Origin of the sequence: Streptomyces sp. NPDC100445, assembly GCF_044759735.1 — a bacterium.
Taxonomy (GTDB): Bacteria; Actinomycetota; Actinomycetes; order Streptomycetales; family Streptomycetaceae; genus Streptomyces.
This window is the reverse complement of record NZ_JBIVZV010000004.1, coordinates 255,299-311,048: the sequence shown is the minus strand read 5'-3', so window position 1 is coordinate 311,048 and position 55,750 is coordinate 255,299. Positions and strand designations below refer to the sequence as shown.

Here is a 55,750-nt window from a genome sequence, read left to right as displayed (position 1 = left end):
CTGGGTCCTGCGGCAGGCCCTGCTCGACTCCTACGCCAACATCTCGGTGCACCGGGCCACGGTGGACGGTCTCCTCGGCGACGACCGGCGGGTACGCGGCGTACGCGTCAGCGGGGGAGCGGACCACCGGCTGGCCCCCGAACTCGAGGCGGACTTCGTCGTCGACGCGAGCGGCCGTGGGTCGGGCAGCCTGAACTGGCTGAGCGGCATCGGCATCACGGGCGTCGAGGAGCGGAAGATCGACTCCGGCCTCACCAACGCCACCCGGATCTACCGCACCCCTGAAGGCGCCGAACACTTCCCGCTCACCGTGGTGCAGGCCAACCCCTACAACGGTCAGCCGGGCCGGAGCGCCATGGTGCTCCCGATCGAGGGCAACCGGTGGATGGTCAGCGCGGGCGGCACCCGGGGCGGCGAACCGCCGCAGGACCCGCGGGGGTTCCTCGAATACACCCTCAGCCTGCCGCACCCCATCGTCGGCCACCTGATCTCCGGCGCGGAGGCCCTCACGGACGTCGTGGTCACCCGCGGCCGGAGCACGAGCAACGCCCGCCGGTACTTCGAGAAGTCGACCCGCTGGCCGGAACGTTTCATCGTGCTCGGCGACGCGCTGACCACCTTCAATCCCGCCTACGGCCAGGGCATGTCGGTGGCGGCGCTCGGCGCCCAGGTCCTGACCCGGGAACTGCGGCAGCACGGCCTGACCGGCCCCGGCCTGTCCCGGCGTGTCCTGCGCGGCGCCGCCCGCCACGTCGACGCGGCGTGGGCCACCGCCGTCGGCACGGACATCCACTACCCGGGCGTCCTCGGCGGAGCGCCCACCCTCGCCGACCGGGTCACCGCGCAGTACGCCCGCCGGCTGACCAAGGCCGCGACCGGTTCCTACGACGCGGCGGCGGCACTCTGGGACGTCACCAGCCTGAAGGCGACTCCGGCGCGGGTACTGCGGCCGAAGGCGCTGCTGGCCGGCCTGACCGGCCCGTTCCTGCCCCGGACGTCCGAGCCCCCGCTGTGGCCCGCGGAGAGGGAGGTGCTGGACCGGCTGACGAGCACCACCGGGAGAGCGACCACATCCGTCGCCCAGCCGTAGCACCCGGCTGTTCTGGCATGCCCGTCCGCCTGCCAGAACGCCCCGACCGACCACCGTCCCGACCGGCACGCCGCCCCCGGCCCACGGCCACCGGGTCACGCCGGCGCGTGCGCGGACTCCTGGCACACTCCGGTCGACCCGGGCCGGCCGCCGGCCGTCTCCCTTCCCCGTTGTCAGTGGCGGCTGGAACCCTGGGGAGATGAACGGAGACGAGCAGTTGCTGCGCGGCCGGGTGTACGGCCGCGACCACGAGGAACCGGACCCGGGCCCGCTGGCGCACCGGACGTACGCCGCGCTCACCGGCGGCCCGCTGGACGGGCTGCTGCTGGACATCACGGACTGGCGGCCGGAGGAGGTCGACGACGGCGCGGCCCTGCCCACCGAGCTGGGACGCTTCCCCGGCGGGCGGTCGCTGTACGAACCGCGGCCCGACGAACCCCGCACCCCCGGCCCGGGCGTGGCCTGCCGCTTCCACCACTGCGGCGACACACCCTGACCGCCCGGCGCCGGCCGCGGTGGCGGCCGGGAGCGCGGACCCGGGCCTCGCCGTCCGGCTCCGGGCATCTCACCGGCGCCCCGTGCCGTCTGGCCGAGCCCACTCGGTTACGTCGCCCCCGGCCGGCGCGGCCGGGGCTACAGCTCGAACTCCAGGTGCCCGAGGTCGGTGAACTCCACCTCCAGGCCGTGGGCGCGGCGGCCACCGTCCCGGAAGTAGACCTCGCCCAGGGCCTCGGCGGCGATCTCGCGGAGCCGGTCCTCGGCCGCGCCCGCGTCCCGCGCCTCGAAGAGACGGGCGGCATGGTGGGGCGGCAGCGCGAGGGTGAGGTGGCGCAGGCGGGCGTCGTCGGTGCTGCCCGGAGCGGCGGTGAAACCGAACCGGGCACGCGTGTCGATCATGATGCCGCCGGTGGTGGCCGCGTCCCGCTTCGCCCTGGCCCTGACCTGCGGCTGCCAGCGCGCGCGGACCTCGCGTTCGAGACGTTCGGCCAGCTGCGGCCGCGGGTTCCTGATCTGGTCCTTCACGTACCGTTCGACGGTGCGCTGAGTGACGCCGAGCAGCTCGGCCACCCGCCGGGTGCTGCGCCGGTGCTGCCGGACCAGGTAACGCATCTGCGCCCCGGCGGACTTGGGGAGGGGACGGGTGAACGCCCCCTGCACCGCCCTGTCGAGCCCTTCCCCGACGGTGACCATGCCGCGATCCCCCTACTCTCCGGTGTCCCTGGCGGTGACCTCGCCGGTCTTGATGTAGCGGGCCAGGTTGGCGACCTTGCCGCCGTCCTGGCCGAGCCGTTCGAGCACGTCCGCGCCCCACAGCACCGTCTGCGTGCCCTCGTGCTTGACCATCCCGGGCGACACCCCCAGCCGGAAGGAGCCCGGCACGGTCCTGCCGTCGCCGTCATAGGGCAGGACGTCCAGCGGGCCGGGCCCGTCGGGGGCGTAGACGGCGCAGTCGGAGAGGACCGCGACCGGGTACTGCCCGGTGGCCGCGGCCAGGCTGAGCATCTTGCGGTGCATGTTGACCCGGGCGCGTGCGATGACGGCGGCCCGGATGTCGGGGCGCCACGTGGGACGGGCGAGGGCGGGCCAGGCCTGACCCGGCTTCCAGCCGCCGCCGCGCGCCTTCTCCTGGAGCTTGCCGATACCGCCCTTGACGGTCATCTTGACGGCGTCCAAGACGATCCCCAGTTCCGGGTCGCGCCGCTTGTAGCCGTCCATCGCCCTCAGGAACTCGGCCGGTGGCAGCTTCTCGGCGACGCCGAGGTCCGCCATGGTGGCGACGTAGGCGTCGCGCAGCCGCTTGTACCAGCCGTCCAGGAACCGGCCGCTGTCCCGGCGCACCCACGCCTCGACCGGAGTGACGTCGTAGCCCAGCTCGACGGCGTACGCGACGGTGGGGGTGGCGTACCAGGCCGGGCCGTCGGGGCGTTCCCCGGTCGGCGTGAAGGGGCTGGGCAGCAGGTCACCCTCCAGCTCACGCCACTGCTTGCCGACCCTCACCCGGGACGGATCGACGTGCGAGAGGTCGACCAGCCAGGAGCCGGGCACCGCCGGGTCGAAGCCGGGGTCGGTGACGTGCACGGGTGGCGACGCCAGGCCGACGACGGCGCCGTTGGCGGCGGCGCCGAACGCCAGGTTCACGTCGATGCCGACCAGGTGCCGCTTCATGCACTCGGCGTCGGTGAGGTCCCGCGCCCAGTCGTAGGCCTCCTCGAACAGCTTCTCGTCCGGGCCGCGCACGTGGAAGCGGGGGAGATGGGCGAGGACGGGGTGTCCGTCGGTCGCCTCGCACGGTGCGGGGTCCATCGGCTGCGTACCCAGTGAGCCGGGGCGGTGCTCGGCGTGCCGCTTGCCGGTGGCGTCCGGTTCGCTCGCGCGGGTCGGCGGGTTCAGCGCGGTCATCAGCTGGAGGCCGGTGACGGCGGTGGTGCCGACCGGCGTCATCACCCGCGTCGCGTACACGCCGAGGACCCGGGCGAGCCGGGCGGGGTCGAGCCGCGCCGCGTGGCCCCAGGCGCGGTCGTCCAGGGCGTGCCAGGAGGGGACACAGAACTGGACGCAGTGCCTCCGGCCGCCCTGGGCGGGACGGTAGACCCGCGCCCACGGTCCGAACCCCCGCTTGGTGAGCCGCCACTCAGCACGCTCGAGCTGCTTGACCACCTTGTGGCCGTCCCCGAGTCGCCCGGCGTGCCGCTCGGCCTCGGACAACTCCACGGGGAGGCCGTACCGCTCGCACGCCGTCGGGGTGAGCACGAGGAGCGGATCGGCGTCCTTGCCCGAGCCGTGCAGCCTCTCCGCACCCAACCGCGCCTGCTGGAGGGCCCATTCGACCAGGGCGGGCAGGGATTTGGCGGGCACGTCCAGGAGCAGGCCGCCGATGCCGTAGCCGGTCACGTTCCGGTCGGGGTCGGCGTCGAGGACGAGCAGCGGACCGTGCGCGTACGCCCCGCCGGTCACCGGCGCGGGCCCCGGAGCGGGAGCGGCCTTCCTCGTGCCCGTCCTGCGCGGGGCCGCGGACGGCGGGCCGGCGGGTGCCGGACGTGCCGGGGCGGCCGGTGCGGGAACGGCGGCGGGCGCTCCGGGCGGGAGGTCGTCGTCGGAGGTGGTCGTCGGCGGTGCGGGCACCGCGCTCATGGGCGGTGCCTGGGGCGCCGAGACCGTGGGCGCGCCGGGCGCGGTGGTGTCCTCGCGCGCCGCCGCCCCGGTGTCGTCGGGGGCGGGGTAGAGGGGCGCGAGCTGCCGCATCAGGCGCGCGTACGCCTCCCGCTGCGGCGGTCGCGGCTCGGTCCTGCCGGACTCCCAGTCGCCGACGGTCGCCCGCCGTACGCCCAGGGCGGCGGCCACTTCGTCGAGGGTGAGCGCGTGCGCCTGGCGCAGCCGCCTGCGCTCGGCCGGCGGCGGCAGCGGGGACCGGGACGCGACCAGAGCGTCCACCGCGTCGAACAACTCGGACAAGGGGCACCTCCGCCCCCACCCTATCCCTCGAACCGTACGTATCCCGTACTCATCGCGCACGGTTCACGTGCGTGTCTCACGCCCTGGCACCCACCGCACCCAGGACGATGCCCTCAATCCGGGACGGCCGCGGCGAGCGCCGTTTCCACGGCCACGGCCAGCGCGGCGTCGTCCTCCTCGCCGGCCCAGGCGACGTGCCCGTCGGGACGGATCAGGCCCGCCCGCACCCTCGTCCAGGCCGTCGGCGGGCGGTCGAGGGTGGCGGCGTGTACGGCGATCCCCTGGCGGGCGCACCGGACGAGCGCGCCCGCGAAGTGGCCCGCCGCTACCGCCGTGCCCTGCCGGCCCACCGCGACGGCGCGCCCTGGTCGCCGGCACCTACGCCGCGTCGTCGCCGCGCTCCTGGCCGGCGGCCGCGGCGATGCGCGAAGCCGCCTGGACCACCTGGACGGTCGTCTGCTTCACCCTCGGCCTCGTCCAGGAGGAACAGGCGGCCCGGCACCACCCACTGGGCGACCGCCTGGCCGAGGCGGTCTCCCCGACGGCCCACCCCGCCCTCCACCGCTCCCTCGGCCACCTCGACGCGGACTCCTTCGACGAACGCTTCGAGTACGGCCTCACCGGGCTCCTAGGCTGAACCGAGGCGGGCGTCCGGTGCCACCGCGCCGTGTCATGACCGCGCCCGCCGCCGATGCGGAACACGACACGCCGGCCGAACCGACTCACCCCGGCGGCCGTCCGCCGCATCCGGTGCGGCCGGTTCGGCGGAACACCGGGTGAGGGTTCGGGACGACGTCCCGTTCGAGCGCCCGCCGCACGAGGGATACGGGAGGCGGAGCGCTCCCGGGCCCGCTGCGCGGCGGCGTCGCGGGCCCGGTCCGCATCCCGGCCGGTACGGGGGCCACCGGCACCGCCCGCCGCCCAGGGGTGTGCGCTGCCGGGCGGTGCCGTAGGGAGAAGTCAGGGGCGCACGAGCCGGCGCAACGCCGGCAGGGCGATCGGGGCGTAGGCCGGCAGGACGGGCAGCGGACCGCGCATCGTGAGCCGGGTGGCACTGCCCTTCGGGTGCTTCCGCACGTCGTGGCGCAACACCACCCGGACCGGACCGCAGCGGACGCGCCAGGTCCAGACGCGGTGGCGCGCGTCGACATCGTCCACGACGAAGACGGCGCGGATGCCGGCGACGGACTCGACGGTGCCGCTCAGCCCGGGCGCCATGGTCCGGCGGCCGGCGCGCACCGCCCTGATGTGCGGGGACCACCGTGCCCACCGGTCGACGTACACGTACCGGTGCCACACGGTTCTCGGAGCGGCCGCGCCCGCGACGCGCAGCGTCAGCCGGGCCATGGCGCACCCGGCGGCCGCCGTGGCCGGCGCACGGTGCCGGCCGTGGTCATCGCGTCTCGTCGCGAAGGTACTCGGTGAGTGCCCGGCCCGGCCGGAAGGCCGCCGCGCCGTCCCCGGCGTGGAAGCTGCCGAAGCTGCCGAGCGTGACCGTCTGCTGGTCCTTGAGCGCCTCGGCGATCGTTCCCGGGTGCTCCACGGTGCCGAAGAGCGCTTCGAGGACCTCATCGACGTCCTGTGCGGCGAACTGGCGGCCGCCGGGATGTTCGGCGGCCCGGCGAGCGGTCATTTCGATCAGTCGCGACCTGTCCATGATCACATTCCCTGGTCACATCGGAGGGGCAAGGCTTCTCCAGCTCTTCCCACCATCGAGGCAGACCCCGCCGGGCGCATCTTCCCCCGCGGGTCAGCGCCGGATGAGGCCGAGACCGGTCGCGGTGGCGACGGCGGCGGTGCGCGAGTCGACGCCCAGCTTGGCGTAGACGCGCGCCAGGTGGGACTTGACGGTGCCCTCGGTCAGGTGGAGCCGGGCACCGACGGCCTGGTTGGACAGGCCGTCCGCGACCAGGGTGAGGACCTCCGTCTCGCGCCTGGTCAGGGCGGTTCGCGGGCTGCGCAGCCGGTGCAGCAACCGGTCCGCGACGCTGGGCGCGAGCGTCGTACGGCCTGCCGCCGCCGTGCGTACCGCTGCGGCCAGGTCCTCGGGCGGGGCGTCCTTGAGGAGGTACCCGGTGGCACCGGCCTCGATGGCGGGCAGGGTGTCGGCGTCGGAGTCGTAGGTGGTGACGATCAGCACGCGGGGGGCGCCCGGCCGGGCGGTGATCAGGGCGGTCGCCTCGGCGCCGCCCATGCCGGCACCGAACCGGAGGTCCATCAGCACCACGTCGATGTCGCCCCCGGCGGCCCGGACGACGGCCTCCTCGGCGGTGGCCGCCTCGGCCGCCACGACGAGGCCGGGCTCGGTCTCCAGGACGGCGCGCAGGCCGGCCCGGACCACGGGGTGGTCGTCGGCCAGGAGGAGCCGGACGGGGGCGTCGTCGGTCACGGTCGGGCCTCCGGGCTGGACTCGGCGGGCGGGGCGAGGGGCAGCCGGGCGGCCAGCGCGGTGCCGTCGCCGGGGGCGGATGCGACGGTCAGGGTGCCGCCGAGGCCGCGCATCCGGGCACGCATCGCCGCCAGCCCGAAGCCGCCGTCCCCGGGGTCGGTCGCGGGCAGGTGCGCGGGGTCGAAACCGCGCCCGTCGTCGGCGACGGCGAGGGTGACGTGGTCACCGCGGTAGCCGAGGCGCAGCTCGACCGAGGTGGTGCCGGCGTGTCGGACGGTGTTGGCGAGGGCCGACTGGGCGACACGCAACAGGGCGACCTCGTGGGCGGTCGGCAGCGGCACCGGGTCACCGGAGAGGTGGAAGCGTGCCGTGAGACGGTGGCGCGCGCCGGTGGTGGCGCACAGCCGCTCCAGGGCACCGGCCAGCGTGGTGCCCTCCAGGGCGGGCGGGGGGAGCGCGGCGACGAAGCGCCGGGCCTCGGCGAGGTTGTCTACGGCGGCCTGGCGGGCGGCCTCGACATGGCGTCCGGCGGTCTCCGGCCGCTCGGGCAGGGCGCGTCCGGCGGCGCGCAGCAGCAGCTGGATGCTGGAGAGGCCCTGGGCGAGGGTGTCGTGGATCTCGCGGGCCAGGCGCTCCCGCTCGGCCAGCACCCCGGCGGTGTGCTGGGCCCGGGCCAGGTCGGCGCGGGTGGCGGTCAGCTTCTCGATCAGATGCCTGCGCTGTTCGCTCTCCCGGTACAGGGCCTGGTAGCCCCGTACCACCGCGACGGCGACGGCGGCGCCGAGTGCGGGACCGAGCGCCATGGCGGGCTCGAACCCGTGCCGGTGGGCGGCGAAACCGGCGACGGCCGCGACGGTGGTGGCCGTCACCGCCACCAGGCCGGTGCGGTCGGGCAGCAGGTGGAGCTGGAGGAAGTACAGCGGGAAGGCCACCCACACGGCGTCGGGGGAGAGCGCCAGCAGCACCAGCCACGCGGCGCCGACAGCGGCCAGCCACCAGCCGGCGGCCCGCCGGGAGCGGCGGACACCGGGCAGGCAGGGCCCCGCCGCGTACACGAGACCGCAGAGCGCGGACGCGGCGACGGTCGCCCCCGCGTCCGGCCGGCCGCCGGTCACCGCCCGACCGGCGGCCAGGACGAGCAGGCCGACGATCAGCAGGTGCAGGCACCAGGCCAGGGCTCGGGTGGTGGGGGTCGGTGCGGGGACGGAAGTGTTCACAGTGCCTCCCAGGCTACGAAGCCGGCGCACCCGGGGCGTCCATCGAAAGTTATAACCCGCGCACCGTCCTGTGGTCCGCGAAGTGCCGTCCTGCGTCGGACGCGCCCGCACGGTGACAGCGGCGAGGGTGGGGGCTGCCCGCTCCCACCGCAGAGAAGGACAGGACCGTGTTCGTCGCCTGGAGAGACCTCAGGTTCGCCAAGGGGCGCTTCGCCCTGATGGGAACCGTCATCGTACTGATCACCGCGCTGGTCGGACTGCTGTCCGGGCTGACGGCCGGACTCGGCCGGCAGAACACCTCCGCCATCACCGGTCTCCCCGCCGACAGGATCGCCTTCCAGGCCCCCGGTGACGGGCAGCACCTGTCGTACGCGGACTCCACCGTCACCCGCCGGCAGTGGCGGCTGTGGGCCGGCGCCCCGGGTGTCACCAGCGCCGAACCGTTGGGGATCACCACCACCAGGGCCACCGCCGGGCACCGCGGCACCGGCGTCTCGGCGTTCGGTGTCCGCCCCGGCTCCCGCCTCGCCCCGGACAGCGACAGGATCGACGGCCGTTCGGTGGTGCTGTCCACCGCGGCCGCGGACGGCCTCGGCGTGGGACCGGGCGACTCCCTGCACCTGGCCGGACAGCGCCTGAAGGTCGCCGCGGTGCGGGGCGAGGCCTTCTTCGGTCACACCCCGGTCGTCTGGACCAGCCTGGACACCTGGCGGCGGACCGCCCCGCCCACCGGCGCCGGCGAAGGCCCGACCGCCACCGTCATCGCCCTGCGCACCACCTCCCAGACCGCTCTCGCGGCAACCGACCACCGGGCCGGCACCCGGACGGTCACCACCGGCGACTCGCTGTCCGCGATCGGCTCCTACACCTCCGAGAACGGCTCGCTCCAACTGATGCGCGGTTTCCTGTTCGCCATCTCCGCACTCGTCATCGGTGCCTTCTTCACCGTGTGGACCATCCAGCGCAGCGGTGACGTCGCCGTTCTCAAGGCACTGGGCGCCTCCACCGCCACCCTCCTCGAGGACGCCCTCGGCCAGGCCGTCGTCCTGCTCGTCGCCGGCACCCTGACCGGCACCGGCATCGCCGCCGCACTGGGAGCTCTCGTCTCCCGTTCGACCGTGCCGTTCCTCCTCACACCCGCCACCGTCCTGCTCCCGGCCGCCGTGACGATCGCCCTCGGCGTCGCGGGCGCGGCCCTGTCGATCCGCCGCATCACCTCCGTCGACCCGCTGACCGCCCTGGGGAGCGCCCGATGAGCCTCGGCCTGACCGGCGTCACCCTCACCTACCCCGACGGCGCGACCCGCCTGACCGCCCTCGACGACGTCACCCTGGAGGTCCCCGCGGGCACCGTGACCGCCGTCGTCGGACCCTCCGGCTCCGGCAAGTCCAGCCTCCTCGCCGTCGCCGCCACCCTCATCACCCCCGACGCCGGCACCGTCACGATCGACGGCACCCCCACCACCGGCATGAGCCGCGCCGAACTCGGCGAGCTTCGCCGGCACAGGATCGGCATCGTCTTCCAACAACCGAACCTGCTGCCCTCCCTGACCGCCGCCGAACAACTCCAGGTCATGGCCCGGATCAACGGCCGCAGGCCCCGCGGCGCCCGGGAGCGGGCCATGGAACTCCTCGACGCCGTCGGCCTCGCAGGCCAGGCAGGCCGCCGCCCCCACCAACTCTCCGGAGGCCAGCGGCAACGCGTCAGCATCGCCCGCGCCCTGATGAACGACCCCACGGTGCTCCTGGTCGACGAGCCCACCAGCGCCCTCGACCACGAGCGCGGCGCCGCCGTCGTCGACCTCCTCACCCACCTCACCCACCGACGGGCCACCGCCACCGTCCTGGTCACGCACGACCGCGCCCACCTCACCGCCGTGGACCGGATCGCCGAGGTCGACGACGGCCGCCTCCACCTGCCCGCACCGACCGGCTGACGGGACCCCTCCGTCGTCGTCGGCCCCGGCATGTCCCGCGCGGGGCCGACCTGCTCAACAGTTATCCGTACCTCTGTGGAAAACGGAACGTTGAACGCGTCTTGAACAACACAGCTGATCCAGGCCAGAGTTCACGTCGGCGGCGCACCCCCCAATGACGTCAGCGCCGCCGACCGGCATACCGCGCACCCACCGGTCGGCCGTCTTCTCCCCAGACGAATTCCCGGCATTCTCCCCCGGTGGCAGCGGCATGCCCGTGAACGGAAGGAAAGCTGTGCGCGTTTCCCGAACAACCCTCCTCGCCACCGCGGTCGGCACGCTGCTCTCGGCCGTCGCCGCCACCGGCACCGCCCAGGCCGCACCCCCGCCCGCCGCCCCCCGCTACCAGCCGGAGATGGTCACGGCATTGGCCCGGTCGCTGGGCGTCGGCAAGGACGCCGCGGTGGCCCGACTCGACCACCAGGCCGCCCAGCAGGACACGTTGACCCGGTTGAACCGCTCGGGCGTGGCGACGGACGGCGCCTACTTCACCGCGGGCGGCAAGCTGACGGTGAACGTCCCCTCCGCGGCCGCGGCCCGTCAGGTCAGAGCGTCGGGCCTGGCCGCGCGCGTGCCGCAGCGCGGCGAACGCGCCCTGGACCGCATCAAGGCGTCCCTCGACGCGCGAGCCCTGCGCCACGCCCCCGACGGCGTCGCCTCGTGGTCGGTGGACCTGCCGAGCGACACCGTCACCGTGCACGTCATCCCCCACCGGACGTCCGCAGCGGCCAAGTCGTTCCTCGAGGCGGCCGCCTCCCACGGCCGCGCGGTGCGGGTCGTCCGCGACGGGCAGCGGCTCGCCCCGCAGTCCACGGTCTACCCGGGCAGCAGGATGACCTGGACCAACAGCAGCGGCGGCTGGCTGTGTTCGGTCGGATACGGAGCCCATGACCCCTCGGGGCGCCAGTACCTCAGGAGCGCCGGTCACTGCGTGGCCGACCTCACCGACCTGTACTACGACGACGCGTCGCCCTGGACGCGTCACACACCTCCCACATCCTCCTCGACAAGTGCCGCCCCGGCGTGCACGGCATGTCCTGGGAGTGGCCCCGCTGACCACCCGTCATGAACGGCGCATCGAACACCGCCGATCACCGCTGCCCGCGATGACCTTGCCGGGCGGGCATCCGTGCGGCCCCTGTCCCCTCGTCCGCACCCGGGTTCGCTCCCGGCGGCATCGTCGGCCGGAGAACGGAGGAAACATGCCTCGCGCCCGCGCCGCCGTCCTCGCAGCGAGTGCCGCGACGGCGGCCCTGGTCCTGTCCGGCGCCGCGACCGCCGACCTGCCCCACCTCGAGGGAGACCGCGTCGGCGCACGGTGCACACGATCCCCGGCTCACTCGCCGTCGAGGACACGGCCGCCGCACGCCGGCCACGCCGCGAGTGCCAGCCGGTGGCCTGTTCCGCCCGACAGAGCCCGCGAGAGCACGGGAGGCTGTCGGTCACCGTGCACTCATCCGGCCCTCTGCCCGTGTCGATCACCGACTTCCGCTGAGGAAGCATCGGGGAACTACGGCTGGTCATGGGCGAACTCGACGGCGTCGTGTTTCTGGCGGACGAAGCGGGCGTACACCGCCGGGCCGGCCGCCCAGGTCGTCGGCGGGCGGCACCGTTTCGTCCACGGCACCGGCGCGCCGGCACCCGCGGCCCTCGTGGTCAACGATCGGAGCGGGTGATCCGGTCGGCGGACCCGGGATCGATCCTGCCACGGCGCCGGCCCGTGCGGGGCGACGCCGGAGGCGTGGTCGACGTCGGCGGCCTGCGCGGTCGCTTGGCGGGCGCCGCCGCCGACGCCTACGTCCGCGCGGTCGTGCTCCTCCTGGTCGAGGAGCTGATCCGTGCCGGGCACGTGGTGGCGACCCTCTGCGGCAACCTGTCGGCATGGGCGTGCGCCGATCTCACCGCCATGCTGCCCGGGGCGGTGCGCACAGGTCCCGCGCGTACGACTTCGAGGCCGTCCTGTTGACGGCGGACGCCCTGTTCATCTCGCCGGGCAGCACGACGATCCTCCAGACGGCCACGGCGGACCTGCCGACCGCCTTGCCGCCACCGCGGAACCTCGGCCAGATCCTCAACGCCCAGATCTTCGGCGTACCCGGCGGAAGCGTCATCGCCCGGCCCCGCCCGTTCATCGACCGCGAACTGGTCGCCGTACCGCGGCCGGCCGGCGAGGACGCCGCGCTCGCACACGCCTGCCGGCAGATCGCCGCAACCTCCGGGGAACCGGCCGTACGCGCCGCGCCGAGGGAACGATTCCGCGCGCTGGCACCCTGTACCACCCTGCCCGGCGGCCCTCGCCGCGCCTGCGGGAACTCGGTCATGCGGGCGCCGGCCAGGTGGCCCGCATCGTCCGGCGGACGATCGCCTCGTCGTGTCCCAGGGACGGCCGGCCGGGGATCCGGGAACGCGCGGACCGGGTCCCGCCGAGCGACAGCTCCTGGGACACGCCGGCCGTTGTGTGTGGGGGGGGCAGCGAGCCGTACGGCACATCTTCCGACCGAGTACATACCATAGGGAGAGGGAAGTATCGGTCGAGCGGGTACAGCTCTGCACACCCGTGCCCGCCCTCCGGGGATTCGATCCCGCTGCCGCGACTCGTGGGAGATTGTCGTGTTCCGGAACAGCCATGACACAGACGAGCTGCTGGCAGCCGCGCGCCACGTTCCCGAGGAGCTGGTGACCACGCTCCTGAACAGCGATGACGGTCCGACGGCGCGGCTCGGTCGGGCCATCCGGCGCGCGCGGAGCATTCCCCCCGAACTCCCGGAGGCCGACGCCGGTGACGGAACGCGTGTGGTGGACCCGGTGACCCACGACCCCGCGTGGTGAGCGCCCATGCAGGCAGCACGCCCGACCGCAGGGTGCTGGTCGCCGACCTGGACGGCACTCTGCTGGGCGGCGGCCCCCATCACCGGCAGCGACTCCTCGACGTCCTGAACCAGGAACCGGACATCACCGTCGTCTTCGCCACCGGCCGTGGGCTGCCCTCCGTCCGGGCCCTGCTCCGCGACGATCCCCTGCTGCCACGTCCGCGCTGGATCATCGCCGATGTCGGCTCCAGCGTCATCGACGCCGAACACATGGCGCACGTGCGAGCCCTGGAGACGCGTCTGCGCGCGGGATGGCCGGGCGCCCGCCGGGTCCGGGCGGCGCTGGACCGGTTCCCGTGTCTGACGTACCAGGAGCAGGTCCTCCAGGACGGCCGCTGCTCGTACTACCTCGACCCTGATGACCTGTCGGGCGAGTTGACCGAGGCGGTGGAGGAACTGGGGTGCTCCTGGTCCTACGCCTCGGGCCGGTACTTCGACGTCCTCCCCGCGAGAGCGGACAAGGGGCGCGCGCTACGGCTGCTCGCCCACATGCTCGGGTGGCCTCACCGGTCCGTGCTGGTGGCCGGCGACTCCCTCAACGACCTGTCGCTGTTCCGTCTGGGCACGCACGGGGTCGTGGTCGCCAACGCGGAGCCCGCCCTGACCGCGCGGACTCCCCCCGACGACCGGGTCCTCCACGCGCGTTCCGAGGGTGCGGCGGCCGTGCTCGAAGGGCTGGAACGCCTGCGCTGGCCCAGGAGACGCTCACTGGTGGTCGGGTATCATCGCCCGCCCGTACGCTGGGTCGACGGAGTCTGGCATGAGCCCTCCAGCCCCAACGGCGTCCTGCCCACCCTGCGGGCCGCCCTGACCGATGAGCGTCTGGGCGCGGTATGGGCCGCCGTCCACGTCGGCGAGACACCGCCGCCTCCTCCACCCGGGCCGGCCACCGGCGGTCCCGCGCTCTCCCTCCTCCCACTGCCACCCGACCGTTGGGCCGGCTACTTCCACCGCGCGTGCAAGGAGACCCTCTGGCCGGCCCTGATGTCCCGTCCCGACCTCATCCGGGACCATCCCGCCGACTGGGCCGACTACGAAGCCGTCAACACCAGCTTCGCCCGCCACATCGCCTCTGTCGCGGAACGGGGCGCCACGGTCTGGCTCCACGACTACAACCTCTGGCTCGTACCCGCCGCCCTCAAGGCCGACCGCCCCGATGTCACCATCGGTCTCTTCCACCACACCCCTTTCCCGGCCCCCGACGTCTTCCGACGTCTTCCGGCAGCCGACCAGCTACGCGACTCCCTCGCCCGCCTCGACTGGGCGGGCTTCCACACCCCTGACTGTGCCGACAACTTCCGCCGGATCTTCGCCGATGCCGAGGTGCCCGCCCCGCACGTCGGCGTGCACCCCCTGGGCATCGACCGCTCGGCCGTCGCCCGGCTGGCCCGCGCCCGGACCGGCACACGGCCGCACCGCGAGGACCGCGACGCCCGGTCGGTGCTCTCCGTGGAGCGCCTCGACTACGCCAAGGCCCCCGTCCACAAGATCCGCGCACTGGACACCCTCCTCGCCGAGGAGCCCGCACTGCGGGAGAAGGTCCGCTACCGCCTGATCTGCCCTCCGCCCGAACCTGGTATCCGCGCCTACGACGCGACCCTCACCGAGCTTCAGGACGCGATCACCGGCGTCAACCGGCGCTGGGGAAGCCCGCACTGGCAACCCGTCGACTACATCCCTCGCAACCTCGACTTCGCCGCGGTCGTCGGCCACTACCTCGAGGCCGACGTGTTCTGGGTGACCTCGCTCGCCGACGGCATGAACCTGACCGCCCAGGAATACATCAGCGCCCGCCACGCCACCCGCCGCCCGGGCGTCCTGATTCTCTCCCGGTACGCGGGAGTCGCCCAGCACCTGGGCACCGCACCCCTGTTGACCGACCCGCTGCAACCGCTCGACCTGGTGGACACGCTGCGCACCGCGCTGACCATGCCCCTGGGTGAGCGCGCCGAGCACCTCACCCGCCTGGCGTCCCTGCTGCGCACGCCGGACCCCACCGACTGGGCGCGCACGGTCATCTCCGCCATCCGCGCCAGCGCGGCCCCGCGGCCGGGAGCGCGCTGACGGAGCACCCCGAGCGCCGGCCGGATGCCTACCGGCCGCACCGGGCACGGACCGACCGCCTCGTTTCCCGTGCACCGGCCTGGACGGCAGCACGCCTCCGGGCGCGCGCGGGTGCCATGGCCACGGCTGCCGAGACCGTCCGGTAGCGGCCACCGGGTGCGCTCGACCGACGGGATCGTCCACCCGTGCCGGCCTCGGACCGTCAGCGGAACGCACATCGCAGTCGCCTGCGGCAAGGGACTTGACCGCCGGAAGGTACACCGCCGTACGGATCCGCAGTCTCCCGCGTCTTTCCCGGTATCTGGTATGGACCTGACAAAACAGAGGCGCTACGGTGAAGCCGCCCCACCTGAGAGCGCTCTCAGTACCTGCCCTTCGCACCCCACCGACCTTCGGATCGACGAAAGGCAACTGCCTTGAGGGAGACGACAGTTCTTCGCGCGGCCCTGTCCGCCGCACTTCTCCTGACCGTCACCACCGCCGGCCTCACCGAAGCGGCGGCTGACGGCACGTCCCATGCCTCTCCCGTCACCGGTGCCGCCACCGTCACTCACCGGGCCCCCGCATCGGACGGTCTGCTGACGGCCATGCGGCGCGACTTCGGGCTCACCCGCGCCCAGGCGGCCGCCAGGCTCGCCGCCGAGACGACGGCCCGCCGGACCGAACGCACCGCGAAGCGCGCCGCAGGCGACTCGTACGGCGGCTCATGGTTCGACTCGGCGAGCGGAAGACTCGTCGTGGCCCTCACCCGCACCGACGCCCGGAAGGCCGTCGAGGCCGCGGGAGCCCGGGTCACACTCGTCCGCCACAGCGAACGCCAGCTGGACGCGACGATGAAACGCCTCGACGCCCTGCACGCCCCCGCCGGAGTGGCCGGCTGGCACGTCGACGTCAAGACCAACACCGTCACCGTCGACGTGGTCGCCCCCCACAAGGATGACAACGATGTCCGCTCCTTCGTGGCCCGCGCCCGTGAAGCGGGTCCGGTCACCGTGGACCGGACCAACCACATCCCCCGCACCCTCGCGGCGGGCACCGTGGGCGGCGACCCCTACTACACGGGCAACGTCCGCTGCTCCATAGGGTTCTCCGTCTACGGAGGCTTCGTCACCGCCGGACACTGCGCCCAGCCCGGCGCCGCGGTGAACGGCTGGGACCACACCTACATCGGCAACTTCCAGGGCTCCTCCTTCCCCGACAACGACTACGCCTGGGTCAACGTCGGCAGCGGCTGGTGGACCGTGCCTGTCGTGCTCGGCTGGGGCACCGTCTCCGACCAGCTCGTGCGCGGTTCGGCCGAAGCACCCGTCGGCGCCTCCATCTGCCGCTCGGGCTCGACCTCGCACTGGCACTGCGGAACCGTCCTGGCCAAGAACGAGACCGTCAACTACAGCCAGGGCGCCGTGCACGAGATGACGAAGACCAACGTCTGCGCCGAACCGGGCGACTCCGGCGGCTCGTTCATCAGCGGCGACCAGGCGCAGGGCGTCACCTCCGGCGGCTGGGGCAACTGCACCGGCGGAGGCGAGACCTGGTACCAGCCGATCAACGAGATCCTCAACCGCTTCGGGCTCAGGCTCCACACCGCCTGAGTCGACCGCACGTACCGCCGGCCGCACCGGCCGCCGGCCCCGAACGGTGGCCGGTGCGGCAGGAACCTGACAGGGGTCCGCGACGTCCGTCCGCCCTGTTCGGAGAGCACCGCAGAGTTCCTCGACGTCGACTGGTCCACCTTCACCCGGTGACCGAGGGGCACGCCGTCGGCGGGCGGGTGAGCCGGGATCACGTGGTCCCGGCGCGCCGAAGGATCGTACGCAGGTCCTCCTCGAACCGCGGGCGCCGGACGAGCAGGCGCCGGTATCTGATCGGGAAGGCGAACGTGGACCGGTTCCCGTCACGGTGCTCGATGTCGACCATCACCGCCGTGTCCAGCCGGGGCAGTTGTCCGACCAGCAGCGGGATGACCCAGCCCCAGGTGCGCGAGTCGATCGCGTTGCCGTGGACCAGGGCGGCGCACCGGTTCGTTCCCAGCTTCTTCCGCAGGGCACCGGCGAAGGAGCGGGCGGACCGTGGCCCGTCCCAGTCGACGTGTTCGCTCAGTTCGCCGGAGTCCCGCCGTGCCACGACCGGATCGTCGCCGTCCCGAAGCGTCAGCCACAGCAGCCGAACCCCTCTGCGCCGGGTCCATCCCCGCAGGGCGACGTGCGCGACGGTGTCGAGAACGCGCACGTAATCGGCGCGCACGTGAGCGGGAAGCGAGCCGAGTTCGGCCAGAAGTGCCTCGCCCCGGACAGTCATGTACGCCCCCCCGCACCGTGTGTCACCGACTGGCCGAAGGGTAATGCAGCCGCGCACGGGCGACTCACCGCGCGGACGCGACCCGACACGTCGGTTCCCCCGCCATCTGCTGGCGTGGCCGGATCTGACCTGTGGAACGACGGCGAAAACACGTCCACGGCGAAGAAAATGATGTGTACCGCCTAGCGGAACTGTGCTTTCTTGGCTCGGTGCCGGACCGACCGGTGCCCCGAACGCCTGCCGAGAGACAGCCTCATGCACACCACTGACGCCCCCCGCATCGCCATCGTCGGCGCCGGCCTCGGCGGCCTCGCCTGCGCCCGGATCCTCCAGCTCCACGGCCGGCAGGTCACCGTCTTCGAGCGTGAGGCCTCCACCGGCGCCCGCGACCAGGGCGGCAGCCTCGACATCCATGGCGGGACCGGGCAGACGGCGCTGCGTGCGGCGGGGCTGCTCGACCAGTTCCGTGCCCTGGCCCGCCCGGAGAGCCAGGAATGGCGGGTGCTCGACCCCACCACCGCCGACGCGCTGCCGGTCACGGTGCCCGTCCACGACGACGACAGCCCGGAGATCGACCGCGGTCAGCTGCGTGGCCTGCTCCTGGACTCCCTCACCGAGGGCACCGTCCGCTGGAACCGGGCCGTGACCGGTGTCCAGCCGCTCGAGGACGGCACCGCGCGGCTGCTGTTCGACGACGGCGGCACCGAGGAGGTGGACCTGGTGGTCGGCGCCGACGGCGCCTGGTCGCGCGTCCGCCCGGCCCTGTCGGACGCAACCCCCCGCTACGACGGTGTCACTTTCATCGAGGCCGGCTTCGACGACTGCGCCCAACGCCATCCCCACCTCGCCGGCCTCGTGGGCGAGGGCACCATGCTGGCGAGCGCCGGCAGCAGGGCCCTGCTGGCCCAGCGCGACAGCACGGACCACATCCGGGTCTACATCGCTTTCCACGCCCCGCGGAACTGGCCCGAATCCTCCGGCGTGGCACTCGACGACACGGCGGCCGTCCGCGCACACCTGCTGAAGATGTTCGACGGCTGGCACGAGAGCCTGCTCGACCTGGTACGGCACAACGACGGCGGGTTCGTCGACCGGCCCGTGTTCGTACTGCCCGCCCCGCACACCTGGGAACACGTCCCCGGCGTCACGTTGCTGGGCGACGCCGCGCACCTGATGCCGCCGGTGGGGCTCGGCGCGAACCTCGCCATGCTCGACGGTGCCGACCTGGCCCGCGCACTCATCACCGAGCCGACCGTCGACGACGCCGTACGCGCCTACGAGGGCCTCATGCTGCCCCGCTCGGCCGAGGCCGCCCAGGAGTGCGCCGCGGCTCTCGACCACCTCCTCCCCGCCGAAGAGGCCTGAGCGGGCGCCACGGTCGCCGGTCCGGCCCGTCCCCGGACCGGCCGGCGTCCGCTGGGCACCGCGTCGTACGACTCGGCGGGCGAACGGCAACCCTCCGGCAACGCACGGGGTGGGCCGGGGTGCCGGTCGGTCAGGCCCCGTCGTCCTGGCGGGTCCGGCGACGGTAGGCGGCGGCGTTGACCCTGCTGCCGCAGCCCTGCTTCGAGCACCAGCGCCGGGTGCCTGCCCGGGAGCGGTCGAGGAAGAGGCGGGTGCACGGCTCACCCGCGCAGTGCCGGACGAGCAGCCGGTCCGGTCCGCCGAGGAGGTCGCTGGCCGAGACCGCCAGGGTGGCCAGCACCTCGGGGACGCCGCCGCGGCGTTCCACGCGGCCCAGGTCCTTCAGCGTGAGGCTCACCGGTGGGTGGGCGGCGGCCTGCCGGACACCGGCGACGTCCTGCGGATCGGCTCCCTGCCCCAGGGCCGCGTCGAGTGCCAGCCGGTAGATCGCCTCGCGCAGGGCACGCACCTTCGCCAACTCCGCCCGGCTCACCGCTTCCAGCCGGTCGACCACCCTCGCCTCGGTGGCCCACCGGGCGAAGTCCGCCGGCTCGGCCAGCAGTTCTTCGGGGCGGGTCGTGCGCCAGGACACGGTGGCGGCGAGATCGAGGGCCAGATGATCACTGACGAAGATGAAGCTCACCCCCCGAGTATGGACAGCGGGGACACCGAACGCACATGCCGTCATACCTTCAGGGTATGACGAACGGGGGAGGGGGGCCGGACGCACCGGGCGGCCGAGCCGCGCGATCCCGGTCTGGAGGAATGCGGTGCGGACACGGACGCCCGTGGAAACGGGCAGGCATTCGGGCACGCACCGGTGGGTGCTCCTCCGCTACATGCAGGTCGCCCTGCTGGTCCGACTCGCCTCGGAAGGGGCACGGGTCGCCGTGGTGGTGCTGGCGGTGGACCGCACCCACAGCGCCGGCTTCGGAGGGGCCCTCGTCGCGGCCCTGCTGATTCCCGGCATCGTCGCCGCACCGCCGGCCGGCGCCCTCGCCGACCGGGTCCGGCACCGGCGGTCGCTGCACGCGGGCTGCCTGGCCTTGTACGGGACGGGGTTGAGCGCCGTCGCGACCCTGACCGGACGGGCGCCCGCTCCGGTGGTCCTGGCCGTCGCCGGTGTGGCGGGCTGCTGCTCCCCCCTGCTGACCGGGGGGCTGACCAGCCTGCTGGGGGACCTGCTGCCGCCCGCGGCGCTGGGCCGGGCGTTCAGCCTGGACGCCGTCTCCTACAACCTGGCCGGCATCGCCGGACCGGCTCTCGCCTCCCTCCTCGCCGCCACCACCGGCGCCGCCGGCGCCCTCGCGGTCCTGGGCCTCGGGGCCGTCACAGGCGGTGCCCTCGTCCTCGCCCTGCCCCTGCGGCCGCGCGCCGAACGGAACCCCGCACCGCGCTCCGCCGAGCCGGTGGCCACGGCCGCGCTGCTCGTGCGCCACCCGGCGCTGCGCTCGCTGACGTGGGCCAGTGCCATGGGCCAACTCGGCATCGGCGCCCTGCCGGTGGTCGCCGTACTGTTCGCCGCCCATTACCGGGCGCCCTGGGCGGCAGGTGGGCTGCTGACCGCCATGGCCCTCGGCTCGCTGATCGGTTCCCTCGCCTACGCCTGGCGGCCGTGGGGCACCCGCCGTCCGGAACGCACCGTCGTCACCATGCTGCTGGCGACCGGGCTGCCACTGGCCGCCGTGGCCTGGACCCACAGCGCCACCGCGGCGGCCGGCGGCTTCGTCCTGGCCGGGTGCTGCACCGGCCCGCTCTTCGCCGCACTGCTGGCCGGCCGCGACCGTTACGCCCCCCGGGGCGCCCGCACCCAGGTGTTCACCTTGGGAGCCGGTACGAAGAGCGCCTTCGCCGCGGGCGGGGCGGCCCTCGCGGGTGCCTGGCAGGCTGCCGGACCGGCAGCCCTCGTCCTCGCGGCGGCCTGCTGTCAGGCCGCCGCGGCCGCGCTCGGCGTACTCCTGCTGAGAGGGCACCGGGCCACGAGCGGCCGGCCGGAGCCGGAGCCGGGGACGGGGACGGGGCACTGAGGCGTCGGGACGCTGGGGGATCACCGCTCGACCGGCATCGGACGCGCCCGGCTGCCCCCGGCCGCCGGAGCCCCCGGCACGGACCGCCGGCCGAGCCCCGCGGCGCCGCCCGCGTGTCAGGGGTTCACCTCGCGTGTCACGGGCCCCCGGCGGGGGACGGACGTGCCGTGGCTCCTCCCGGTGCCGCAGGTCCTCGACCACGATCCTTGACGACCGCCGGTTCCCGCCTGACCTGGGGCGCCGACCTGGCCTCGCGCGGTGCCCTTCCCAGAACCGAGGTGGTCTCCGCCGCGGCGTGGCGAGGCAGGAACCCGCGCCGCTCGTGCAGCGCGGCGGTGCCTGGGCGGCCACTGGTCCGTGAACCGGATGACACGTTCGACCCCGCACGCCACGCGCTGTCCGGGCGCGGCGCGGGCTCCCGGTCCGGGGACGGGAGTCGGTCAGCGGCAGTACACGTCGCCGGCCGGCCGTTCCCCCGTGGCCAGGAAGCGGGAGACCGTGGCGTCGCCGCAGGCGTTGCCGTTGGCGAGGTAGGCGTCGTGGCCCGTGGAGTCGACCGTGACCATGACCGCGCGGCGGCCCAACGCCGCGCGGAGCCTGCGGGCACCGGTGAGCGGGGTGGCCACGTCGTGCGCGTTCTGCACCAGCAGCACGTCGGACGGCCCCCGGTCGGTGATCCGTACCGGCGCCTGCCGCGGCGGGTAGGGCCACGCGGCGCACACCATCGCGTTGCGCGGCATGCCCGCGGTCAGCGGGTACGCCTTGCGGCTCACGTCGACGTCCTTCTGGTAGACGGCCGGGTCCTTAGGCCAGGCCACGTCGTTGCACAGTGTCGCGGCGCCCACCGCGGCCACGTTCTGCATCACCTGCTCCGGAGGGCCGGCCGGCGCCGGCGGCAGGGTTCCCTCGCGGGCCTCGGTCATCAACCGGGCGAGGTCGTCGAACCGGTCGGGGTCGTACAGGCTGTCCAGCATGGTCTGGCGCAGCACGCTGCCGTTCAGCTCCGGGGGGTTGGCGCCGGGCCAGGGGATCGGGTCGTGGTCCAGCCGGGTGGCCAGCGCGAGGAACTCCCGGCGTACTCCTTCGGGGGTGTCCGCGATCCGGTAGGGGTAGCCGGGCGCCGAAACCTTCTTCGCGAACTCGGGGAACACGTCCTCCACGCCCTGCTCGTGACCGGCCAGCCAGGCCCTGGAGACGCGGGCGGGATCGGGATCGTCGTTGCTGTCCAGCACGATCCGGTCGGTGCGCCGGGGGAACAACTGGCCGTAGACCGACCCGACATACGTCCCGTACGAGACACCCCACGCGGAGACGCGCCGTTCGCCCAGCGCGGCCCGGATACGGTCGATGTCGTGGGCCTCGTCGACGGTGCCGATGTGCCGCAGCAGTTCACCTCCGTGACGGGCGCAGGCGTCGGCCATGCGCCGGGCGGTGGCCATGTTCGCGGCGACCGAACCGTCCGGGGCCGGCCAGGGCCGCAGTCGGGAGGTGGCCAGGTCGGCTTGGTCGAGACCGCAGTCGACGGCGGTCGAGGGCGCCAGTCCGCGCGGGGCGAACCCGACGAGGTCGTAGGCGTCACGGACGTCCTGCGGGAGCTTCTGCCCCTTGCCGGAAGGGTCGTTCAGGCTGGAGCCACCCGGTCCGCCCGGAATCATCAGCAGCACCCCGCGCCGCGCTCCGGGCTTCTCACTGCGCACCCGGGAGACGGCCAGGTCGATCGTCGGCCCGTTCGGGCGGCTGTGATCCAGCGGGACGGCGAGGGTCGCGCACTCCTGCCGTGAAGCGGGCGCGGCCCCGGGGCACTGCCCCCAGGCGAGGGCCGTCCGCCCGGTGGGCGCGGCGGTCGCCGTCAGCGGTGCGGCGAGGGACAACAGGACGGCGGAGGCGGCGGCGAGCGCGCCGTGACGCTTGATCGAAGTCATGCGGAGAGCCTCGCGGATGCCCGTCCGGGACCCCATCCGGCCAACAGCCCTGCCACTACGGGGGTTTGCCCCCGCATTCCCGCCTGGGCCACCAGGACCGCGCACCGCGCCGAGACCGTCGGCGTCATGGCGGCCACGTCCCTGGCCCGACGGGCCCGCCCCCCGTTTCAGCGGGCCCGTCGGGCGGCTCGAGGGTCAGCCCTGGCTACAGTAGTCGACCCAACGGTGCGACGAGATGTTGTCGTTGACCGACTTGCCGAAGCCGCCGAGGCCCGCCCCGTAGGTGAACTTCCACTGTCCCGAAGGCAGGTTGTTCCAGGAGTCGCCCCGGCTGATGCAGGCGTGCGCCCCGGTGGCCGACACACCCCAGTAGAGGTCGACGGAGTCCAGGGTGACGGCGTAGCCGTTGTTCCAGATGTCGGACGCCTTGTTCCGGCACGGGCCCCAGTTGTCGGAGTTCCCACCCCAGAAGCAGGGGGTGCCCCCGCCGTAGGAATCGGTCCAGGCGTGCAACAGACCGTCGGCCGCGGCGGCGCCGCCCGGGGCGGAACCCGAACGGTGCGTACCCGAAGCGCCGGTCGGGGCGGGCGCGGCCGACGCGGTCGACGGGAGGAGCGCGAGCGCCAGGCCGGTGGCGACGGCTCCGGTGGCGATGAGCTGCTTGACTGACATGGTTCTCCTTGCCGGCGGCTGGTGCCGCCCGTGCGTCGTCGGCCTGGTCGGCCGTTCCGCGGCGGGGCCCGCCACGGAGGTGTGGGGAGGGGCCGGTCGGTCAGCCGCGGGCCACCAGGGCGCGGGCCCGGGGCAGCGCCGCCGCGGTCAGCCGGGCGAGATCGCCGTACGCCCCCGGGTAGCGGTGCCGCAGCCGGGCACCGTAGGCGCGATCGAGGGCCGCGGCGACCCGGGACAGGCCCGTGGACTGCGCGCAGGTCGCCTCGGACACCGCCAGCCGGATCTCCCGCGTCCGGCTGGCGCCGCGCTCGGGGTCGGCGGCGGCGCGGCTCTGCTGGGGGTCGGCGTACGGCAGCCCGGCGGCCTTCATGCACCGCGCCCAGCGGTCCCGGGCGGTGCGGTAACGGGGATCCCGTTGGACCGCCGCCACGCGTTCACCGGCCAGGGAGGCGGTGATCCGGGTGGCGCGGAACCAGGCCGGCAGGTCGCCGTACAGGCGGCGTTCGGCCTCCGCGGTACAGCCCGTGTCGCTGTGGGTGACCTGGACGCCGTTCGGCAGGTCGGCGGTGAGCCCGCGCGGACTCGGGCCGTTCAGCGCGGCGACCAGCGCGGCGCGGCGGGCCGGCGGCAGCGACAGCAGGTAGCGCTGGTTGGGATCGGCCACGGCGGCCCGCCGCAGCGCCGCGAGACGGTCGGCGCCGTACCCGTGCGCCCGGGCCCAGGCGATGTCGTCGACCGCGTACGGGAAGTCGCGGCGGGCTCCGGGTGCGGCGGGCGGTACCACCCAGAACCGGAAGCCGAGGCGGCGCATGCAGTCGCGTTCCAGCACCTGCTCGGCGACGTCGAGGACCTGCTGCGAACCCACCGCCCGGGCGCCCGCCGCCGGCTTCCGGGCCGGGGTTCCGCCGGTGTGTCCTGCACATCCCAGGAACAGTGACGCGACGGTCGCCGCACCTACCGCCCTCGCTACGCCGCGCGACCAGTGCCGCATGCCCCGACTCCCTCCGCACCGTCCTGCCGTCCGGTCATGGGAGGTGTCTAGCCCGGCGGCGTTGTTCGGTGTCGGCGGACCGCCGCCATACAAACAAACACCGAACAACGACCGCCCGGCACCGGGGCGTTGGTGGGGGAGGTCGGAGGGTTGCCGACCATCGACGGGGCGGTGCTGCTCGCGGTCGTCCTCGTACGGCGCGGCCCACTGGGACACCGTCCGCGCGCACGCCCCGCGCTACGGACTGCGCCAGCCGGACGGCCGGCACCACACCCGGTTCGAGGAGGGCGCCGAAAGTCGTTGACGAAGGCGCTGCGGGTGTAGGCGCCGTCGGTGTCACCGGTGTCACCGGTGTCACCGGTGTCGCGGTGGAAGGCGGTGCGGAACAGGGCGCGGTGTTCGTCCGCGTCGATGCGCTGGTCACCGTTCCTGTCGGTGACGTCGAAGAGAACCTCGGCGACCCGGATCAGGGCGGGGCCGGCCAGGGAGGGCACCGCGCCGGCGTACTCGTCGGCACTGACGCGGCCGTCACCGTCGGTGTCGAGGGCCGCCTGGAGTTCGCGCCACCAGTCGGCGTAGGCGTTGTAGAGCCTGGTCTCCTCGGGTTCGTCCAGGTCGAGGCGGCTGGACAGTTCGCGGGCCATGGCGGCGAGGTCGGGCCAGTCCAGGTAACCGTCGCCGGTCTGGTCGAGAACCTCCCGGAAGGACTCCCCGGCGGTGCGCCGCGCCCCGCCCGCCGAGGCGGCCTCCGGCTCCGGGGGGAGCGGAGTGATGAGCCGGATGAGCACTCCGGCGCGCTTCATCCGTTCGCGCAGGGCGGCGATCGTCCTCGCCCGGGCGTCGTCGCTGTCGGGCGACAGCGCGAGGAGGTCGGTGATCCCCTCGCTACGGATCCAGCCGTCGGGCAGGAACCGGGCCAGGCCGGCGGCCAGGTAGGCGCTCTGCATCAGCGTGTGGACACCGGGCATCTCCGGCCCGCCGGCGGAACGGTTCCGGGAGGGAGGCCACGGTGATCGCTCCGATGACCGGGCCCGCGACGGTGCGGCCGACCGCCCACAGCGTGGGAAGCCCGTGCAGCAGGGGAGGAGCGGGCAGGTGGTCGAAGAGCTTGTACAGGATGATCCGCATCGCCTCCGTGTTCTCCAGCTCCTCCGCGACGACCCGGTCGTAGTAGGGCCAGAACGCGTCGAGCGTGGGCGGCAGGTGGCCGGCGTCGTCCCCCATGGCGGCCGGGAACGCCTGGAACTCGGCGTACAACCGCTCCATGGCTCCCTGTTCCAGGGGCTGTCCGCTCAGCCGGCACATGGTGACGGCGCTCTCGAACAGGGTCGCCACCACCCAGGCCCGCACGGCGGGGGTCATCGCGTCGTAGGGCCGGTTGCGGGCGTCGGTGCCGTTCAGGCGTGCGTGCAGGCGGTTGAGCCGTGCCGCCTCCCGTTGCCGCACCTGCTCGTCGGCGCCGAACATGCGCTGCATGCTCAGGAAGGTGTTGCGCAGCCGCCGCCAGGCATGGGCGACGAACGTGGAGTTGTCCAGCAGCGCGGCCCCGATCTGCGGGTGAGCCGCCTCCAGCACGGTCGCCCGGACCATCGCCAACGCCCAACGCGGCTCGTTGAACATCGCGTTGAACTGCGAGCCGGGACCGAAGAGGGGTCCCTCGGCATTCGGGATCCGGCCGGGCTCTGAATCGGTCACGGTCGGTGTTCTCCGTTCTGATCCGTGGGTACGCCGCCGAAACGGCGGTCCCGTCGCCGGTATGCGTGCAGGCACTCGATGAAATGCGGGGCGCGGAAGTCCGGCCACAGCACCGGTGGAAAGACCCATTCGGCGTAGGCGACCTGCCACAGCATGAAATTCGAGATCCGCTGCTCGCCGGAGGTGCGGATGACCAGATCGACGTCAGGGGTGTCGGGAAAGGGAAGATGGGCGGCGAAACTCCGCTCGTCCACCGCGTCGGCCGGTACTCCGCTGCGGATCAGCGATCGCGCGGCCTCGACGATGTCCCGGCGGCCCCCGTGGTCGAAGGCGACGGTCAGCGTCATCCCGCGGTTCCGGCTGGTCAGTGTCGTCAGATCGGCGATGTCTCGGGCCGGGCCCGCGGGGATCCGGGCATCGGTCATGCCGAGGAAGCGGCGCCGGATCTGCCGCGCGTGCAGCAAGGGGGCGTGTTTGCGCACCGCCCGGCGCACCAGCCCCATCAGGAAATCGACCTCGCCGTCCGGCCGGCTCCAGTTCTCCGTGGAGAACGCGTACAGGCTCAACCAGGCCACCCCGGCGGCGTGGGCGGCCTCGATCACGTCGATCACCGTCGTCTCCGCGGCCCGGTGCCCGGACGTCCGGGGCGGTTCCCTCTGCGCCGCCCACCGCCCGTTCCCGTCCATGACACACGCGACATGGCGCGGTACTTCCCGTGGCGCGGCGCCCGTCGGCCCGCGGTGCGCGGCGGCCGGGGACGAAGACGAACCAGAAAGGAATTCGTGAACGCCGAACGAAAGTAATAGAAATACGGAAGACGTTTCTTCTGCTTGCGGGCCGAGCCGATTCCAGACATCGTTTTCCGGGCACGTTTTCCGGGCATGGTCGAGTAATGAACCAGTGGCCCGTTCCGGTCTCTTGTGACGGTGAAGTCCGCGTGAAAGTGTCCTTCTCGTGGCGGGGAAATTCCCCGTCGCCAGAAGGGAACATCCGCATGAGCAGGATGGCATCCATGATTTCCGTTGCCGCGGCGACCGCCGCGCTCACGCTGACGGGAGTGTCCGCGGCGGGAGCCGCCGCTGCCGCCACCGCACCGGATGGTCACCCCGTCGCCGCCCGTGCGCTCGGGGACGCCCGTTTCTCCTCGGGCGCGACGCTCTACCGCAACGGCGCGTGGACCTCCGGCAGCGGACGGACCGTGCTGCGGCTACAGCAGGACGGCAACCTGGTCCTCTACAAGGACGGTCACGCGGCGTGGCAAGGCGTCGGCTCGTGGCCCTCCGGCGCCTCGGCCGTCATGCAGTCCGACGGCAACTTCGTCGTCTACGACGGCTCCGGCCGCCCCCTGTGGGCGACGGGAACGTGGGGTCACCCGGGCGCCTACCTCGCCGTCCAGGACGACGGCAACCTGGTCGTCTACGCCGCGTCCGGCGGTCCGTTGTGGGCCACCAACACCGGCGACTGATCGGTCGGGAGCCCGCTCCTCCAGCCGTGGGTCAGGGAATCGGAGCTTTCCGCGGTCCCCTGACCCACGGACGGACGGCTACCCGTTGCGCGGGTAGACGACCAGGTACGGCACGTTGCCCTCACTGTGCGTGAAGACGCCGACCCCGTCGAAGTCGGCGACCGGTGTCCGCTCATCCCCGGCCAAGGCCTTCGGGGAGCCCGCGGCCAGCGGGAGCTGGACGGGGGCCGTGGTCCCGGTGAGGCTGTTGCCCGTCGTCAGCGAGGTGCCGTAGGCGAGGCCGTCGTCGGTGACGGAGGTAAAGATCAGGGGCTTGCTGTCGCCGGTCTCCTCGAAGCAGTACGCCTTCTTCGACCCGAGGTCGACGGCGAGGTGCTCGGAGACGAGGTAGCGGCCGTTCGGGGACAGCGCGGAGCCGGGGGCTTCCCCCGTCCCGATGGACGGCTTGGCGCACAGCACGGAGGCCTGGACCCGGCCGGTCGCACCGTCGAGCACCGCCCACACGTTGTGGCTGCCGCTGTTCTTCTCCTCCCAGCGGGCGATGAGGTGGGTGCCGCTGCCCGGCCACACCATTCCGGTCGCGGGATCGGCCTCGGCCGGCGCGACACGGTCGTCGTCCCAGGAGCCGGGGATGCCGAAGGCGCCCTCGCCCTCGTTGCGCACCACCGGGTCACGTTCCGTCAGGGCCGCGATCTCGTTGCCGTAGGTGCATGACGAGCACCCCGGCACCTTCAGGGAATCCGTGTCGTACGCCGTGGTCCGGCCGGTGGTCACGTCGAGGGCGACCTCGCGCTTGTCCGTGACGGGTATCAGGAGCCGTTCCCCCGCGCTCGTGACCCGGCCGGTCCCGAAGTCGGTCGCCGGGACCTCGACATGGTGCACGGGCCCGACCGCGTCGCCGGAGCCGTCGGCGGCGTAGACGTCCACGGCGTAGACCTGCTTGGCCTTGGACAGGGCGTCCCCGCCCTTCGCGCCCCGCGACCAGGTCACCAGGTGGTCCTTGCCGCCCACGGTGACGACGACCAGGCCGGGCGTCTCGCCCTCGGAGAGGTCGCGGAACGGCTTGCCGGTCCAGCGGACCCGGCCCGTCGCGGCGTCGCGCACGGTCACCCGGTAGGCGGACCCCGCGCTGGTCATCGTCGCCATCGCACCGGCGTGCGGCAGCACGGCGTACGTACCGACCTGTTTCCCGGAGAGCTGCCAACCCTTCGAAGTGTCATAGCCGGCCGGCACCTCGAGCTTCGGCGAGGGCGCCGACGTCACCTCGTGCACGGGAGGTGTCTTCCCGTGCCCGGAGGAGTTCGTGCCTCCTGATCCGCCGCCGCAGGCCGCGAGCGATCCGATGACGATGGCGGCGGCGGACGCCTTGACGAGTACCGACTTCATGCACTGCCCTTCCTGCTTCCGCAGGGGACAGCTTACGAGCCGAACCGCCTCCCCCCGATGGCATGATCATGATGGCACGCCCCAGCACGACCCCCGACGGCAGTCTCCGTCAGGACGGCGCTGGTTGGGGAGAGCCACCGACGGCCCCCCGTGCCGGCTCGTCTAGAAGAGGGCGCGGTACTGGTTGAATCCGGTTCCGATTGTGACCCGGGGCTTGAAGAACGCGGCCGCTCTGCCCGTCCCCTTGAGCAGCCACAGCTTTCCCTGGGGGTCGCGGGCGAGCAGATCGCTGTGGCCGTCCGCGTCGACGTCGCCCGTGGCCACCAGCTTGTCGTACCGGTTCCAGCCGCTCCCCACCCGCACACGGGACGCGAACGGCTTCCGCGCGTCACCCGTTCCCTTGTACAGCCACAGGACACCCCGCTTGTCGCGGGCGACGACATCCGGCTCGCGGTCGCCCGTCAGGTCGCCCTGGCCGGTGATCTGGCTGTACCGGTCCCAGCCGGTGCCGACCTCGACGCGTGCCGACAGGGAGCCGCCCGCCTTGGTCGGGACGCGCCACAGGACGCCCTGCTTGTCGCGGGCCAGCAGGTCCGGGTGCTTGGCACCGCTCAGGGTGCCGGGGGAGAAGACCGCGTTGTACCGGCCCCAACCGGTGGCCATCTTCTTCACGTGCCCGCCACGCCAGAGGTTCACCGTGCCGTCGTCCATGACGTGGTATTCACCGTCCTGGTAACCGGTCAGATCGGGGTCGATCGAAACGCCGTACTTGAGATGCGGCCAGACGTAGGCGCCCGACCGGTCGTCGAAGCCACCCTTGCCGTCGGGCAGGTAGACGTACATCTGGCCGGACGGCAGCATCCCGGAGAGGAAGAACAACGGCGCCGTCGCGGTCGGCTTGTGCTGCCCGGCCGCGACGCCGGTCCCGGCAACCCTGTCCGCCGGCCCGGCCGGCACAGGGGCATCGGCGCGAGCGGCGCCGGCGCCGACAGCGGTCAGGGCGACGGCGATCGCCGAGGCGACGGCGGACGACAGCGCACGTGCACGCCGCGAGGACTGCGTCATGTGTGACTCCATCAGGTGGTGAAGAGGCGTGCCGGTTCAGCAGCAGGCGGCGTGGACGAGGGTGTCCTCGGTGCCCAGGTGGGCGGCGCGGGTGTCCGTGTACATCGTGGTCTCGCCGTCGGACCAGCGGACGACGAGGTCGTCTGTGCGGCCGTTGCCGGTGAACTCGCCGGTCGTCATGACCGTGTCGTGCGTCCAGAGGGCGTTCTTGTTCAGCAGACGCTGCTCCTTGCCCAGGCCCGACGTGCCGGTGCCGGCGTACTGGTCGAGTTCGCCGTCGGTCCAGCGCACCATGAGGTCCCACCTGGCGTTGCCCGAGTACTCGCCGGCGGTGAGGAGGGTGGCGCTCCGCCAGGTGCTGTTCGCGTCCTTGAGCTTGTGCTCGTGGCCGAAGTTGCCGGCGCCGACGCCGGTGTAGAGGGTGACCTCACCATCGGCCCAGCGGACGATCAGGTCGGTGACGTGCGCGGAGGAGCCGAAGCGGCCCGCCGCGATCTGCGTGGCTTTCTTCCAGGTGGCGTTCGGCTTGATCATCTGCGTGCCGGCCCGGTTCAGGCCCTTGTCGGCGACATCGCCGTACAGCGTCACCTCACCGTCGCTCCAACGCACCAGCAGGTCGAACTGGTCGGAGCCGGCGAAGTCGCCCGCCGTGACGGTCACCGCGTGCTTCCAGGTGTCGTTCTTGCCGAGCAGCCGCCGCTCGCCGGTGAAGCGGCCCTTGCCGTCGCTGTCGTAGAGGGTGACCCCGCCGTCGTCCCGGATCGCGACCATGTCGCTGTGGCCGTTGCCCCGGAAGTCGCCCGACGCCATCAGCTTGACGTGCTTCCAGGCCGCGCCGGCTCCCATGGTGTAGGGCAGGCGCGGCTGCCGGTAGGGGCCGTAGTCGGGGTTTCGGCCCTGCTGGGCGTCGGCGTACAGCTTGAAGAAGCGGTCGCCGTACAGCGGGCTGTAGCTGATCTCGTTGTACCGGTGGTCGGTCTGCGGCACGTCCGGGCCGCCCTGCATGAAGCCGCCCACGTTCCCGGTGATCGTGCCGGTGTTGCCGGAGGCGTCGAGGGCGGAGAACCACGGCCCGCCGGAGACCCCGCCCCACATGCCCGCGCAGTCGATCTGCATCTGGTAGTAGCCGGACAGCGCGGTCGTGGAGACGTGGGGGCAGCGGACCGGTTGGTCCTGCGGGTTGTGCGCGACCTTCGGGTAGCCGACGACGGTCACCTTGTTCGCATAACCCGGCGTGCGGGCCAGGGCGTTGGCGCCGACGACTTCCTGGACCTTCTTGCTGCCGGCGGGCTTCAGGCTCGCGAAGGCGTAGTCCAGGTCGGAGTTCTTGCTCTTGTCCGAGGCGTACCGCTTGTCACGGAACCACTTGTCCACCGCCCAGACCCCGTACGGCTGCTGGGCCGCGCTCTTGGTGTGGTCGTACATGGGCACGAACATCGAGTTCGCGCCGACACAGTGCCCCGCGGTCAGGATCAGGTTGTGGCCACTGCTGCGCACCACACTGGCCGAACAGCGGTGGCCCTTCAGTCCCGCGCTGGTGCTGAAGATCGTGCCGACGGACTTGATGCCCTTGAAGTGCTGGGCGGTCATGCCGGTGACGGAACCCGGCTGCCGGGCCGCCACCGCGGTCTTCGGCGGGGCGGCGCGGCCCGCCGGGTCGGTGGCCGCGGCCATGCGCTCGGGTGTCCAGAAGCGGACGGCGTCCTCGGCCGTCCAGGCGGAGTCGGGGGCCGGCACCGGGGTGGGCTCGGCCGGGGGCGTCGGTGCGGCCCCGGGGCCGTGCGGCTCCGCCGACGCGGCGGGCCGGGGCGGCGCGCTCGGTTCGGTGCCGCCCGGGACGGGGCCCGTGGTGCCCGCCCGGGCCGCCGCGGCGTTGCCCAGGAGGAGCGCCGCGCTCAGCGCCGTCACGGCCCCGGAACGTATTCGTCTGTCTCGCACTTCTTGTCTCTCCTACGGAAGCGGGCCGGACGGCGGTACGGGGACTCGGAGGACGGCGGCAGCCGTGCGACCGGCGAAAAACCGCTGTCGCGGCCCGCGCGCGTGCTCCTGCGCCGACGGCCCGCGCCGCGCTCGTGGCGCGCCCCCGGTGAGTTCCCCCGTGCCGCCGTGCGGCGGCTGTCGGACGACCGTGGTCAGCGGTCGCGGCGGCCATGATCACACAGTCGCCGCACGGCGCACACCACGGTTGTCGTGCTTGTCGTCAACGCGCTTGCCGATCAGCGCAGTTGAGGTGAGGCCAGTTCGATGTCGGTGCCGCACACCTGCGCCCGCACATGACGCCCCTTGGCATCCGTCATCTTCACCAGGGAACCGTCCCGGGTGTGCGGGGGAGTCACCGTGATGCCGGGGTCGTACTCGGCCGAGACCTCGCAGTCGGCGCCCCGGGCGGCCGTCACCTCGTAGAAGAGGGGGAAGTCGACGGTGCGGCCCGGGTCCAGCTCCAGGCGGACCGGTGCGGCCCCCTTCTTCGGCCTGCCGTCGGCCGACGGCCCCTTGCCGACGTACACGTCGATGGCCGGGTAGCCGTCGAAGGCGCAGGCCTTCGTTCCCTTGTTCTCGGCGCTGAGCGTGGCCGCCGGCGCGTTCCGCTGCCCGGAGGGCAGCCGGGTCACCTTCCAGCCGAGCTGGGACGTCCGGCACGCGGCGGGCCGGGCGTCGGACGAGCCGTGATCGCTGCCGCAGGCCGCGGTTCCCAGCAGTACCGTCAGCCCGAGAACGGAGACCGCCAGTGTCCGCCGTGCCATGAGGAACCCCCTGGTGAAGGCACCCCTGCGGGACCCGGTGCCTCCGCTCCTGCCTCACCGCACAGGTAGATGCGGGCAACGCGGGGGAGGTTCCGGCAATTGCCGGTCCGTGCTTCCGCGCACCGGGACGGGGTGCCCGCAGCCGCTCCTTCCGGACCTGTCCGGATCGCTGCGGCAAGGTTTCCGCCAGATTTTGGCCATGTTTCGGACAGAGTGGCGCCCAGGTCCGGGCCTGCCGGCGGTCACCCCGGACGACCGGGACGCGTCGGCCCGCGACACGGTCGCCGTGCCCGGAGCGCCGTCCGCCGCGACGCCGGTGACCGCGATCCCGTCCCGGCATGGGAGTGCGGGTCGCGCGGCCGTGCCCGGACCCGGGGGAGCGGTCCGTCGTCCCGTGCCGGCGGCCCCGCCTCTGCCCACGCCCCGGCGGTCACGCGGGAAACACGCCATGCCTGGAGTCCCCCGGACCGCATCCCGTCCCACCGGTGGTATTCGGCAGCCGGTCGTCTATCCTTCCACCTCGGGGTTCCTGCACCAATGTGAATTCGACCGCGCTATACAGGTGGAGATCCACTTCAGGAAAAGACGGGGGAATCGGGACGTGGAGAACTTAAAGTCGGAACGATCTTCAGAGCCCACTGTCATTCGCGTCCTCATTCTGGACGCGTCGCCGATCACGCGGAGCGGTCTCGGGGCGGTGCTGCGTTGCGCGCCCGGTATCGACGTCGTGGCCGAGGCACGCGACCACCACGAGGCGGTGGCGCTGATGGCGGAGACCAAGCCGCACGTCGTCGTCCACACCGTGGAGAGCCCCACCGGCTCCTCCGCGGCGCTGCGGGAGGCCAAGGACTGGCAGGGCAAGGTGCTGGCACTGGTCAGCGACACCGTCTGCGACTCCGCGGCGATAGGCCTCATCGGCAAGGACGTCGACGGAACACTGCTGCGCAGCGCGCAGGTCGACGACCTGGTGGCCGCGCTGCACATGCTCGTGGCCGGCTACTCCCTCTTCCCGGCGCCCGTCCCCCCGGCCGGGCCGGCCGAGCGCCGGCTGCCGGCGGCCCTCACCCCGTCCCACTTCCCGAGGCCGGCCTGTGCCTCGGCCCCGTACCCGCTCACGCCCCGCGAGTACGACGTGCTGCGCCTGCTCGGCCGGGGCCGCACCAACGCCGAGATCTCCGCGCAACTCACGCTCAGCGAGAGCACCGTGAAGTCCCACGTGCAGAACCTGCTGGCCAAACTGGGGCTGCGCAACCGCGTCGAGGCGGCACTGCACGCGGTCGAGGTGGGGCTGGTCGACTGAGCGCGGTCGCGCCGCGGCCCCCGGGCCGCGCACCCACGGCCGGTGCGCGGTCCGGGGGCCCGTCTCAGACCGGGACCTTCGCCGAAGGCAGCTCGCCGAGGGCCCGTTCGATCTCCGCCTGGTCCGGCTCGTGGTCCGTCAGCGTGTGGGCCAGGTAGGAGTCGTAGGCCGCCATGTCGAAGTTGCCGTGCCCGGAGACGTGCACGAGGATCGCCCGCGCCTCTCCCGCCTCCCGCGCGGCCAGCGCCTCGTCGATCGCCCCACGGACACCGTGCGCGGACTCCGGAGCCATCACGAACCCCTCGTTGCGCGCGAAGAGCACCGCCGCGCTGAAGATGTCGGTCTGCGACACCGAGCGCGCCTGCACGTGGCCGTGCTGCACCAGCGTGCCCATGGTCGGGGAGCTGCCGTGGTGACGCAGACCGCCGGCGTGGATGGGGGCGGGCATGAAGTTGTGGCCGAGGGTGAACATCGGCAGCACCGGGCCGAGCGAGGCGGTGTCCGGGTAGTCGTAGGCGTAGGTGCCCCGGGTCAGGCTGGGGCAGGCACTCGGCTCGACCGCCACGAAGCGGGTACCGGAACGCTTGCCGGTCAGGGTGTCGTACAGGAACGGGTAGGACAGGCCCGCGTAGCCGGAGCCGCCGCCGACGCAGCCCACCACGACATCGGGGTAGTCGTCGGCGATCTCCAGCTGCTTCTTGGCCTCCAGGCCGATCACCGACTGGTGGATCAGCACGTTGTTGGAGATCGAGCCGAGCGCGAAGCGGGTGTCCTCGCGGCTGAGCGCGTCCTGCACCGCCTCGCTGATGGCGATGCCGATCGAGCCCGGGGAGTCCGGCGTCCGGGCCAGCACCTCGCGGCCGGCCTCCGTGAGCGCGCTGGGCGACGGGTGCACCTCGGCGCCCCAGGTCTCCATCAGGATCCGCCGGTAGGGCTTCTGCTGGAAGGAGGAGCGCACCATGTAGACGGTGACCTCCAGGCCGAACAGCGAGCCCGCGAAGGACAGCGCGGAGCCCCACTGCCCGGCCCCCGTCTCGCTGGTCAGCCGGCGCACCCCGTCCTCGGCGGCGTAGTACGCCTGCGCGATGGCGGTGTTGGGCTTGTGGGAGCCCGCGGGGGACACACCCTCGTACTTGAAGTAGATACGGGCCGGGGTGTCCAGCGCGCGCTCCAGCCGCGTCGCCCGGTGCAGCGGGGAGGGCCGCCAGATCTGGTACAGCTCCCGCACCCGGTCCGGGATCTCGATCCAGCGCTCCTCGGAGAACTCCTGCTCGATGACGCCCTGGGGCAGCAGCTGGGCGAGGTCCTCGGGACGCAGCGGCTCCAGCGTCTGCGGGTGCAGGGCGGGCGGCGGGCTCGCCGGCAGGTCGGGAACGATGTTGTACCAGTGGTCCGGAAGGTCTGCGGCGCTGAGGACGACGTGCGTGGTGGCCATGGATTCGCATCCTCACAGGAGGGGGAAGGAGACGCGGCGCGGTGGCGCCGGGAAGCCGGGTTCGGTCCACCGGGGGACCTGGCCCCCCATGCTAGGAATGCTCCTCCTGGCCCGGTACCGGGCGAAATGACGAATGTTCAGCGGTCGTCATCCGCCGTCGGTGCCGGCACTTTCGGCTCTGCCGGAGCCGCCACCGGTACCCCGGGCGAGGACGCCCCCGGCGCGGGTCCGGTGTCCCGGGCCGGCGCGGACAGGCCCGCGCTGAGTCCCGTACCGACCAGCAGACTGCCGGTGACCTGGGCCGCGCCCAGCGTGCCGCTGCCGACGATCGGCGCGGTGAACGCCGCCGCGACCGGGATGAGCCCGGCGAACAGGCTGGTGGCCTCGGGGCCGAGGGCGCGCAGCCCGAGGTAGTAGAGGATGAACGCCGCCGCGGTCACCGCCACCGCCAGGTAGCCGAGGGCGGCCAGTTCCCGGGGGTGCGGCCAGCGCAGCTCCCCGCCGGGCAGTTCCACCGCCGCGGTCAGCACACCCATCTCGGCGGTGGCCAGGACACAGACGTACGTCGCCACCGGGATCGCCCCCAGCCGGGGGAGCAGCGGCACCGCCAGCAAGGTGAACGACACCTCGCCCAGCAGGGCCAGCAGGGAGAACCCGAACCCGCCAGGGGTGCCGCGCCCGAAGCCGATGAGCAGCGCGGCGCCGGTGACCACCAGCGCCGCCGAGGCGGCCAGCCGCCCCGACACCCGGCGCCCGCTCAGCAGGGGACCACCGATCGCCACCAGCAGCGGAGTGGCGCCGACGATCACACCGAGCATGGCGGGCTCGGCGGAACGCAGTGCGGCCAGCGAGGCCAGGTTGAAGCCGACCAGTCCGGTCCCGGCCAGCAGCGCCAGCAGCGCCCACTCCCGCCCGGTCGGCCGTGGCCAGGGCACGCGCGCGAAGAAGGACAGCAGCGTCAGGCTGACGGCGCCCAGTGCGAACCGCAGCGTCTGGCCGCTCAGGAACGGGTAGTGCGTCAGCAGACTGGTGGCCACGAAGGAGGTGCCCGCCAGCGCGGTGCCGAGTGCCGCGCAGAGCGCCCCCGTGGCCCTGGAAGGCGCCGTTCCCGCCACCGGCCGTCCGGCCCCGCCCGATTCACTTGAGGTCATGCGCGCAGGTTATCGGCGGAATTCGCTATTCCACCAGCGTACTTTCGGATAGCCCGCCGCCCGGCTCCGCCAATGGTCCCTCATCAATTCTGGCGTGGTCCCGGCCGCCCGCGCTCCCTACCATTCCTGGCGTCATCCACATACGAATGTCGTTCTGTGCGGAGGAGCGGATATGTCAGCCCCGGATTTGATCGACCTCACCCAGCACGAGATCAGGGCTCTGCGCACCCGGTACAACCTGGCCGACGCCCACACGCACCAGCGGCAGTCCGACAGCCAGGACAAGATCGTCTCCAGGCTGCCCGCGCTGTGGTACGAGTCGGAGGAGCGGCAGCAGGCCCACTTCGAGCAGCAGTTCACCGAGGCGTTCTTCCGCCTGCACGGCCAGACCACCGCGCCCGGACTCGGCCGCACCCTGCTGTCGTACTCGGCCAGCGTGTCCACCATGGTCGCGGCGATGTACCTGCGTCGGCACGACTACACCGTCTCCCTGGTGGAACCCTGCTTCGACAACCTGGTGGACCTCCTGCGGCACCTCGGGACGCCGCCCGCCGCGCTGCCCGAGGACGCGCTCGCGGACCCGGACACCGTGTACACCGAGCTGACCCGTCTGGTGCGGACGGACGTGCTGTACCTGGTCGACCCCAACAACCCCACGGGGTTCACGCTGTTCACCGACGGGGGCCGCGGGTTCCAGGAGGTCCTGCGGTTCTGCCGTGACCGGCGCAAACTGCTGGTGCTGGACTTCTGCTTCGCCTCCTTCGCGCTGCACAACGGGCTGGCCCAGCGCCCGGACGTGTACCGGATGCTGGAGGAGTCCGGGGCCGCCTACCTCGCCATCGAGGACACCGGGAAGACGTGGCCGGTCCAGGACGCCAAGTGCGCCCTGCTGACGCCCAGCGCGGACATCTACGAGGAGGTGTACAACCTGCACACCTCCGTCCTCCTCAACGTCTCGCCCTTCGTGCTCAACTTCCTCACCCAGTACGTCGAGGACTCCGTCACGGACTCCTTCGCCTCGATACGCGAGGTCATCGACACCAACCGGGCGACGCTGCGCGACGGACTGCCAGGATCCGTACTGGAGTTGCTCGACGCACGGGTGGACACGAGCGTCGCCTGGCTGCGCATCCGGCCCTCCGGGCTCACCGCGAGCGACGTCCACGCGCGGCTCCTGGAGGCCGAGGTCTACGTGCTGCCCGGGACGTACTTCTACTGGGACAACCCCGGACGGGGCGAGCGCTACGTCAGGATCGCGCTGGCGCGCCCGCCCGAGCAGTTCGCCACCGCCGTGCGGGTGATCCGCGAGACGCTGGACCCCGCCGACCATGAGCGGTGAGGCGGGCACCCCGCTCCCGGCGGCCGTCCCGGGGCTCGGCACACTGATCGACGCCTCGCTGTTCATGGGCATGCACGGCGCCGACGACCGGACGAGGACCGCCTGCAAGAACTTCTTCGTCCGGCACCTGGCGGCGCGCCGCCCGCTGGCCATGACGCTGGAACAGGTGGGGCTGTGCGACGACCTGATCTGGCGGCGTCCGCGCGCCGTGCAGGACGCCTACTACCCCTTCATGGACAACCTGCACAGCGAACTGCGCATCGCCCGCTTCGGCTTCCGGCAGGGTGACGTGCGCACCGCGCTCCGGGACACCGCGCTCAGCGGCCTGCCGATCGCCGACGCGCTGCTGCTGGCCCCGGCCGTGCACCGCGGCGGCCGGCTGCACACCGTGTCACCGCGCCTGCGGGGGCGGCCCGGCACCGAAGCGCTCCTCAGCACACCGCCGGACGGCCCCGAGGAGGCGTTCCCCCCGCGTTTGGAGGAGCTGTACCGGCAGTCGCTGGCCCTCCGCGTCGACCTGGACCTCCTGGACCGCATCTCCTGCCCCGACGACGAGGTGGACTCACCATGACCGACCCTGAGACCCCGCAGCAGCCCCCCGCGCGACCGGGCTCCGGCGTCGCCGGGGGACCCGGCCCCCACGCGACCGCCGCCCGCACCCACGGGACCGCCGCCGGCACCCCGCTCCGCGGCCTGGTCGTGCCGCTGGTCACCCCGCTCGACCGGCAGGGCCGGGTCCGGGCGGACGACGTGGCACGGCTCGTCGACTCGGTCCGCGCCGAGGTGACCGCCCTGATGCCGACCCTCAGTTCCGGCGAGGGCTGGCTGCTGACCGAGGCGCAGTGGCGGGACATGGTGACGGCCACCGTGCGTTCGGCCGCCGGCCTGCCGGTCATCGCCGGTGTGCAACTCCCCGACACCGCCGCCGTGGTGGCCCGCGTCCGGCTCGCCGCCGAACTGGGCGCCGACGGCGTGGCGGTCACCACTCCCTTCGGGGCGGGCGTCGGCCAGGACGACATCGTCGCCCACTACGAGCAGGTGCTCGACGCCGGACCGCCGGTGCTCGTCTACAACGAGGAGGCCCTGTCCGGCAACCGGATCGAGGCGGAGACGCTGGCACGGATCTGCCGGCTCCCGGGGGTGATCGGGGTGAAGGAGTCCAGCGGCGACCCGGAGTTCACCCGGCGGCTGGTGGCGGCCCGCCTGGGCGTACCGGTCTTCGAGGGCTGGGAGAACCTGCTCTCCCTGGTCGCCGGCGTCGACGGGTTCATCGGACCGCTGGCCAACCTGGAACCGGCCCTGTGCACGGCCCTGCTGCGGCACCCGGCACCGGAACTCCAGGCCGAGGTCGACAAGGCGTGCGAGACGTACGGCATCCTGCGCGACGACTGGTACCTGCACGTCAAACGCGCCCTGGTGGCGCGCGGTGTCATCGGCACGGACACCACGGCGCAAGGGGCTCCCGCGGTCACCGCGGCGGTGGAGGCGGCGCCGTGAGCACGAAGACGGACGGGCGCCCCGCGCCGCCGGTGTCGGCCACCCCGCAGCAGCGGCTGTACTGGCACAACCGGACCGTCCCGGACGCCGCCGGATACGCCGAACTGCTCGCGCTGGAGGCGGACTGGCCGCGCGCCGAGGCGGACGCGCTGGCGGACGCGGCCCCCGCCTTCGACTCGCTCGGCGACCTCCTCGACGCGCTGGAACACCGCCTGCGCGAAGAGGAGGACGATCCCTCACCCAGCGAGCGCTACCTCGCCGAGCACGCCACGGCGGCCGAGTTCACCCACGTCGTCGCGCAGTTCGCCGTGGACGGGCTGGTCGAGTCCCAGTCCCACCTGGGTGTGCTGCCGCGACTGACGCACCGGGCCCGCATGGCGGTGATGCGGGTGCTCATCGACGAGTTCGGGTGCGGCAACGAGGCACGCGAACACGCCCGGCTGTACGAGCATCTGGCGGAGGAGCTGGGACTGTCCACCGACCCCTTCCACCACGCCGCCAGGGCCTGCGAGGAGACGCTCGCCTACGTCAACCTCTTCCACTGGCTCGCCTCCCGGGCGCCCACCCCCGACTACTTCCTCGGCGCGTACGCCTACTTCGAGTCCAGCGTGCTCTACGGCTTCCGCTGCTACGCCCGGGCCTGCGCCCGGCTGGGCATCGCCAACGGCCAGTACTACGCCGAGCACCTGCACATCGACGCCTTCCACAGCCGCGAGATGGTGGCCGCGCTGCGCGCCTGGGACCGCGAGCAGGGCGCGGACCTCAGCAGGGTCTGGGCCGGTATCGAACTGACCGGCGCGACCGTCGCCCGCGCCACCGAGGCGGCGGTGCGCCACGCCCGCGCGGCGGCCGGCCGGTGAGCGGCCGGGAGCAGGCGGCCGACCGGCCCCGGCTGCGTCAACTGGACGCGGACACCGTGGCCGTGGAGTGGGAGGGCCCGCACGGTCGGGACGGCGTGCTCGTCGAGGGGCACTGCCCGCACCGCGGCGCCCTGCTGCGGCACGCCCACGTGAACGCCGCGGCGACCCGCCTGGTGTGCCCCCTGCACCACTCGGCGTTCGACCTGACCGACCAGGGCGCGCAGATCGCCGGTCCGGCATGCCGCGCCCTGCGCGTCCGCCCCCTGCCGCGGTGAACCGGAGCGCCGGGCTCGGCGGTCCCGCCCGGGCCGGCGACCGCGCACACCGGTCAGGGCAGGCGGATCGGCGGGGGCGACAGGGCGGGGGCGGGCACCGGCTGCCACTGGTCCCCCGCGGCGACCCGGCCGAACGCCCGGTCGCCGAAGTGGAACGCGAAGCCGTAGGTGTCCGGCGCCCGCAGCCGCGCCAGCAATGTCGTACGGGCCCTCAGCACGCCGGCGGTGTCGACGTCGGGTCCGGACGGCCACTCGGGGTGGGCCACCTGCGCCGGGGTGTGGAAGGCGTCGCCGAAGGCCAGGATCCGCCGCCCGTCCCGGGCCGAGATGACGTAGGTGGTGTGCCCGGGACTGTGGCCCGGGGTGATCAGCGCGGTGACGCCGGGCCAGATCTCCGCGCCGTCCTCGAACCGGCGCAGCACCCGCGACATCGGCACCATGAAACCGTCCCAGGACGGCGCCCCCACCTCGACCTCCCGGTTCCAGAACGGCTCCCACTCGGCCCGCGCCACGAGGTAGTCGGCGCACGGGAACGCCTTGCGCGGCCGTCGGCCGCGTCCGGTGAGGAAGCCCAGGCCGGTGTGGTCGGTGTGCAGGTGGGTGAAGGCCACGGTGTCGACGGACTCCCGCGGCACGCCCAGGGCCCGCAGGGTGCGCAACAGGGCCCCGCCCCGGGAGATCCCGAGCGAGGGCGGGAGCACGTTGGCGCCGAGGCCCACGTCGATGAGCAGCCGGCGGCCGTCGCGCTCGACGAGGAGCCCGCCGGCCGAGGCGGCGACACGTCCGGAGGGGGCCAGCGCCTCGGGGTGCTCCCGCCAGTACGAGGCGGGGACGGCGGGCAGGAAACCGGCCCGGTCCAGCTCCATCGCGGCGTCGACGACGTAGGTGAGTCGGACGTCCCCCACGGTCAGGGTGCGTACGGCCGACTGGTCGCCGAGCGATCCGGTGCGGGACCGCCCGGCGTACGCCTCGGGCGCCCCGGCGCCGAGGGGCACGGCCAGCGCGGCGGTGGAGAGGAGGGCGGTGCGCAGTACGCCGCGCCGGGAGGGGGCGCTGAGGTGGTCGTCCGGCTCCGTCATGACGGGTCTCCTTGAGGGGATCGGGAACGAGTGGGGGAGGTCGGCCGGTGTTGCGCAGGCCGGCGGCGGTGCCGTTGACGGTGAGCAGCGGTGCCCGGTCGGGCGCGGGGTCCAGTACCTCGCCCGCGGCGGCGGCGTCCCGCTGCCGCTTGAGCAGGGCGACCTGAAGGTAGGAGGTCGGGTCCAGATGGGCGTCGCGGATCGCCAGGGTCTGCTTCAGCACCGGCTGGGCTTCCATGAGTTCGCTCTCCCCGGTGACCCGCAGCACCTCGGCCACGGTCAGCCGGTACTCCGCCTCGACGGTGGCGAACACATGCCGCGGACGCTCCGGCACGAGGGTGTCCACGTAGTGCCGGGCGATGCGCGGGTCGGTCTTGGCCAGGGTCATCTCCACGTCGGAGACTGGACGAGTGCGAGCAGCTCGGGGCCCTCCTGCCGGACCAGGGTCTCGTCCAGCGGTTCGGCGAGACGCCGGAGGTCCGCGTGCAGGGCGGCGTGGTGGGCAGGGGCGGTCATGGCTGCTCCTGGAGGTCAGTGGTGAGGTCCGTTCACGGGGTCAGCAGGTCCACGGGGTTCTTCCAGATGACGTCCCTGATCTCCTGGCTCGTCAGGCCCGCGGCCCGGAACCAGTGCTCGCTCAGGTCCAGCCATTCCTTCACGTCCGGCTGGTCGGGCTGTCCGAGGTCGGAGCTGAACACCACCCGTGGGTGGGCGCGGACGACCTCGCCGAGGTGCCCGGCGTCGCGGTGCCCCAGCACCAGCGTCAACGCGGTCAGTTCGACGTACAGACCGGGGACGTGGGCCAGGTCCGCCAGACCGGCGGGGGTGAAGCCCGACATGGGGTGCGTGGCGTGGGTGAGGAGCAGGCGCGGCAGGTCCAGGCGCACGGCCTCGTCCACGACCCGGAGGGCCGCTTCCCGGTCGCAGTGCCCGGTCGCCACGGTGACGGGCAGGTCACGGGCCGCCCGCAGCACCTCCCGTACGTCCCGGCGCAGCCGGCCGTCGGCGTCCAGCACCCGCTCGCCGCGCCACCGGGCGGGGTCGAGCACCGGGTGGAACGACGTGCGGCGCAGCGGCGAGGCGTGCGCGGGACCGACCAGGGTCGGCAGGTGTACGACGAGACGGGCGGGGCTGTCCGGGCCGTGCGCGTAGACGGCCTGTTCCACGGCCCGGGGCCGGACGCCGCCGGCCAGGTCGTTCAGGACGAGGGTGCCGGAGACCGGGAGCCCCTCCTGGCGGGCCTCCCAGGCGCGGGCGGCCGTCGAGGTGAGATGGCTCTTGAGCACCACCCAGCCGCCGACCTCCGCGTACGCCCGGCCGGCGCCGGCGGAGGTGAGCCGGCGCCGGTACAGATCGGGGCCCGCGTGGTAGTGGACGTCCACCAGCACGCGCCCCGCCAGGTCACGCATCGGTGGGCCGGGTGCCGCCGTCGTCCCAGGGCCGGGCGTAGCCGAACCGGCGGCGGGCCTCGTCGAGGCGCAGGCCCGCTTCCACCGCCCCGGCGATCTCGCCCTCGGTCCGCTCCACGCGTTCCGCCCGGTCCGCGACCTCGGCGGCGTGGTCGGCCGGCACGAGCAGGACCCCGTTGTCGTCGGCGACGACGATGTCGCCGGGCCGCACGGTGACGTCGCCGATGACGACGTCCCGGCCGGTCTCCGCGAGTTCCACTCGGTTCTTGCCGCTGACCATGGTGACGCCGGTGCTGAACAGCGGATATCCGGCGGCGCGGATCTCGGCGACGTCGCGGGCCGAGCCGTGCAGGGCGGTACCGCGCACCCCGCGGCGCCGCGCCAGCCCGGTCAGCAGCGATCCCCAGTTGGTGCAGGTGGTGCTGCCCGCGTTGTCGACGACGACGAACGAGCCCTCGGGTACGTCGTCCAGGTAGTTCGCCGCGTTGCGGAAACCCGTCCGGGTGGGGTCGACGGGCTGGTAGGTGACCGTGAACGCGCGGCCGGCGGTACGGGCCCCGGGAACACGCGGCGCGATCCCGGCGAGGACGCCGCCGATCCCGAGGCTGTCCAGCGCATCGGACACGGACGCGGTGTCGAGCCGGGCGAGCCGGTCGACCACCACGTCCTGCGGGTCGCTGGACCCGCCCCCGGGCACGTCGAGTTCGCCGGCCACCGCCCGGGCGACCTCCCGGGTGCCGCTCGTGCCGCCCATGTCGTAGGTGACGGTCGCGCGCCGTGCGGCGACGCCGCGCACCGCCGCCCTCAGCTCGTCGGCGGGCACGTGGAGGTCCAGGTGGTCGAGCAGCTGGGCCACGGTGAGCATCATCGCCATGGGGTTGGCGCGGTCCTGCCCCGCCATGCCCGGCGCGCTGCCGTGCACCGGCTCGAAGTAGCTGCCGTGGTCACCGATGTTGCCGCTGGGCGCGAGGCCGAGGCCGCCCATGACGCCCGCGCCGAGGTCGGAGAGGATGTCGCCGAACATGTTCTCGGCGACGAGCACACCGAACCGCTCGGGCCTGCGCACCATCCACAGCGCGACCGCGTCGACGTTGAGGATCTCGGTCTCGATCTCGGGGTAGTCGCCCGCGATCCGTTCGAGGCGGGTCCGCAGGTGGTCGCCGCTGTGGCGCAGGACGTTGGGCTTGTCGACCAGGGTGAGCCGGGTGCAGCCCCGGGAGCGGGCGTGGGCGAGGCCGTAGCGCAGCAGCCGGTCCATGCCGAACTCGGTCTGGAGGCGCAGGGTGACGCTGGTCCCCTCCGGGCCGGACGCCTGGGCGTTGGGGTGGTCGCGGACCGTGTTCCACAGCGCGTCGTCCAGGCCGTGGAAGTCGAAGCCGGCGTACAGGCCCTCGGTGTTCTCGCGGATCACCGTGAAGTCGAAGCGCCGGTCCACGAGATCGACGACCGGGCGGACGTTGGCGTACAGGTTCAGCCGCTGGCGCAGCTGGATGACGGGGGAGACGAAGCCGAGGCCGGTGCCCCGCAGGTCGCTGGGGAGTTCCGCCTCGGCCTCCCGCAGCGGTTTGCTGGTGATGGCGCCGAGCAGGCAGGTGTCGGTCTCCTCCAGCAGCTTCCAGGTGCGCTGCGGGACCGGGTCGCCCTCCTCGCGCCAGCACTCCCAGCCGATCTCGCCGAAGCGCAGGTCGAGGGGGAGGCCGAGCTTGTCCACGACGCTGAGGGCGGCGGTGGTGACCTCCGGTCCGATGCCGTCCCCGGGCAGTACGGCGACACTCTTCATGTGAGTCCCTTCTCCCGCAGGAAGGCGCCGACGAGGGCGGACACTTCCGCGGTGCTCTCGAAGTGGGGGCGCATGCCGGCCCCCGGGATGACGGCCACCCGGTGGTGCGGTGCCGCCGCGGTGTGGCGCTCGGTGACGAGCTGGGAGTGGCTGCCGACGATGTGCAGCAGCGGGCCTCGGTGGGCCCGCACCGCGTCGGTCACGTCGACGCCGCGCAGCATCCGCATCCCCGCGGCGATCCGGCGTGCGGCGCTCGGGTCGTGCGGCGCCGGGGCGCCGCCGGCGGCCCCGGGGGAGTGGCCGTGGGGCTGGACGCGCCGGTCGAGGAGGGCCAGGGCGTGGTCGGAGCGGCCACCGGCGGCCAGATCGGCGATCTCCGTCAGCCTCGCTTCCAGCAGGGCGTCCGTGCGGGCCGGTCCGGAGACCAGCAGTACCGCCGTGTCGGGCGGGACGCCGGGGAGCAGGGCCTGGGCGACCGCGCCGCCGAGCGCGTTCCCGCAGAGCAGGTCCACGGGGCCGTACCGGTCGAGGTGTGCGCGCCAGCGGGTGACGAGGGAGGGCAGCGAGTCGACGTCCTCGTCCCACAGGGAGAGCGTGTCGACCACCGTCACCCGCAGACCGGCGCCGGCCAGGACGCGGGTGACCGGGGTGAAGAACGCTCCCTGGTCCCAGCGCGGTGTGACGGGGGCGAGGACGAGGGCGTGTGCCGGGCCGGCGGCGGCCCCGGGTCCGAAGACCGCCGCCGGCACAGCGGATCCGGTGTCGATCACCGGACGGTCGCGAGGGTGCGCGCGGTGGCGATGCCCTCACGGTGGCTGCCGCTCAGCAGGTCCTTGCGGTGCTCGACCGGCAGGTCGTAGCGGCCCAGCACCAGGTCGTGCAGCGGCAGGGAGGGCGTGCCCTCCGGGATGGTGGCGAGGAGCAGGTCCGCCAGTTCCAGGGCGGGGCCCAGGTGGAGGCGCGCGGCGGCCTCGGGGTCCGTGCGGTCGAGGTGCGCCAGCCACTGCTCGGCGATGAGGTTGCCCGGGCCCTTGCCCATGCCCTGGATGGAGGAGTCCATCCAGGTCGCGCCCGCGGCGACCGCGCTGATGGCGTTGGCCAGGGCGAGTCCCAGGTTGTTGTGCGCGTGCAGGCCGACCGGGCCGCCGGTCACCGACTTGGTGAGGGTGGTGAGGTCGGTGGTGTCGACGGGTGAGAGGCTGCCGTTGGAGTCGGCCAGGTAGACGAACTCGGCGCCGGCGTCGGTCGCGGCGGAGGCCACCTCCACGACGGCGCGGCCCGCCCACTGGCTGATGCGGGCGAAGTTCACGCCGACGTGGAAGCCGATGTCCCTGGCCTGGCGTATGTACTCCAGGCCTCGTTCGTAGCCCTGGGACGGCAGGATGATGCGGACCAGGCGGGCGCCCGCGGCGTACATGGCGGGCAGGTCGTGCTCGGTGATGTTCTTCGGGTGCAGGATCATCGCGACCCGGTCCGGCCCGATCTCCCGGGCCGTGGCGGCGATGAACTCGTCGTCGCCGCGGCCGGTCAGCCCGATGCCGGGGACCGGCAGCAGGGAGCCCTTGCGGTAGGCGATCTCCACCCAGTCGAAGCCCGCCTCGACGCTGAGCCGGGCGTGCTGGAGCGCGTACCCGAGGGGGAAGTGGAAGCCGGTGCGGTACCCGCCGTCACGGAGGGTGACGTCGATGTTGACGATGCTCATGGTTCCTCCGTATGGACTGATCGACTCAGACGGACTGCTGGGCGGCGTGGTGCGCGGCGAGCCGCCCGAAGATCAGGGAGCGCAGCACGGACGTGGCCGGCGGGTAGGCGTGGTAGAAGAGGCCGGTGGCCTCGCCCGCCGCGTACAGGCCGGGGATGGCGGTGCCGGACGGGGTGACGACCCGGCCGTCGAGGTCGGTGCGGACACCGCCGTAGGTGAAGCAGATGGCGGCGGTCACCGGGACGCCGATGAACGGCGCGGTGTCCAGCGGGGTGGCCCAGTTCGACTTCGCCGGCTCGATGCCGACGGTGGCCTTGCCGTCGAGACGGGTCGGGTCGAAGTCACCGGGGCCGACGGCCGCGTTGAACTCCGCGACGGTCTTCTCCAGGCCCTCGGCGTCGATGCCGAGTTTGCCGGCCAACTCCTCCAGGCTGTCGGCCTGCTCCGGCGGCACGTCGCTGAGCAGCGAGTTCAGGATGCCCGGGATGGCGAGCGTCTTGGCGTCGGCGATCCAGTACGCCTCCTGCTGCTGGTTCTTCCAGATCTCGTAGCCGACGTGCTCGAAGGTGTTGTCCCAGGTGTCGCGGCCCTCGTCGAAGAAGCGCCGCGTCTCGCGGTTGACGAATATGCCGGTGCTGAAGCCGTACAGGACGGAGTCCGCCTTCTCGGTCCGGCGGTCGACGGGCTCGGCGTGGATGCCGTCGAACTGCCCCGCGGTGTCGGCGCCCAGCTCCAGCGCCATGCGCAGCGCGTCACCGCGGTTGTTGGTGATGCCGGGGGCGATCAGCGGGAGGTCGCAGGCCCGGTCGCCGACGTAACGCGTGAGCATCTCGGTGTTGCCCTGGAAGCCGCCGCAGGCGAGGACGACGGCGCGGCCGGAGAGCCGCTGGGTGAGGCCCTCGGCGGTGCGGACCAGGACGCCGTCGACGCAGCCGTCGTCGGAGGTCGTCAGGCGTAGCGCCTCCGTCCGGTAACGGATGTCGACGCGCGGGTCGTTCTCCAGGGCGGCGCCGAGCTGTTCGACGATCGAGGCGCCACCGCCGCGGGGGCTGGCCGGCGGCACCATGGACGGGGTGCCGCCGTCGAAGGTGTGCGGCAGCGGGAAGGCCTCGAAGGCGATCTCGACGCCGTGCTTCTCGATGAAGTCCAGCGTCCGCGGGGTCTCCCGCTCCACGGTGCGGCAGTAGTCGAGGTCGGCGAGGCCGCCGGAGACCCGGCCGACGTGCTCGGCCCAGTCGGTGTCCAGCTGCCTGTCCTGGGTGATCCGCAGGAACGCGCCGGTCCAGCGGGTGGCACCGCCGCGCTCCTCCTCGGGGGCGCGCTCCAGGACGGCGATCCTGGCGGGCTGCTCGCGGCCCTCGGTGGCCTCGGCGAAGGACAGGGCGGCCGACAGGCCGGCGGCGCCGAATCCGACGACGATGAGGTCGTACTGCGTTGAGGTGTTCGTGCCTGACATGGTTTCTCCTGGCGGGAGTCGGAGCTGGACGGTTGGTCGGGGGGCGTTCAGCGGTTCGGCGTGATGACCCGGCTGGTGCGGTAGAGCCGGTACTTGGCGCCGGTGGTGGTTTCGGCGAACGCCTGGTAGCGGCGGATGAACTCGGGGTCCTCGAAGATCGCGTCGAACCGCTTGTGGTCCTCCCACGCGGCGAGGTTGACGATGGCGTCGCCGTCGACGCTGGTCAGCAGGCGGGAGCCGCGGAAGCCGTCGGCGGCGGCGGAGACGTGCTCGACGGCGGAGGCGAGCGCGGCCACGCTGGCGTCGGCGTCGTCGGTGGTGGCCACGTTGATGAGCAGCACGCCGTCGTCCGGCCCGGGGGAGGTGATGACGCCCGGGCTCGCGTTGCGGACCTCGAAGGAGAGCTGCCCGTACGAGGCGATGCCGAGCTTGTGCCAGGGGTCGCTCTCGATGAGCTCGCGCACCTCGGTCTCGTCGAGGTCGGCGGTCACGACGACGGCGCCGCCCTCGGGCCGGGGGCCACTGAGCAGGATGCGGCCCCGGTCTGCGTGCTCGCGCAGCCAGGCCTTGTGCTCGGCCATGTGCGCGACGACGGTCTCACGGGGTGTGAGGTAGGTGAGGGTGAGTACGTGGATCATCGGGTCCTCCGCGGGACGGGAAAGCTGGGACTGGAAGGGGAGGGGGAGGGGAGAGGGGGCCGGCCGGTCAGGCCGCGATGCCGCCGGTCCGCCGGGCGAGCCCGGCGAGGATCTCCTCCGCGTCGGCCACGACGCCGTGGACGACCCGGGCGGCCGGCTGGACGTCCTCGATCAGGTCCAGGACCTCGCCGGCGAACATGGCGCGCTGGCCGGTGTCGTCGCGGGCGACGGCGGCGATCCACTCGGGCTCCACCGTCGCGCGCCGGGCGGCGAGTTCGGCGTCCCGCCCGGCCCAGGTGCGGGTGAAGTCGTTGCTCACGGAACGGGCCCGGTAGGCGTCGTCCCACGGGATGCCGCGCACCACGTCGAACGAACGGGTGTCGACGGTGTCCGCGGTGCGCGCCGACACCAGGCGGGACTTGAACCCGGCGGTGGCCAGCGATTCCTCGGTCGCGGCGAAACGGGTGCCCATCATCACTCCGTCGGCGCCGAGCGCGAGGGCCGCCGCGAGGCCGCGGCCGTCCGCGAACCCGCCGGCCGCGACCACCGGTACGGCGCCCTGGGTGACGTCGAGCACGGCGGGGACGAGCGGCAGCGTGGCCAGCGAGGCGTGGTGGCCGCCGGCCTCGGCGCCCTGCGCCACGATCACGGAGGCCCCGGCCCGTACGGCGACGGCGGCCTGCTCCGGGTCGTGCACCTGGACCACCACGTGGCAGCCGCGGTCGGCCGCCGACGCCACGTACCTCTGGACCTGCGCCGCGTCACCGAAGGAGAGGGCGATGACCGGCGGGGCGTAGCCGAGGACCTTGTCCCACAGGCCGGGCCGCTCGTCGAAGGTGAACATGACGCAGCCGACGCCCCACACCCCGCCCGTGGCGGCGGCCTCGGCCACGTGCTCGTCGATGAACGCCGCGTCGCCGTAGCTGACACCGACGAGGCCGAGGCCACCCGCCCGGGTGACGGCACCGGCGAGCCGGCCGCCGGACACGGAACCCATCGGGGCGGAGACGACCGGGTGGTCGATGCCGAGCAGGTCCGTCAGCTTGGTCGAGATCACAATGCTCCCTCTGTCAGGTTCACTCGGAGTACACGGGCCCGACGGGCCGAAAAGAAAAGGAAACGCCACGGAAATGAATGGTGGCTTCGGCGCGGAATGAGGCCTGGGTTCGGATTCGAATGTCAGGGCCGTTCCGGGAACCGCTCTGTCCCGCGTTCCAAAAGATTAACCGTGGCTGCTTCACGCCGTCCAAGACGTAAAGCGCGTGACGGTCATAAAGGGGGCCTATACCGTCCGGCGGGAAAAACAGAAAGGCGTGCGGTCCGGGCTGGGGAGGCCCGGACCGCACGCCGGTAGGGGTCCGTCCGGCGGATCCGTGTCCGCCGGACGGAGGCAGGGACGACGAACTATGACGCGAGGAACTCCCAGCCGCGCTCCGCGGCCACCTCCTCCAGCACGCGCGCGGTACGGCCGTCCCTGGCCGCGGTCACGGCGAGGCGCTCGCGCGGTGGCCTGCTGGTGGGCAGGGGACGCCACACCAGTTGCGGATCCCGCTCCACGGCCCGGCGCGGACGCAGAGCCACGAGGTCCGCGGTGGTGTGCAGCGCGTGCAGGAACAGGGTGGGCTGGCCCTGGTCGACCGGGTGCAGCACCGGGTTCCAGCCCAGCCCGGCCAGTTGCGCCGGCACCGTCTGCGCGAACCCCGGTGCGCAGCCCTCCTCGTACCAGAGCAGGTGCTGTCCGGCGAGGTCCGCCCAGGTCGGCTCCGCACGCGCGGCGAGCGGGTGCCCGCCGGACATGACGACGCCGAGCGTCTCGTCCCGGACCACGGCACGCACCACGTGCGGCATCGGGATCGGCAGGCGCACGATGCCGAAGGCGATCTCGCCGTGCCGCAGCAGTTCGCCCTGGTCCGCCGCGTCCACCGAGCGCATGTGCGCCTTCGCGCCGGCCCCTCGCCCGCCGCCCGGATCACGCCCGGAGAGCCCTTCCTGCACCTCGACCAGCACGTCCGCGGGCACACCGCCGCACACTCCGACGGGCCAGACCCGTGGTGCCGGAACGGCCGCGGCGATGGCGGACCGCAGTTGTCCGGGAATTCCCTGGATCTCTCTGAGGAAGGCCCGGCCGCCGGCCGTCAGCTCGACACCCCGTGAACTACGGGTGAACAATGCCGTGCCGACGCGTTGTTCGAGACGCCGAATCTGCTGACTGAGGCTCGGCTGCGATATCCGCAGTTCCTGCGCCGCGGCCGATACCGTGCCGGCGCGCACCACGGTCAGGAAATACCTGAGGTGCCGCATGTCGAAGTCGTCGACATCCCTGGCATCGGCGACCGCGCGCAGCACGACGTCACCCCTCGGGTCCGGTCCCTGCGCATCGAGGTCCCCGGGCCGCACGGCACGTCGGCTCGTCCACTCGTCCAGCACGCTCATCCGCTTCCTCCCACATGTCGTTGCCCTGCGTCACGCAGGGTCGCGTCCGACCGGCCTGGCCACGTCGCGCAGGTGCGGCAGTCAAAAGATTCGTTCCCAAAGGAATGGTTTTGGGCCCGGGAACGGCCCCCTCGTCCTCATGCGCGGGGCCGGCCCCCGCGGTGCCCGACAGCGCCGTGAACAGCAGCCGCCACAGCGTCTCCCCGCCGGACGCGCCCCCGTCCTCGGCGCATCCGGCGGGCGCGTGCAGCAACCCGTACATCACGACCATCAGCAACTGGGCGACCAGCCGCGGCGAATAGGCGGGCAGGCCGCCGTCGCGCTGTGCGCGGCGGACCAGTTCCGTCAGGGCGTTGCACACCTCGACGAGGACGTCGGAGACGGCCCGCGCCAGGACCGGGCAGTCGGACGCCAGGCGGACCGCGGCCCGCAGCCGCACGTCCGACTCCAGCCGGCCGGCGAAGCCCACCACGACTCCCTGGAGGACGCCCCCGGCGTCGGCGCCGGGGGTGTCGTACTCCGTCCGCAGGCGCGTCCAGGTCTGCTGCGACTCGTCGATCAGGGCACCGGCCAGCGACCTCTTGGACGGGAAGTGCCCGTAGAGCGCCCCCTTGGTCATGCCGATCCGCTCGGCCACGGCGTCGAGCGTCGCCCTGCTGTAACCCTGGGCCGCGAACACCTCGGCCGCGGCCGTCAGGACCCTCTCCCTCGTGCGTCGCGCCCGTTCCTGCTTGGCCATGTTCGTACCCTCCATCATGAAAGAGAGCACATACATATCATCGGGAGGGAATGCTCTCGCAGTGTCCCGGTCCGCCGGATATCTCACGCGCTCCTCACCCTGAGCGGGCCCCGACGGGCGGGGACCACCGGCCAACCCCGGCGCCGCGCCTCCTCGTTCAGCACGGGCGAGTCGCCCACCACCACCGGCTCACCCACCGCGCGGAGCAGGGCGAGGTCGCTCTCGTGATCGCCGTACGCGAAGCAGGCCCCGGGGTCGGCGCCGTGCTCCCGCATGATCCGGACCGCGGCCTCGGCCTTGGCCCGTCCGATCATCGGGCGGTGCACCTCCCCGGTCAGCACCCCGTCCGCTCCCGCCACCAGTTCGGTGCAGGCGACCGCCGACGCCCCCAACTCCTCGGCCAGCGGGGCCAGGAGCGGGCGCATCGAGCCCGACACGAGGACGATCCGGTGTCCCTCGGCCCGGTGTGTGGCGACGGCGTCCACCACGGGCAGCACGAAGGCCGCGTCACCCCGGCGGTACCCGTCGTACCAGAGCCGCCCGCCGGCTTCCAGAGCGGCCAGGGTCACGCCCGCGTAGCGCCGGTAATAACTGCGGTTGAGCGCCTCACGGTCGACGGTGGCGGTGGTCTCGGTGGGTGACCGCGGTGCGCCGGCGGCGGGTCGCGCCGGGCGCCGGGCCAGCCAGTGCTCCCAGAACGCGACCATGCTCTTCTCGGCGAGCACGGTCTCGTCGACGTCGAAGAAGGCCAGGACGGGACGTTCTGTTCCCCCGGCCGCCGTCATGGGGTGTCCCCGTCCGCCCGGACCGCGTCCGCGTACGCGTCGGCCGCCGCGTCGAGGTCGAGCGCGCCGTGTGCGGCGGCCGTCGTGACGTCCCGCCACGCCCGTTGCGTGCGGCTGGCCGCGGACTGCCCGCGCATGCCGGACGCGTGGAAGAGGTCGTCGGCCGCCTCCCGGCACAGGGCCGCCGCGTACGCCGCGTCCCGGCGGTTCTCGGCCACAGTGATCGGCGTGATCTCCCCTCGGTCCGCGCGGTCGGCGGTACCCGCCAGGAGCAGACCCGCCGCGTGGATCCGCGCGGACGCCCCGGCCAGCAGGGCGTTCGTGCCGGGCTTGCGCGACGCGCCCGGTGCGCACTCGGACGTCCAGGCCCGCAGGGCCGCCCGGGCCGCCCCCAGCACCGGCGCCGCGAAGATCGGCGCGGCGACCATCGGGTAGGGGACGCGGTGGCAACGGGCCGCGCCGGGCAGCGGGCGCAGCAACGCGTCCAGCGTGACGGAGCGGTGCGCGGGCACGAACACCCCGTCGCCCGTCACGCTGTTGCTGCCGCTTCCCCGCAGACCGACGGCGTCCCAGGTGTCCCGGACGGAGAGATCCGCGCGCGGTACGGCGAGGATCCGGTGCTCCCGCGTGCCGTCACCCGCCTTTGTCCAGGAGGCCAGCAGCACCCACTCCGCGTGGTCGACCCCGCTGGCCGTCCGCCATTCCCCGTCGAGCCGCCAGCCGCCGGGCACAGCCGTGGCGCGCCCCTGCGGCGGCACGATCGAGGCGGCGATCCGGACGTCCGGCCCCCGCGACCACAGGTCGTGCTGCCCCTGCTCGGGCAGGTAGGCGGCGAGCCGGCCGTGCGCCGCGTACAGGGCGGCGCACCAACCCGCGGCGGCGCAGGCCTCCGCGACGGCCGACGCGTCGGTGAGCAGCCGGGCGAGACCACCGGCCGAGCCACCCCACCTCACCGGTACGAAGTGGCGGGGGAAGCCCGCCCCGACGATCGCCGCGGCGACGTCCGGAGCCAGCCTGCGCCGTTCGTCGGCACCGCGCGCGTCGCGCTCCGCGCGCTCGACCAGCACCTCGCGCGCGGCAGGGCCGCCCGGCCCGACCGGACCGCTCCGGCCACGAAGAACGTCCTCGTCCTCCGTGCCGTCCCGTTCGGCCCCCGGCACGTCCGCGGTCACGGGCCCCCTGGTCAGCATGCCGCTCCCAGGGGGATCCGGGAGCGCTCCGGCACGCCGCACCGGAGGGTGCAGCGGGCCAGCTCCCGGTCCTCCTGGTGGGCGCGGAGGGTGAGTGCGGTTCCCCCGGGCCCGGTCGGCTCCACCGAGATCGACACCGGCAGGTCCAGCTCGCCGAACGCCGTGAACTCCACGGCGAGCAGCGTCACTTCGCCCGCGCCCGGCCGGGCCGCCGCGGCGGCCGTCCCGGCCTGCCGGAACGCCTCCACGAGCACCATGCCCGGCACGTGGTCGGATCCGTGGTCGAAGAGCACCGGGTGCGTCTGGTCCAACCGCAGCCACCACCTGTCCGCCCGCAGCGGGTCGTTGGTGACGAGCACGTCCCGCTCGGCGATCCGGCCGGCCCGGGCCCGGTGGGGGAGTGCGCCGGCCGGCTCGGCACACGGCCGTACCGCTGCCGGTCCCGGCTCCCCGCGCCGGCGCAGCAGGGCGTAGCGCCGGGGCTCCATCGGCTCCCAGCACACCCGCACCGTCCCCACGCGGCGGTGTCCCACCACGACCTCCGCGTCGAGCGCGAGGCGCAGCCGCCGCGCGCCCTCGTCCGGAGGGCGGCAGACGACGTCGAGTCCGACGGCGAGGTTCCCCGGTCCCACCGGGGGCAGCGCCGCGGACAGGGCGACGGAGACCTCGCTCAGCACGAACGGCGTGCCGTGGGCGACGTCGAAGAAACGGTGGGACAGGTGGATCGCGGTCTGCCGTGCGGTCTCCACCAGGAGAACCGGATCGGCCGCGGGACCGCCCCGATGGGCGAGGTAGTGGTCGCGGCGCCACGACGCCGCGACGGCGAAGTGCTCTTCGCCGAGCCGCCTCGCGTCCGTCAGGAGCACCTCGGCGGGCGCCGTCTTGTGCACGGACTCACGCGGAACCCCCCGCTCGAAGTCCATCCCTCCCCAGTAGTGTTCCGGCCCCGGCCGGCCGGTCGTCGATCCGACCCCAGACATGGCTTGCACGCGCAGATCCCTCCCCGTATACCGGTGAACGGCCACGCGCCCGGTATCGTCCCCCGCTGGTGACCGCCCGAGAAATATACCTCCAGGAAGGTATATTGCGCGGTGAGTTTTGGCCACCGCACGTGCCGCGCACGACCGAGCCGACAGAGGTACCCGCCATGCCAGAGCCGCAAGTCACCGTGCCCGCCCCGCCCAGGACCCCTGTCAGGAGGGGTCCCGCGCCCAAGCAGGAACGCTCGGCCAGGACCCGCCTCCGGGTCCTGTTCGGGGCTGCCGAACTCTTCACCCAGCGCGGTTTCCGCCAGACATCGGTCCAGGACGTGGCCGACCGGGTCGAGATGACGAAGGGTGCCGTGTACTTCCACTACCCGACCAAGGAAGCCCTCGCCGTGGCCATCGTGGAGGAGCACTACGCGCGTTGGCCGAAAATGCTCGAAGAGGTCGCCAAGGAGGGGCTCAGCCCCCTGAGCACGGCCGAACGCATGCTGGAGTGGGCGGCCACGGCGTTCCAGAACGACGTGATCGTGCAGGCCGGGGCCCGATTGCAGATCGAACGGCCGCAGATAGACGCCGAGTTGCCGACGCCGTACGTCGACTGGATCTCCCTCCTGGAGAGCCTGCTGACCTCCGCCGGGGAGGCGGGCGAGCTGCGTCCCGGTGTCACCCCGGCCGCCGCCGCCCGCTCCCTGGTCTCCGCGTTCTTCGGCTCCCAGCACGTCTCCGACGTGCTCAACGGGCGCGCGGACGTGGTGCGCAGCTGGCAGGACCTGGGCGGTCTGCTCTTCCAGGCGATCCGGGCGGACTGAGCGGGTCCGGGCCGCGCACAGCGCGCTCCCGGGGGGTGGGGGGCCCCCCCCCCCCCCCCGGGCCCCCCCCCCCCCCCCCCCCCCCCCCCACCCAGTGCGGGAACCAGGGGGGCGAAACATAAGACCCTTGCAGGGGAGCACACCCCCCCCGCAAACCGCG

54 protein-coding genes and 2 pseudogenes (1 of these 56 only partly in view) are annotated in these 55,750 nt (G+C 73.3%); 20 read left to right on the top strand and 36 right to left on the bottom strand.

All coding sequences use genetic code 11. From position 1 onward, the window contains the following. Positions 1-1,090: the 3' portion of an NAD(P)/FAD-dependent oxidoreductase gene (locus ACIQVT_RS13015; protein WP_403751416.1), read on the top strand. Its footprint begins 359 nt before the window's first position; only the last 1,090 of its 1,449 coding nucleotides appear in the window; its start codon lies off the left edge, out of view; the stop codon is at positions 1,088-1,090. A gap of 199 nt (positions 1,091-1,289) precedes the next feature. Next, positions 1,290-1,586: a hypothetical protein gene (locus tag ACIQVT_RS13010; RefSeq protein ID WP_403751414.1), complete on the top strand. Its 297-nt coding sequence runs from the start codon at positions 1,290-1,292 to the stop codon at positions 1,584-1,586. A 137-nt stretch (positions 1,587-1,723) separates the two neighbouring features. On the opposite strand, the gene tpg is transcribed toward ACIQVT_RS13010, so the two are convergent. The 3 genes from tpg to ACIQVT_RS12995 all read right to left on the bottom strand — a co-directional run bounded on the left by tpg (position 1,724) and on the right by ACIQVT_RS12995 (position 4,893). Further along, complete coding sequence (gene tpg / locus ACIQVT_RS13005; RefSeq protein WP_403751412.1) at positions 1,724-2,281, bottom strand: telomere-protecting terminal protein Tpg; 558 nt, start codon at positions 2,279-2,281, stop codon at positions 1,724-1,726. Positions 2,282-2,293: 12 nt separating this feature from the next. Further along, positions 2,294-4,543, bottom strand: a complete 2,250-nt coding sequence (gene tap / locus ACIQVT_RS13000) for a telomere-associated protein Tap (RefSeq protein WP_403751410.1) — start codon at positions 4,541-4,543, stop codon at positions 2,294-2,296. A gap of 113 nt (positions 4,544-4,656) precedes the next feature. Beyond that, the gene (locus tag ACIQVT_RS12995; RefSeq protein ID WP_403751408.1) at positions 4,657-4,893 is read right to left on the bottom strand and encodes a hypothetical protein; all 237 of its coding nucleotides are present in this window, start codon (positions 4,891-4,893) and stop codon (positions 4,657-4,659) included. A gap of 71 nt (positions 4,894-4,964) precedes the next feature. Here ACIQVT_RS12995 and ACIQVT_RS12990 point away from each other — a divergent pair, with 71 nt between their 5' ends. Continuing rightward, on the top strand, positions 4,965-5,180 hold the full coding sequence (locus tag ACIQVT_RS12990; protein ID WP_403751406.1) for a hypothetical protein: 216 nt from the start codon (positions 4,965-4,967) through the stop codon (positions 5,178-5,180). Positions 5,181-5,503: 323 nt separating this feature from the next. Here ACIQVT_RS12990 and ACIQVT_RS12985 read toward each other — a convergent pair whose 3' ends face one another. The 4 genes from ACIQVT_RS12985 to ACIQVT_RS12970 all read right to left on the bottom strand — a co-directional run bounded on the left by ACIQVT_RS12985 (position 5,504) and on the right by ACIQVT_RS12970 (position 8,149). Beyond that, positions 5,504-5,890, bottom strand: coding sequence for an SRPBCC family protein (locus ACIQVT_RS12985; protein WP_403751404.1), 387 nt, complete (start codon positions 5,888-5,890; stop codon positions 5,504-5,506). Positions 5,891-5,936: 46 nt separating this feature from the next. Further along, complete coding sequence (locus tag ACIQVT_RS12980) at positions 5,937-6,200, bottom strand: hypothetical protein (protein WP_403751402.1); 264 nt, start codon at positions 6,198-6,200, stop codon at positions 5,937-5,939. Between the two features lie 93 nt (positions 6,201-6,293). Continuing rightward, the gene (locus tag ACIQVT_RS12975) at positions 6,294-6,932 is read right to left on the bottom strand and encodes a response regulator (RefSeq protein WP_403751400.1); all 639 of its coding nucleotides are present in this window, start codon (positions 6,930-6,932) and stop codon (positions 6,294-6,296) included. Then, on the bottom strand, positions 6,929-8,149 hold the full coding sequence (locus ACIQVT_RS12970) for a sensor histidine kinase (protein WP_403751398.1): 1,221 nt from the start codon (positions 8,147-8,149) through the stop codon (positions 6,929-6,931). Before ACIQVT_RS12970 ends, ACIQVT_RS12975 begins: the two co-directional genes overlap by 4 nt. Positions 8,150-8,316: 167 nt before the next feature. On the opposite strand from ACIQVT_RS12970, the gene ACIQVT_RS12965 reads away from it, so the two are divergent. From ACIQVT_RS12965 to ACIQVT_RS12950, 4 genes are all read left to right on the top strand, one after another. Next, positions 8,317-9,405, top strand: coding sequence for an ABC transporter permease (locus ACIQVT_RS12965; RefSeq protein ID WP_403751396.1), 1,089 nt, complete (start codon positions 8,317-8,319; stop codon positions 9,403-9,405). Further along, positions 9,402-10,085 carry an ABC transporter ATP-binding protein gene (locus tag ACIQVT_RS12960; RefSeq protein WP_403751394.1) on the top strand — a complete coding sequence of 228 codons (684 nt, stop codon included), beginning with the start codon at positions 9,402-9,404 and terminating at the stop codon, positions 10,083-10,085. Before ACIQVT_RS12965 ends, ACIQVT_RS12960 begins: the two co-directional genes overlap by 4 nt. A 274-nt stretch (positions 10,086-10,359) precedes the next feature. Beyond that, positions 10,360-11,193, top strand: a complete 834-nt coding sequence (locus tag ACIQVT_RS12955; RefSeq protein ID WP_403751392.1) for an alpha-lytic protease prodomain-containing protein — start codon at positions 10,360-10,362, stop codon at positions 11,191-11,193. Positions 11,194-11,796: 603 nt separating this feature from the next. Then, on the top strand, positions 11,797-12,090 hold the full coding sequence (locus ACIQVT_RS12950) for a hypothetical protein (protein WP_403751390.1): 294 nt from the start codon (positions 11,797-11,799) through the stop codon (positions 12,088-12,090). Between the two features lie 351 nt (positions 12,091-12,441). Here the strand turns inward: ACIQVT_RS12950 and ACIQVT_RS12945 are convergent, their stop codons facing one another. Beyond that, entirely contained in the window at positions 12,442-12,570 is a 129-nt protein-coding gene (locus ACIQVT_RS12945; RefSeq protein WP_403751388.1) for a hypothetical protein, read from the bottom strand. Between the two features lie 164 nt (positions 12,571-12,734). Here ACIQVT_RS12945 and ACIQVT_RS12940 point away from each other — a divergent pair, with 164 nt between their 5' ends. The 3 genes from ACIQVT_RS12940 (at position 12,735) to ACIQVT_RS12930 (ending at position 16,650) form a co-directional block, all read left to right on the top strand. After that, entirely contained in the window at positions 12,735-12,953 is a 219-nt protein-coding gene (locus ACIQVT_RS12940; protein ID WP_403751386.1) for a hypothetical protein, read from the top strand. After that, positions 12,950-15,058 carry a trehalose-6-phosphate synthase gene (locus tag ACIQVT_RS12935; protein WP_403751384.1) on the top strand — a complete coding sequence of 703 codons (2,109 nt, stop codon included), beginning with the start codon at positions 12,950-12,952 and terminating at the stop codon, positions 15,056-15,058. The genes ACIQVT_RS12940 and ACIQVT_RS12935 overlap by 4 nt, the downstream gene beginning before the upstream one ends. Positions 15,059-15,474: 416 nt before the next feature. Then, complete coding sequence (locus tag ACIQVT_RS12930; protein WP_403751382.1) at positions 15,475-16,650, top strand: S1 family peptidase; 1,176 nt, start codon at positions 15,475-15,477, stop codon at positions 16,648-16,650. 190 nt (positions 16,651-16,840) lie between these two features. On the opposite strand, the gene ACIQVT_RS12925 is transcribed toward ACIQVT_RS12930, so the two are convergent. Next, positions 16,841-17,356, bottom strand: coding sequence for a hypothetical protein (locus tag ACIQVT_RS12925; protein ID WP_403751380.1), 516 nt, complete (start codon positions 17,354-17,356; stop codon positions 16,841-16,843). Between the two features lie 255 nt (positions 17,357-17,611). On the opposite strand from ACIQVT_RS12925, the gene ACIQVT_RS12920 reads away from it, so the two are divergent. Then, positions 17,612-18,721 carry an FAD-dependent oxidoreductase gene (locus ACIQVT_RS12920; RefSeq protein ID WP_403751378.1) on the top strand — a complete coding sequence of 370 codons (1,110 nt, stop codon included), beginning with the start codon at positions 17,612-17,614 and terminating at the stop codon, positions 18,719-18,721. A 130-nt stretch (positions 18,722-18,851) separates the two neighbouring features. Here ACIQVT_RS12920 and ACIQVT_RS12915 read toward each other — a convergent pair whose 3' ends face one another. After that, positions 18,852-19,403, bottom strand: a complete 552-nt coding sequence (locus tag ACIQVT_RS12915; RefSeq protein WP_403751376.1) for a CGNR zinc finger domain-containing protein — start codon at positions 19,401-19,403, stop codon at positions 18,852-18,854. 181 nt (positions 19,404-19,584) lie between these two features. Between ACIQVT_RS12915 and ACIQVT_RS12910 the strand changes: the two genes are divergently transcribed. After that, on the top strand, positions 19,585-20,787 hold the full coding sequence (locus ACIQVT_RS12910) for an MFS transporter (RefSeq protein ID WP_403751374.1): 1,203 nt from the start codon (positions 19,585-19,587) through the stop codon (positions 20,785-20,787). 440 nt (positions 20,788-21,227) lie between these two features. Here the strand turns inward: ACIQVT_RS12910 and ACIQVT_RS12905 are convergent, their stop codons facing one another. The 5 genes and pseudogenes from ACIQVT_RS12905 to uppS all read right to left on the bottom strand — a co-directional run bounded on the left by ACIQVT_RS12905 (position 21,228) and on the right by uppS (position 26,753). Further along, a complete protein-coding gene (locus tag ACIQVT_RS12905; protein ID WP_403751372.1) occupies positions 21,228-22,709 on the bottom strand; it encodes an alpha/beta hydrolase in 1,482 nt (493 codons plus the stop codon). Between the two features lie 195 nt (positions 22,710-22,904). Continuing rightward, the gene (locus ACIQVT_RS12900; RefSeq protein ID WP_403751370.1) at positions 22,905-23,381 is read right to left on the bottom strand and encodes a hypothetical protein; all 477 of its coding nucleotides are present in this window, start codon (positions 23,379-23,381) and stop codon (positions 22,905-22,907) included. A gap of 100 nt (positions 23,382-23,481) precedes the next feature. Beyond that, positions 23,482-24,246 (bottom strand): hypothetical protein, encoded by a 765-nt coding sequence (locus tag ACIQVT_RS12895; protein ID WP_403751368.1) that lies wholly within the window; start codon positions 24,244-24,246, stop codon positions 23,482-23,484. 419 nt (positions 24,247-24,665) lie between these two features. Next, positions 24,666-25,992: pseudogene (locus tag ACIQVT_RS12890) on the bottom strand (oxygenase MpaB family protein); the annotation flags it as partial. Positions 25,993-26,063: 71 nt separating this feature from the next. Continuing rightward, on the bottom strand, positions 26,064-26,753 hold the full coding sequence (gene uppS / locus ACIQVT_RS12885; RefSeq protein WP_403751791.1) for a polyprenyl diphosphate synthase: 690 nt from the start codon (positions 26,751-26,753) through the stop codon (positions 26,064-26,066). Between the two features lie 326 nt (positions 26,754-27,079). Between uppS and ACIQVT_RS12880 the strand changes: the two genes are divergently transcribed. Then, positions 27,080-27,532, top strand: a complete 453-nt coding sequence (locus ACIQVT_RS12880; RefSeq protein ID WP_403751366.1) for a hypothetical protein — start codon at positions 27,080-27,082, stop codon at positions 27,530-27,532. A 78-nt stretch (positions 27,533-27,610) separates the two neighbouring features. Here ACIQVT_RS12880 and ACIQVT_RS12875 read toward each other — a convergent pair whose 3' ends face one another. The 4 genes from ACIQVT_RS12875 to ACIQVT_RS12860 all read right to left on the bottom strand — a co-directional run bounded on the left by ACIQVT_RS12875 (position 27,611) and on the right by ACIQVT_RS12860 (position 32,727). Beyond that, positions 27,611-28,918 carry a hypothetical protein gene (locus ACIQVT_RS12875; protein WP_403751364.1) on the bottom strand — a complete coding sequence of 436 codons (1,308 nt, stop codon included), beginning with the start codon at positions 28,916-28,918 and terminating at the stop codon, positions 27,611-27,613. A 162-nt stretch (positions 28,919-29,080) separates the two neighbouring features. Next, positions 29,081-29,983: an FG-GAP repeat domain-containing protein gene (locus ACIQVT_RS12870; protein WP_403751362.1), complete on the bottom strand. Its 903-nt coding sequence runs from the start codon at positions 29,981-29,983 to the stop codon at positions 29,081-29,083. 36 nt (positions 29,984-30,019) lie between these two features. Next, entirely contained in the window at positions 30,020-31,891 is a 1,872-nt protein-coding gene (locus ACIQVT_RS12865; RefSeq protein WP_403751360.1) for a trypsin-like serine peptidase, read from the bottom strand. 308 nt (positions 31,892-32,199) lie between these two features. Continuing rightward, entirely contained in the window at positions 32,200-32,727 is a 528-nt protein-coding gene (locus ACIQVT_RS12860; RefSeq protein WP_403751358.1) for a DUF4232 domain-containing protein, read from the bottom strand. A gap of 727 nt (positions 32,728-33,454) precedes the next feature. Here ACIQVT_RS12860 and ACIQVT_RS12855 point away from each other — a divergent pair. Next, positions 33,455-34,027 carry a response regulator transcription factor gene (locus ACIQVT_RS12855; protein WP_403751356.1) on the top strand — a complete coding sequence of 191 codons (573 nt, stop codon included), beginning with the start codon at positions 33,455-33,457 and terminating at the stop codon, positions 34,025-34,027. Between the two features lie 64 nt (positions 34,028-34,091). Here the strand turns inward: ACIQVT_RS12855 and ACIQVT_RS12850 are convergent, their stop codons facing one another. Both ACIQVT_RS12850 and ACIQVT_RS12845 read right to left on the bottom strand, forming a co-directional pair. Beyond that, complete coding sequence (locus ACIQVT_RS12850; RefSeq protein ID WP_403751354.1) at positions 34,092-35,462, bottom strand: TrpB-like pyridoxal phosphate-dependent enzyme; 1,371 nt, start codon at positions 35,460-35,462, stop codon at positions 34,092-34,094. A gap of 137 nt (positions 35,463-35,599) precedes the next feature. Beyond that, positions 35,600-36,613 (bottom strand): DMT family transporter, encoded by a 1,014-nt coding sequence (locus ACIQVT_RS12845; RefSeq protein ID WP_403751352.1) that lies wholly within the window; start codon positions 36,611-36,613, stop codon positions 35,600-35,602. A gap of 172 nt (positions 36,614-36,785) precedes the next feature. Here ACIQVT_RS12845 and ACIQVT_RS12840 point away from each other — a divergent pair, with 172 nt between their 5' ends. From ACIQVT_RS12840 to ACIQVT_RS12820, 5 genes are read left to right on the top strand one after another with little or no spacing between them, the layout of a single operon-like run. Further along, positions 36,786-37,952 (top strand): aminotransferase class I/II-fold pyridoxal phosphate-dependent enzyme, encoded by a 1,167-nt coding sequence (locus ACIQVT_RS12840; RefSeq protein ID WP_403751350.1) that lies wholly within the window; start codon positions 36,786-36,788, stop codon positions 37,950-37,952. Further along, positions 37,942-38,523, top strand: a complete 582-nt coding sequence (locus ACIQVT_RS12835; protein WP_403751348.1) for a DUF6190 family protein — start codon at positions 37,942-37,944, stop codon at positions 38,521-38,523. The genes ACIQVT_RS12840 and ACIQVT_RS12835 overlap by 11 nt, the downstream gene beginning before the upstream one ends. Continuing rightward, positions 38,520-39,449, top strand: a complete 930-nt coding sequence (locus ACIQVT_RS12830) for a dihydrodipicolinate synthase family protein (protein ID WP_403751346.1) — start codon at positions 38,520-38,522, stop codon at positions 39,447-39,449. Before ACIQVT_RS12835 ends, ACIQVT_RS12830 begins: the two co-directional genes overlap by 4 nt. Continuing rightward, entirely contained in the window at positions 39,446-40,309 is an 864-nt protein-coding gene (locus ACIQVT_RS12825) for an iron-containing redox enzyme family protein (RefSeq protein WP_403751344.1), read from the top strand. Before ACIQVT_RS12830 ends, ACIQVT_RS12825 begins: the two co-directional genes overlap by 4 nt. After that, positions 40,306-40,584 carry a Rieske 2Fe-2S domain-containing protein gene (locus ACIQVT_RS12820; protein ID WP_403751342.1) on the top strand — a complete coding sequence of 93 codons (279 nt, stop codon included), beginning with the start codon at positions 40,306-40,308 and terminating at the stop codon, positions 40,582-40,584. Before ACIQVT_RS12825 ends, ACIQVT_RS12820 begins: the two co-directional genes overlap by 4 nt. Before the next feature lie 53 nt (positions 40,585-40,637). Here the strand turns inward: ACIQVT_RS12820 and ACIQVT_RS12815 are convergent, their stop codons facing one another. The 15 genes and pseudogenes from ACIQVT_RS12815 to ACIQVT_RS12745 form a co-directional block, all read right to left on the bottom strand. Next, the gene (locus ACIQVT_RS12815; RefSeq protein WP_403751340.1) at positions 40,638-41,663 is read right to left on the bottom strand and encodes an MBL fold metallo-hydrolase; all 1,026 of its coding nucleotides are present in this window, start codon (positions 41,661-41,663) and stop codon (positions 40,638-40,640) included. 43 nt (positions 41,664-41,706) lie between these two features. Further along, a pseudogene (locus ACIQVT_RS12810) lies at positions 41,707-42,066 on the bottom strand (phosphoenolpyruvate carboxylase); the annotation flags it as partial. Further along, positions 42,048-42,179, bottom strand: a complete 132-nt coding sequence (locus tag ACIQVT_RS12805; RefSeq protein WP_403751338.1) for a hypothetical protein — start codon at positions 42,177-42,179, stop codon at positions 42,048-42,050. The gene ACIQVT_RS12805 and the pseudogene ACIQVT_RS12810, both read right to left, overlap by 19 nt. Before the next feature lie 32 nt (positions 42,180-42,211). Next, positions 42,212-43,072 (bottom strand): DUF6282 family protein, encoded by an 861-nt coding sequence (locus ACIQVT_RS12800; protein WP_403751336.1) that lies wholly within the window; start codon positions 43,070-43,072, stop codon positions 42,212-42,214. Next, positions 43,065-44,852 (bottom strand): isocitrate/isopropylmalate family dehydrogenase, encoded by a 1,788-nt coding sequence (locus ACIQVT_RS12795; RefSeq protein ID WP_403751334.1) that lies wholly within the window; start codon positions 44,850-44,852, stop codon positions 43,065-43,067. Before ACIQVT_RS12795 ends, ACIQVT_RS12800 begins: the two co-directional genes overlap by 8 nt. Then, entirely contained in the window at positions 44,849-45,622 is a 774-nt protein-coding gene (locus tag ACIQVT_RS12790) for an alpha/beta fold hydrolase (protein WP_403751332.1), read from the bottom strand. Before ACIQVT_RS12790 ends, ACIQVT_RS12795 begins: the two co-directional genes overlap by 4 nt. Continuing rightward, a complete protein-coding gene (locus ACIQVT_RS12785; RefSeq protein ID WP_403751330.1) occupies positions 45,619-46,554 on the bottom strand; it encodes a hypothetical protein in 936 nt (311 codons plus the stop codon). The genes ACIQVT_RS12790 and ACIQVT_RS12785 overlap by 4 nt, the downstream gene beginning before the upstream one ends. Before the next feature lie 25 nt (positions 46,555-46,579). Continuing rightward, entirely contained in the window at positions 46,580-48,010 is a 1,431-nt protein-coding gene (locus tag ACIQVT_RS12780) for an FAD-binding protein (RefSeq protein ID WP_403751328.1), read from the bottom strand. Between the two features lie 47 nt (positions 48,011-48,057). Beyond that, positions 48,058-48,648, bottom strand: a complete 591-nt coding sequence (locus tag ACIQVT_RS12775) for a YciI family protein (protein WP_403751326.1) — start codon at positions 48,646-48,648, stop codon at positions 48,058-48,060. Between the two features lie 67 nt (positions 48,649-48,715). Continuing rightward, a complete protein-coding gene (locus ACIQVT_RS12770) occupies positions 48,716-49,705 on the bottom strand; it encodes an NAD(P)H-dependent flavin oxidoreductase (RefSeq protein ID WP_403751324.1) in 990 nt (329 codons plus the stop codon). Positions 49,706-50,052: 347 nt separating this feature from the next. Next, on the bottom strand, positions 50,053-51,081 hold the full coding sequence (locus ACIQVT_RS12765) for a LysR family transcriptional regulator (protein WP_403751322.1): 1,029 nt from the start codon (positions 51,079-51,081) through the stop codon (positions 50,053-50,055). Continuing rightward, positions 50,999-51,820, bottom strand: coding sequence for a TetR family transcriptional regulator (locus tag ACIQVT_RS12760; RefSeq protein WP_403751320.1), 822 nt, complete (start codon positions 51,818-51,820; stop codon positions 50,999-51,001). Before ACIQVT_RS12760 ends, ACIQVT_RS12765 begins: the two co-directional genes overlap by 83 nt. 83 nt (positions 51,821-51,903) lie before the next feature. Continuing rightward, complete coding sequence (locus tag ACIQVT_RS12755; protein ID WP_403751318.1) at positions 51,904-52,605, bottom strand: HAD family hydrolase; 702 nt, start codon at positions 52,603-52,605, stop codon at positions 51,904-51,906. After that, a complete protein-coding gene (locus tag ACIQVT_RS12750; protein ID WP_403751316.1) occupies positions 52,602-53,795 on the bottom strand; it encodes an oxidoreductase in 1,194 nt (397 codons plus the stop codon). Before ACIQVT_RS12750 ends, ACIQVT_RS12755 begins: the two co-directional genes overlap by 4 nt. Next, positions 53,789-54,718 carry a ScbA/BarX family gamma-butyrolactone biosynthesis protein gene (locus ACIQVT_RS12745; RefSeq protein ID WP_403751314.1) on the bottom strand — a complete coding sequence of 310 codons (930 nt, stop codon included), beginning with the start codon at positions 54,716-54,718 and terminating at the stop codon, positions 53,789-53,791. Before ACIQVT_RS12745 ends, ACIQVT_RS12750 begins: the two co-directional genes overlap by 7 nt. 224 nt (positions 54,719-54,942) lie before the next feature. On the opposite strand from ACIQVT_RS12745, the gene ACIQVT_RS12740 reads away from it, so the two are divergent. Continuing rightward, positions 54,943-55,590, top strand: a complete 648-nt coding sequence (locus ACIQVT_RS12740) for a ScbR family autoregulator-binding transcription factor (RefSeq protein WP_403751312.1) — start codon at positions 54,943-54,945, stop codon at positions 55,588-55,590. Positions 55,591-55,750 lie beyond the last annotated feature (160 nt).

Excerpts from the sequence above, each read along its gene's own strand:
- ACIQVT_RS13010 (WP_403751414.1), top strand. The coding sequence starts at position 1,290 with ATGAACGGAGACGAGCAGTTGCTGCGCGGCCGGGTGTACGGCCGCGAC.
- tpg (WP_403751412.1), bottom strand. The coding sequence starts at position 2,281 with ATGGTCACCGTCGGGGAAGGGCTCGACAGGGCGGTGCAGGGGGCGTTC.
- ACIQVT_RS12990 (WP_403751406.1), top strand. The coding sequence starts at position 4,965 with ATGCGCGAAGCCGCCTGGACCACCTGGACGGTCGTCTGCTTCACCCTC.
- ACIQVT_RS12985 (WP_403751404.1), bottom strand. The coding sequence starts at position 5,890 with ATGGCCCGGCTGACGCTGCGCGTCGCGGGCGCGGCCGCTCCGAGAACC.
- ACIQVT_RS12980 (WP_403751402.1), bottom strand. The coding sequence starts at position 6,200 with ATGGACAGGTCGCGACTGATCGAAATGACCGCTCGCCGGGCCGCCGAA.
- ACIQVT_RS12960 (WP_403751394.1), top strand. The coding sequence starts at position 9,402 with ATGAGCCTCGGCCTGACCGGCGTCACCCTCACCTACCCCGACGGCGCG.
- ACIQVT_RS12925 (WP_403751380.1), bottom strand. The coding sequence starts at position 17,356 with ATGACTGTCCGGGGCGAGGCACTTCTGGCCGAACTCGGCTCGCTTCCC.
- ACIQVT_RS12920 (WP_403751378.1), top strand. The coding sequence starts at position 17,612 with ATGCACACCACTGACGCCCCCCGCATCGCCATCGTCGGCGCCGGCCTC.
- ACIQVT_RS12905 (WP_403751372.1), bottom strand. The coding sequence starts at position 22,709 with ATGACTTCGATCAAGCGTCACGGCGCGCTCGCCGCCGCCTCCGCCGTC.
- ACIQVT_RS12900 (WP_403751370.1), bottom strand. The coding sequence starts at position 23,381 with ATGTCAGTCAAGCAGCTCATCGCCACCGGAGCCGTCGCCACCGGCCTG.
- uppS (WP_403751791.1), bottom strand. The coding sequence starts at position 26,753 with ATGGACGGGAACGGGCGGTGGGCGGCGCAGAGGGAACCGCCCCGGACG.
- ACIQVT_RS12880 (WP_403751366.1), top strand. The coding sequence starts at position 27,080 with ATGATTTCCGTTGCCGCGGCGACCGCCGCGCTCACGCTGACGGGAGTG.
- ACIQVT_RS12875 (WP_403751364.1), bottom strand. The coding sequence starts at position 28,918 with ATGAAGTCGGTACTCGTCAAGGCGTCCGCCGCCGCCATCGTCATCGGA.
- ACIQVT_RS12870 (WP_403751362.1), bottom strand. The coding sequence starts at position 29,983 with ATGACGCAGTCCTCGCGGCGTGCACGTGCGCTGTCGTCCGCCGTCGCC.
- ACIQVT_RS12860 (WP_403751358.1), bottom strand. The coding sequence starts at position 32,727 with ATGGCACGGCGGACACTGGCGGTCTCCGTTCTCGGGCTGACGGTACTG.
- ACIQVT_RS12850 (WP_403751354.1), bottom strand. The coding sequence starts at position 35,462 with ATGGCCACCACGCACGTCGTCCTCAGCGCCGCAGACCTTCCGGACCAC.
- ACIQVT_RS12845 (WP_403751352.1), bottom strand. The coding sequence starts at position 36,613 with ATGACCTCAAGTGAATCGGGCGGGGCCGGACGGCCGGTGGCGGGAACG.
- ACIQVT_RS12840 (WP_403751350.1), top strand. The coding sequence starts at position 36,786 with ATGTCAGCCCCGGATTTGATCGACCTCACCCAGCACGAGATCAGGGCT.
- ACIQVT_RS12835 (WP_403751348.1), top strand. The coding sequence starts at position 37,942 with ATGAGCGGTGAGGCGGGCACCCCGCTCCCGGCGGCCGTCCCGGGGCTC.
- ACIQVT_RS12830 (WP_403751346.1), top strand. The coding sequence starts at position 38,520 with ATGACCGACCCTGAGACCCCGCAGCAGCCCCCCGCGCGACCGGGCTCC.
- ACIQVT_RS12815 (WP_403751340.1), bottom strand. The coding sequence starts at position 41,663 with ATGACGGAGCCGGACGACCACCTCAGCGCCCCCTCCCGGCGCGGCGTA.
- ACIQVT_RS12805 (WP_403751338.1), bottom strand. The coding sequence starts at position 42,179 with ATGACCGCCCCTGCCCACCACGCCGCCCTGCACGCGGACCTCCGGCGT.
- ACIQVT_RS12800 (WP_403751336.1), bottom strand. The coding sequence starts at position 43,072 with ATGCGTGACCTGGCGGGGCGCGTGCTGGTGGACGTCCACTACCACGCG.
- ACIQVT_RS12795 (WP_403751334.1), bottom strand. The coding sequence starts at position 44,852 with ATGAAGAGTGTCGCCGTACTGCCCGGGGACGGCATCGGACCGGAGGTC.
- ACIQVT_RS12785 (WP_403751330.1), bottom strand. The coding sequence starts at position 46,554 with ATGAGCATCGTCAACATCGACGTCACCCTCCGTGACGGCGGGTACCGC.
- ACIQVT_RS12780 (WP_403751328.1), bottom strand. The coding sequence starts at position 48,010 with ATGTCAGGCACGAACACCTCAACGCAGTACGACCTCATCGTCGTCGGA.
- ACIQVT_RS12775 (WP_403751326.1), bottom strand. The coding sequence starts at position 48,648 with ATGATCCACGTACTCACCCTCACCTACCTCACACCCCGTGAGACCGTC.
- ACIQVT_RS12765 (WP_403751322.1), bottom strand. The coding sequence starts at position 51,081 with ATGAGCGTGCTGGACGAGTGGACGAGCCGACGTGCCGTGCGGCCCGGG.
- ACIQVT_RS12760 (WP_403751320.1), bottom strand. The coding sequence starts at position 51,820 with ATGGCCAAGCAGGAACGGGCGCGACGCACGAGGGAGAGGGTCCTGACG.
- ACIQVT_RS12755 (WP_403751318.1), bottom strand. The coding sequence starts at position 52,605 with ATGACGGCGGCCGGGGGAACAGAACGTCCCGTCCTGGCCTTCTTCGAC.
- ACIQVT_RS12750 (WP_403751316.1), bottom strand. The coding sequence starts at position 53,795 with ATGCTGACCAGGGGGCCCGTGACCGCGGACGTGCCGGGGGCCGAACGG.
- ACIQVT_RS12745 (WP_403751314.1), bottom strand. The coding sequence starts at position 54,718 with ATGGACTTCGAGCGGGGGGTTCCGCGTGAGTCCGTGCACAAGACGGCG.
- ACIQVT_RS12740 (WP_403751312.1), top strand. The coding sequence starts at position 54,943 with ATGCCAGAGCCGCAAGTCACCGTGCCCGCCCCGCCCAGGACCCCTGTC.